Genomic DNA, 56,602 nt, shown 5'->3' with positions numbered 1-56,602 from the left:
GGTATCGACGGCAACGGCACCCAGATTAGTTAACACCCCGCGCTCATAACCGGTCAGGCTCGGGTCCAGCTCTTCCTGATACAGCAGATCGTAGCTTGGGTTGTAAACGATATCATGTACGTCACTGATACCATAAGCCTCGAGTTCTTGCGGGGTCAAACCATTGTTAACGCGCATTTCACTGCTCCTTAGCCAATATGTATTGCCTGAATAGTAAAGTCTTTTTGGGGGTGTTAACCGCGACAAGGCTCATAGATTTACGTATCTGGAGAAATTCATATTTGACAAAAAACTCCGTGATTCCTGTCACGAAACGGTTGCTATTATCGCAGAAATAGCATTTTAGGTGTGGAAAATGTTCTCAAAAGGTTAAATTTTGGTTTATATGGCGGGAATATTGTGAGTGGAATCGCATTCATGAATGAAATTGATGCAAATTCAATCGGTAAAGTATCGATTCACCACGCTAACTTTTTTTGATTATTTTCTGAAAAAAGCAAAATACTACTGCCCGGATGCGATAATTAACCCACCTTTTGATTCTGGATAACCAACATGGATAACGTTGAACTTTCACCGGCAACACGCTGGGGGATGATTGCTACCGGATTACTTCAGGGGCTGGTTTGCTACCTGCTGATCGCCTGGCTTGCCGGAAAAAATCTCAGTTGGATTGTTTATGGCGTGCCTGTGACCGTCGCGTTTTCATCCGTTTTACTCTTCTCCGTGATCTCCTTTAAACAGAAGCGCCTTTGGGGATGGCTGGCGCTGGTGTTTATTGCCACGCTGGGAATGAGCGGCTGGCTGAAGTGGCAAACTGATGGCATGACCCCCTGGAGAGCTGAAAAGGCGCTTTGGGATTTTGGCTGCTATCTGCTGCTGATGGCAATGTTGTTGCTACCGTGGATACAACAAAGCCTTCGCATCCGCAATGACAGTAGCCGCTATCGCTACTTTTACCAGTCTGTATGGCATAACGTACTTATATTACTGGTGATTTTTCTCGCCAATGGCCTGACGTGGCTGGTGCTTTTACTGTGGAGTGAGTTGTTTAAACTTGTTGGCATCACGTTTTTCAAAACGCTCTTTTTTGCAACCGACTGGTTTATTTATCTCACGTTAGGTCTGGCTACCGCGCTGGCGGTGATCCTCGCGCGAACACAGTCACGTTTAATCGACTCTATTCAAAAGTTGTTCACGTTAATCGCCACGGGGTTGCTGCCGTTAGTATCATTGCTAACCCTGATGTTTATTATCACCCTGCCGTTTACGGGCCTGAGCGCGATTTCTCGCCACATCTCCGCCGCTGGGTTGCTGTTAACGCTGGCCTTTTTGCAATTGATCTTAATGGCTATTGTCCGCGATCCGCAAAAAGCGTCACTTCCCTGGACGGGGCCGTTGCGTTGCCTGATTAAAACCGCTTTGCTGGTTGCTCCGCTGTATGTGTTCGTCGCCGCCTGGGCGTTATGGATGCCGGTCGCTCAGTACGGCTGGACTGTCGACCGCTTGCAGGGCGCGCTGGCGGTGCTGGTGTTACTGGTATGGTCGCTGGGGTATTTTGTCAGTATCGTCTGGCGTAAAGGGCAAAACCCCCTTGTTCTTCAGGGCAAAGTGAACCTTGCGGTTTCGTTATTGGTGTTGGTAATACTGGTGCTTCTTAATTCTCCGGTGCTGGACAGTATGCGCATTAGCGTGAACAGTCATATGGCGCGTTATCAGAGCGGCAAAAACACGCCAGACCAGGTAAGTCTCTATATGCTCGAACAGAGCGGTCGCTATGGACGTGCGGCGCTTGAGTCGCTGAAAAGCGATGCCGAGTATATGAAAGACCCGAAACGCGCGCGGGATCTGCTGATGGCGTTAGATGGAGAGCAACATCTTCAGGAACAGGTATCGGAAAAAGTATTAGCCGATAATGTGTTAATTGCCCCAGGTTCTGGTAAACCGGATGCGACATTCTGGTCGGCCTTAATCCAGGATCGCTATAACGTGATGACCTGTATTGAAAAAGACGCCTGCGTACTGGTCGAGCAAGATCTGAATAGTGATGGTCAGGCGGAGCGGATCCTGTTTGCTTTTAATGATGACAGAGTCATTGTCTATGGCTTTGACTCAGCCAGAAAAGAATGGGACGCGCTTGATATGAGTTTACTTCCGCGCCAAATAACGAAAGAAAAATTACTCACAGCTGCGAAGGATGGAAAACTGGGGACGAGGCCTAAAGCGTGGCGCGATCTTGTAGTGGATGGTGAAAGGCTGGATGTGAATCTGAATGAGTGACAAAGCGCATCAGGTGTATTAGTCGTAAAATCCGGCAGAGTCCTCTCTGCCGGACATACTCATTAATGAACTTGCGGATCTGCCGGAGACGCGTTGTTGCGGATCTCGGCAATATCCATCGCATTGAACAGATAGTGGTTACCGCAGTAATCACAATGCATGTCAATTTCGCCATCTTCCGCCAGGATGCTATCGACTTCTTCATCAGGCAGCGTTTTCAGCGCATCGGCGCAACGTTCACGCGAGCAGGTGCATTTGAACTCCACATCCTGCGGATCGTAAACCGTCACCTCTTCTTCGTGATACAAACGCCACAACACTTCGTTTGCCGGTAAGGTCAGCAGTTCTTCGGTTTTGATGGTTTCGGTTAGCGTTGCCAGGTGGTCAAAGTCGTCCTGCTGGGCATTTTGCGCAGGCATTACCTGCAACAACATTCCGCCTGCAGCCGGTTTGCCGTCTACGTCGCCGGTGCGAATAAACAGGCGCGTCGGCAGCTGTTCAGAACGCATAAAGTAATCTTCCAGGCAGGCCGCCAGGGTATCACCTTCCAGACCAACCACGCCCTGATAGCGTTCGCCTTCGCTCGGGGTGATGGTGATCACCACGTAACCATTGCCGACCAGCGTTTTCAGGTCGGCATTTTCTGGAATTTCGCCCTGCACGCGCGCCACACCGCGCATCTGCTGGTTGTTGTTACCGTTAATAACCGCTAGATTCATCGGACCGTCGCCTTGCAGCTGTACGGTGATATCACCATCAAACTTCAACGTAGCGGTTAACAGGCTGGTCGCAACCAGCAGTTCTGCCAGCACGTTTTTAACGGGCTGCGGATAATCGTGATTCTCAAGGATCTGTTGCAGGGTTTCCGAAACGGTTACCAGTTCGCCGCGAACGGCAAAGTTTTCAAACAGATAGCGATGTAATTGGTCATGTTGCGGCATAATCATCTCTCTTGCAGGTGACAGTTATTCACTGTCGCCGTGTTTAAATCGTAACAGGTCGCGGCGCTCTTTTTTGTCCGGGCGTCGGTCCGGATGCGGCATGGTTAAGGCATTAAGTTTACGTGCCAGCGCCATTTTTTCGCGTTTCTCTACACTTTCCGCAGTCTCTTCATACAGCAAGGCTGCCTCGCTGGCGGGGCGACGCTGTTCAGTAATCGCCTTTACAATCACCGTGCGTTCGTCATTTCCCTGGCGCAGAGTGAGCGTGGCATTCAGCTCGACGATTTTGCTTGGCTTGCTGCGCTGCCCGTTGTAATGCACCTTACCGCCTTCAATCATTTCACGGGCCAGCGCGCGGGTTTTATAAAAACGGGCAGCCCATAGCCATTTATCCAGTCGAACCTCAACAGCAGGTTTTTCTTTCATGGCATCTCCTTCACATTAGCGAGGGGATCAGGCGGCGGTAGTCATTCAGTGACGGATGGCGTTGATACTGTTTCTCGGCAATCCCGGAGTCAGGATTAGTCACGCCGAGGCAGTAACGAATACCAAATTGCGCGGCAGCATCGAGAATCGCTTCGCTGTCATCAATAAACAGCGTTCTTTCAGCTTTCAGACCCGTAGCTTCGGCCACCGCATGCCATAACCGCTGATCCTCTTTCGGATAACCAAATGTGTGGGTGGAAAGTAATAAATCAAGGTGTGCGTCCAGACCGGTATGCTCAAGTTTTACCGCCAGGTTGTGCGGATGAGCATTGGTGAGCAAAATTCGCTGCTTACCGCTGGCTTTCAGTGCCTCAAGAAACGGAATGGTATCTTCACGCAGTACGGCGCGCGGTCCCATCTCGGTGGTCATCGCACAGATATCCAGACCCAGTTGCTCACTCCAGTAATCAAGACAGTACCAGTTTAGCGTATGCTGTACGTCGTGATATTGCTGGCGCATATATTCCATCGCTTCCTGTGGCGTAACTCCGTTTTTCGCGCCCCATGTTTCAGGCACCAGCTTTTGCCAGAAATAGTTATCGAAGGCGAGGTCAAGCAACGTGCCGTCCATATCCAGCAGAACGGTATCTACGTCCTGCCAGGCAATGTTGATATGCATGAGGGAAATCTCCAGAGTGAAGCAATTTGCGCGACAGGGTAGCATAACCTGCCGCGCAAACGTGTTATTCGATAAGGCTTTCTGAAGGGGTGATCAGCTGCGGGTTCAGGCAGCTTTCATAATAGGCCTGAATCTTCATCATGCGAGTACGATGGCGCTGGTAACGACGCCAGGCCTGTACGCCATTATAAATGGCGCTACCCAGCATCGTCAGTAGCAGCAGCGTGGTGCTGAGATAGCGCCACAGGCCGGAACGATCCGGGATCGGATGAAGGCCAATATGCTGCGTACCATTGGCGTCAGTGAAGATTTTTGTGACGATACCTTCGGCGTTAAACGGCGTATGCATCAGCATTTGTGCCAGTTTCTGGAAAGCGTTCCACTGTTCTTGCGGCGGATAGTCGTAAAGTGATGCCGAAGGCCAGGGCTGATCAACAAAATCGCTGCCTTCGTCGCTGACAATCAGGAATCCGCCGGGGGCCGGACTGTTTAGTGATTGTGCCGCTCGCGCCGTTTCATGCGTGATAAACGGCGCGGTAGAGGTGGCCACCAGGTTATCCAGCGATTCCGCACTCACCGGGCGTAATAACACATTCACGCCATCGAGTTTCCCGGCGTTGGCGCGTTTTACCAGCGCGTCCCAGTCTTTACTGTTGCCGAGATTGACCAGCGCATTTTTCAGTCGCACACAGTCATCTTTGGCAGAACACAGATCTGCTGTCTTCAGAACAATGTCGCCAAAATCATCAAGCAATACCATACCGGATTTTTGAATTGCTGAACGTAATGAGGCACTGACGCGAGATTCATCTTCCGGTTTAGGGTGCAGCTGGCGATTAACTGCTTCGGTCAATGCCGTCGCTTTGTTGACCAGTTCAGATTCTGGTAATGGCAATGAGCGGGCGTCGTTCCAGATGATCTGCGAGCAGTCAAACGGTAAAAAAGGTGAGTTGGTTTTCGCGCTCCAGGTACCTGAAGTGCGAATATTACACATTCCCGTACCGCTAATACGCAATGTATCGCCAACCCGCACGCCAGCGTCAGCCAGTTGTTTCACGCTGGTGGCTTCAATGGTCTGCGCGCCTTTCATCCACGAGAGGGTGAATTTCAGCGGCATATCCAGCGGGATCCAGAATAACAGCATAAACAGCACCAATAGCGAGCCCGCAGCAATAATCGTACTGCGCAGCCAGTGCTGTAACGGAAAGTTTTTTACTTCATCATGCAGCGAAAGATATCGCCCCTGACGCACTACGTGGCGGTCGAGATAGATATCGATATCGGTTTGTTGACCAAGATCCTGAGCAATGTATGGCTGCCAGTGTGCGGGATAGACCAGGTCGATAATACCGAGTGAAATATTGTTGATCTGTTCCTGATCGTTTTCGCCAAACAATCCCCAACGACGGGGTGTACCGCGCAGACAATGAATTTCCCGCAGGGAGGATTTTGCCGGGGGCGCGAATAGCCCCCACAGACCTGCGCCCAGCAGCAGTAACGCGCCGCCTGCCAGCCACGGAACAAAGACATCCGGGGTAATCAGGCAGAAAAAGAACATCATGAAGGAGGCGACAATCAGCAACGCTTCGCGCAGCCCGCGCGGACGACTCAGCGCATACTCTTCGTGCGTTTCTTTGCGAATATTGAGCAGCTCTATTTGCTCGCTCTCTTCCCCGCGAATCGACGCCTGCGTTGACGGAACAGGTTGCAAGGCATAGCCGCGAGTTTCCTGCATGTACTCCTGCAGCGTATGACCGTTGAGTGAAATAACCAGCGGCAGCGAATCGGTATGAATCAGTTCAACGGTATTCTCATCGTTGATGTACTGTTCCCAGAAAGGGGGCAGGTGGACTTCTACCGAATCGAGGTAGTAACGCCATTTATTCGGATCGTCGGTAGAGATGCCATAACGCGTGATAGCGTGTGTCAGCATCATGACGTTGTTGCTTTCGGCATTCAGCGCCAGAGAGATCGGTGCCGCGCTGGCTCCCGTTGGGCCAGGCACCTGTAATACCTGCGTCAGGCTCTCAAGATAATTTTCAACGGCGCTACGTTCTTCAGATGTGAGTTTACGCGTTTGCGCATCCACGAAGGCGTTGGTCCAGGGCAGCTGACGCCGTCTGGATCGCACTTTTATCAGCCATCCCGCAAGTAGTGAGCAGGCCAGCAAAGCAGCTAAAAAAATCACAATGGTGCTCATGCTTTCCCCATCTTACTTAGTCTGTCAGGCGTGGTCAGTCGCACCGGACACAATACATGATTCTGCGGTTGGCTATCGGCAAGCGTGGAGTTTAACTTGAGCATCATTAAGCACATCACAGTAACCGCTGATCATAGCAAACCCTCTGAAGGCGGAATATCAGCAAATTCCTGGAGTTATTTCAACCTATTGACTTTTAATTTGATTTGAGGACGATTATTTATTAAGTTACATAAATGTAAATAACATGCAATTCACATTGCCGAAAGCGTGTCCGATATCGCACAATAACCGCTGATTTCACAGCATAGATCCCACGATGAGCAAATCATTACAAAAACCCACCATTCTGAATGTTGAAACTGTAGCCCGTTCCCGACTGTTTACCGTCGAAAGCGTGGATCTGGAGTTCAGCAATGGCGTGCGGCGTGTTTATGAACGAATGCGTCCAACCAACCGGGAAGCAGTGATGATTGTGCCGATTGTGGACGATCACCTGATCCTGATCCGCGAATACGCAGTGGGAACTGAATCCTACGAATTAGGTTTTTCGAAAGGATTAATTGATCCGGGTGAAAGCGTCTTTGAAGCCGCTAACCGCGAGCTAAAAGAAGAGGTTGGATTTGGTGCGAACGATCTGACTTTTTTGAAGAAGCTCAGCATGGCACCGTCTTACTTTTCCAGCAAAATGAATATCGTGGTAGCGCAAGATCTCTACCCGGAATCACTGGAAGGCGATGAGCCAGAGCCGTTACCACAGGTGCGCTGGCCGCTGGCGCATATGATGGATTTGCTGGAAGCCCCTGACTTCAACGAAGCGCGTAATGTCAGCGCGCTGTTCCTCGTGCGCGAATGGTTGAAAGGGCAGGGGCGAGTGTAAATGCGTGAAGTTTGCCTGATGCATAATGCTTATCAGGCTTACGAAGTTCCTGCAATTTATTGAATTTTCAATTTTTTGTTGGCCGGATAACGCGTTCACCCGCATCCGGTATAAACAAAGTGCACTTTGTCAGCAAACTTAAAAAGGCGCTGAAGCGCCTTTTTAATCAGAACAATTCCTGTGCCTCGCCATTATCGATAATGGTCGTTCCCACCTCGTGCACCGCCTGTTGTGTCGGCTGCGTACCTTCGATGAAATACTCTTCGCGGCTGTTGCCACCATTAGCTAATTGCCCGGTGCTGCGATCGATATTCACCGTCACAATACCCGGTGGCGGCGTCAGCGGCTGCTCCGGCACACCTTCAAGAACGGCTTTCATATAAGCGTCCCATGCAGGCTGGGCACTCTTGGCACCGCCTTCGTAACCTGAGATCTGATCTTTAATCGCTCCGGAAGCCGTTGTATGACCGAGATTACGACGGTGATCATCAAAGCCAATCCAGACCGAGGTCACAACGCCCGGACCGTAACCCGAGAACCACGCATCTTTCGAACTGTTAGTGGTACCCGTTTTTCCGCCTATGTCATGCCGTTGTAAATCACGACCTGCTCGCCAGCCAGTACCCTGCCAGCCTGGTTCACCAAAAATATTGGTGTTCAAGGCACTCTTAATCAGGAATGCCAGCGGTGTGTTGATGACGTGCGGTGCGTACTCCTGCGCGCCAGTCTTCGCCACTAACGCCTGATTTGCCTGCTCCAGCTGCGGCATTGGTACAGAAACATTCTGCTGCTCGCGGGAGATAGCGACATCTTCAACATCGTTATTTTCCAGCACGTTCGATTTCTGCGTATCACCGTAAATCACCGGAATATCGCATTCCGGGCAGGCTACTTTCGGTTTCGCTTCGAAAATCACGCCGCCCTGATCGTTTTCAATTTTGCTGATAAACCACGGGTCCACCAGGAAGCCGCCGTTCGCCATGACCGCGTAGCCGCGCGCCACCTGCATTGGGGTGAAGGACGCTGAACCCAGCGCCAGCGATTCGGTGTGGACAATGTTTTGTGCCGGGAAGCCGAAGCGTTGCAGATATTCTGCAGCGTAGTCGACGCCCATCGCCCGCATTGCGCGTACCATCACCACGTTTTTCGACTGACCCAGCCCCTGACGTAAGCGAATTGGACCGGCATACTGCGGTGGTGAGTTCTTCGGCTGCCAGTCAGAACCGGCACCTGCATCCCAGCGGGAAATTGGCACATCGTTCAACATACTTGCCAGCGTCAGACCTTTATCCATCGCCGCGGTGTAGAGGAACGGTTTGATGTTGGAACCCACCTGACGCAGTGCCTGGGTGGCGCGGTTAAACTTGCTCTGATTGAAATCAAAGCCACCGACCAGCGCCATAACGGCACCGTTTTGCGGATTGATCGACACCAGCGCCGAGTTCACTTCCGGCACTTGCGCCAGCCACCATGCATCGCCAACTTGACGAACCCAGATTTGCTGACCCGTTTGCAGAACATCGGTCACTTTACGTGGCGTCGGTCCCTGCTGAGTATCCGAACGGTAAGGACGCGCCCAGCGAACACCTTCCATACTCAATACGACGGTCGACCCGTCTGCCAGCATCGCTGTTGCTTCCTGAGGATTGGCGCTGGTGACTGCGGCAGGCAGCAGCGGACCATAGGTCGGCAGCGCCTTCAGCGTATCGGTAATTTTGTTGTTGTCCCACGCCGATTCGCCCACTTTCCACAGCACATTCGCCGGGCCGCGATAGCCGTGGCGCATGTCGTAGTCCAGCACGTTATTACGTACCGCCTGCTGTGCGGCCTGCTGCACTTTGCGGGTGATGGTGGTGTAAATGCGATAACCGTCTTCATAGGCACTTTCGCCATAACGGTTATACATCTCCTGGCGCACCATTTCGCTCAGGTATGGCGCAGAGAAAGCAATCTCCGGCGCGTGATAGTTAGCGTTAATCGCCTCAGTGCGTGTCTGATCGAACTGTTGTTGGGTGATATACCCTTCATCCAGCATCCGCGACAGCACGACGTTACGCCGCGCGACGGCACGATCCATTGAGTAGAGCGGGTTGAAGGTGGAAGGCGCTTTCGGCAGCCCGGCTATCACCGCCATTTCGTTCAACGTCAGTTGGTCGACAGTTTTACCGAAATAGACTTGTGCCGCAGCACCGACACCATAGGCGCGGTAACCGAGGTAAATTTTGTTCAGATAAAGCTCGAGGATCTCGTCTTTCGTCAGCAACTGTTCAATGCGAATCGCGAGGAAGACTTCCTTAATCTTGCGCATCAGCGTGCGTTCTGGACTGAGGAAGAAGTTTCTCGCCAGCTGCTGGGTAATGGTACTCGCCCCTTGTGACGCGTGACCGGAGAACAGCGCCACGCTTGCCGCACGGAAGATCCCCACCGGGTCAACGCCGTGATGCTCGTAGAAGCGGCTGTCTTCCGTCGCGATAAAGGCTTTCACCATCTCCGGCGGGATTTGATCCAACGTAACCGGAATACGACGTTTCTCACCGTATTGAGCAATCAGCTCGCCATCGGCGCTGTAAATCTGCATCGGAATTTGCAGGCGAACATCTTTTAATGTCGCCACATCCGGCAGTTGTGGCTCGATGTAGCGGTATAGGCCATAAATCGAGCCTGCTCCCAGCAGAATGCAACAGACTGCAAGGATCAAAAAATACTTTACGAACTTCACTGGAAATTTCCCATTTAGTTTCATTTGGGCAGTTTATAAACAAACGCGCGGTAGTATAAAGGCAAGCCAGACGCATTGATATACCCGTCAGAGTGACGGGTGATAAGGAGATCATCACAATGGCATTTAAGAACTGGCAAATTGGTTTGCATTTACAACAGCAAGAAGCGGTAGCGGTTGCTATCGTGCGGAGCGCAAAAGAATGCTTATTGCACCGCTGGTGGCGGTTGCCACTGGAGAACGACATTATCAAAGATGGGCGGATTGTTGATGTGCAGCGGCTGGCTAACACGTTGTTACCGTGGAGTCGTGAACTGCCGCAGCGTCATCACATTATGTTGGCGTTTCCCGCCAGTCGCACATTACAGCGGTCATTTCCACGCCCGTCGATGTCCCTCGGTGAGCGGGAGCAAATGGCCTGGCTGTCCGGGACGATGGCCCGTGAACTGGATATGGATCCGGACTCCCTGCGCTTCGATTACAGCGAAGACTCACTCAGTCCCGCCTATAACGTGACTGCCGCGCAAAGCAAAGAGCTGGCAACGCTGCTTACTCTGGCAGAAAGGTTGCGTGTTCATGTTAGCGCGATCACTCCGGATGCCAGTGCATTACAGCGATTCCTGCCTTTTTTACCTTCTCATCAGCAATGTCTGGCCTGGCGTGATAACGAACAGTGGCTGTGGGCGACGCGCTATAGCTGGGGGCGCAAACTGGCGGTGGGGATGACTAGCGCGAAGGAGCTGGCGGCAGCGTTATCTGTTGATCCCGAAAGCGTCGCGCTATGTGGCGAAGGCGGATTTGACCCCTGGGAGGCGGTTTCTGTTCGTCAGCCGCCGCTACCGCCACCAGGTGGAGACTTTGCCATCGCGCTGGGGCTGGCGCTTGGGAAGGTGTACTGATGAACCCGCCAATTAATTTTTTGCCCTGGCGACAGCAACGCCGGACTGCTTTTCTTCGTTTCTGGTTGCTGATGTTCGTTGCGCCTCTGCTGCTGGCCATCGGGATAACGCTAATACTGCGTCTGACAAGCAATGCCGAAGCACGCGTAAACGCCGTTTTGCTTCAGGCGGAACAACAACTCGCCCGCAGCTTACAGATAACGAAACCACGTTTGCTGGAACGCCAGCAGTTACGCGAACAGCGTTTGCAACGGCAGCGCCAACGACAATTTACCCGCGACTGGCAATCTGCTCTGGAAGCACTGGCGGCGCTTTTACCCGAACATGCCTGGCTGACAACGATAAGCTGGCAGCAGGGAACGCTGGAGATCAAGGGGCTGACAACAAGCATTGCCGCGTTAAACGCGCTGGAAACGTCACTCCGCCAGGATGCTTCTTTTCATCTCAATCAGCGGGGGGCCACGCAGCAGGATGCGCAGGGACGCTGGCAATTTGAGTATCAGTTAACAAGGAAGGTTAGCGATGAACATGTTCTTTGACTGGTGGTTCGCCACATCACTCCGCCTCCGCCAGTTTTGCTGGGCAGTCTGGTTGCTGGTGTTAGTTACGCTCATTTTTCTGTCATTGACACACCATGAAGAGAGCGACGCATTAATTCGACTACGGGCAAATCATCACCAGCAGTGGGCTGCACTGTATCGCCTGGTAGACACCACTCCCTTCAGCGAGGAAAAAACGCTGCCCTTTTCGCCACTGGATTTTCAGTTATCCGGCGCGCAACTGGTTTACTGGCATCCATCCGCGCAGGGAGGTGAGTTGGCGTTGAAAACGCTGTGGGAAGCAGTGCCGTCGGCATTTACACGGCTGGCAGAGCGCAACGTCAGCGTGAGCCGTTTTTTGTTAAGCGTGGAAGGTGATGACCTTTTGTTCACGCTACAACTGGAGACGCCGCATGAGGGTTAAACGCTGGTTGTTAGCAGGCATTGCATTGTGCCTTTTAACCGGTATGCGTGACCCTTTTAAACCGCCGGAAGATCTATGCCGGATTAGCGAACTTAGCCAGTGGCGCTATCAGGGGATGGTAGGGCGAGGCGAGCGCATCATCGGTGTAATAAAAGATGGGCAAAAAAAATGGCGACGGGTGCAGCAAAACGATGTGCTGGAAAACGGCTGGACGATCTTACAGCTGACGCCAGACGCACTAACGCTGGGAACCGGGACAAACTGCGAACCGCCACACTGGTTGTGGCAACGGCAAGGAGATACAAATGAAGCAATGGATAGCCGCACTACTGTTGATGCTTATACCCGGCGTACAGGCGGCAAAGCCGCAAAAAGTGACGCTGATGGTGGATGACGTTCCGGTAGCTCAGGTGTTGCAGGCGCTGGCTGAACAGGAGAAGTTGAACCTGGTGGTTTCGCCAGACGTCAGCGGTACGGTGTCGTTACATTTAACTGACGTTCCCTGGAAGCAGGCACTACAAACTGTAGTGAAAAGCGCCGGATTGATAACGCGCCAGGAGGGCAACATTCTCTCGGTGCATTCCGTTGCCTGGCAGAATGACAATATCGCCCGCCAGGAGGCGGAGCAGACGCGGGCGCAGGCAAATCTGCCGCTGGAAAATCGCAATATTACTCTGCAATACGCCGACGCCGGAGAGCTGGCGAAAGCGGGGGAGAAGCTACTGAGTGCCAAAGGGAGTATGACCGTCGATAAACGCACCAATCGCCTTTTGCTGCGAGATAACAAAACGGCGTTAAGCACGCTTGAACAGTGGGTATCGCAAATGGATCTGCCGGTCGGGCAGGTTGAGCTGTCGGCGCATATTGTCACCATTAATGAAAAAAGTTTGCGTGAGTTAGGTGTGAAATGGACGTTGGCCGATGCGCAACAAGGTGGTGGCGTTGGGCAAGTCACCACGCTTGGCAGCGACCTCTCCGTAGCGACGGCGACAACGCATATCGGTTTTAACATTGGACGCATCAACGGACGTTTACTGGATCTTGAGCTTTCCGCGCTCGAACAAAAACAGCAGCTGGATATTATCGCCAGTCCGCGTCTGCTGGCCTCACATCTTCAGCCTGCCAGCATTAAACAGGGGAGCGAAATTCCATATCAGGTTTCCAGCGGGGAAAGTGGCGCGACGTCGGTGGAATTTAAAGAGGCCGTCCTGGGGATGGAAGTCACGCCCACGGTGTTACAAAAAGGTCGCATCCGGCTGAAATTACACATCAGCCAGAACGTTCCGGGGCAGGTGCTACAGCAGGCAGATGGCGAAGTACTGGCGATTGATAAGCAGGAGATCGAAACGCAGGTCGAGGTCAAAAGCGGAGAAACGTTGGCGCTGGGCGGCATTTTTACCCGTAAAAATAAATCGGGTCAGGATAGCGTACCGTTGCTTGGCGACATTCCCTGGTTCGGGCAATTATTTCGTCATGACGGAAAAGAAGATGAACGACGCGAGTTAGTGGTGTTTATCACGCCACGACTGGTTTCCAGTGAGTAAACAGCCGTAAAAGCGGTAATGTTTTTACGCTGAACGTGTTTCATCTATTTGACGCGCGCAGGTATTTAGCATACAAGGAGTACCGATTTGAGAGTTGGTGCTCTTCGCTGCCTGCGTTCCATGATGATGATTTATCATTCAGGCGGCATTTTGCTGTCTTTTTTACGCTAATCTTACCCGGTGATTTATCGCCAGAGCGGTGGTAGCAAGGCAGCGCGCTTGCAGCGACCAGATATGCAGAGGGATGGGTGATTTATTCAGTTGCCAAACCCGCTGGAGTATTGAGATAATTTTCAGTCTGACTCTCGCAATATCTTATGAGGTTTCAGTTCATGTCCTGCGGCGCTCTCTGAGCGAAGCGGGTTTATCATTAACGAATAGTCTTAGTAGTACCGAAAAAATGGCAGAGAAACGCAATATCTTTCTGGTTGGGCCTATGGGTGCCGGAAAAAGCACTATTGGGCGCCAGTTAGCTCAACAACTCAATATGGAATTTTACGATTCCGATCAAGAGATTGAGAAACGAACCGGAGCTGATGTGGGCTGGGTTTTCGATTTAGAAGGCGAAGAAGGCTTCCGCGATCGCGAAGAAAAGGTCATCAATGAGTTGACCGAGAAACAGGGTATTGTGCTGGCTACTGGCGGCGGCTCTGTGAAATCCCGTGAAACGCGTAACCGTCTTTCCGCTCGTGGCGTTGTCGTTTATCTTGAAACGACCATCGAAAAGCAACTTGCACGCACGCAGCGTGATAAAAAACGCCCGTTGCTGCACGTTGAAACACCGCCGCGTGAAGTTCTGGAAGCGTTGGCCAATGAACGCAATCCGCTGTATGAAGAGATTGCCGACGTGACCATTCGTACTGATGATCAAAGCGCTAAAGTGGTTGCAAACCAGATTATTCACATGCTGGAAAGCAACTAATTCTGGCTTTATATACACTCGTCTGCGGGTACAGTAATTAAGGTGGATGTCGCGTTATGGAGAGGATTGTCGTTACTCTCGGGGAACGTAGTTACCCAATTACCATCGCATCTGGTTTGTTTAATGAACCAGCTTCATTCTTACCGCTGAAATCGGGCGAGCAGGTCATGTTGGTCACCAACGAAACCCTGGCTCCTCTGTATCTCGATAAGGTCCGCGGCGTACTTGAACAGGCGGGTGTTAACGTCGATAGCGTTATCCTCCCTGACGGCGAGCAGTATAAAAGCCTGGCTGTACTCAATACCGTCTTTACGGCATTGTTACAAAAGCCGCATGGTCGCGATACTACTCTGGTGGCGCTTGGCGGCGGCGTAGTGGGTGATCTGACCGGCTTCGCGGCGGCGAGTTATCAGCGCGGTGTACGTTTCATTCAAGTCCCGACGACGTTACTGTCTCAGGTCGACTCCTCCGTTGGCGGCAAAACTGCGGTCAACCATCCCCTCGGTAAAAACATGATTGGCGCGTTCTACCAGCCCGCTTCAGTGGTGGTGGATCTCGACTGTCTGAAAACGCTTCCCCCGCGTGAGTTAGCGTCGGGGCTGGCAGAAGTCATCAAATACGGCATTATTCTTGACGGTGCGTTTTTTAACTGGCTGGAAGAGAATCTGGATGCGTTGTTGCGTCTGGACGGTCCGGCAATGGCGTACTGTATTCGCCGTTGTTGTGAGCTGAAAGCAGAAGTTGTCGCCGCCGACGAGCGCGAAACCGGGTTACGTGCTTTACTGAATCTGGGACACACCTTTGGTCATGCCATTGAAGCTGAAATGGGGTATGGCAATTGGTTACATGGTGAAGCGGTCGCTGCGGGTATGGTGATGGCGGCGCGGACGTCGGAACGTCTCGGGCAGTTTAGTTCTGCCGAAACGCAGCGTATTATAACCCTGCTCACACGGGCTGGGTTACCGGTCAATGGGCCGCGCGAAATGTCCGCACAGGCGTATTTACCGCATATGCTGCGTGACAAGAAAGTCCTTGCGGGAGAGATGCGCTTAATTCTTCCGTTGGCAATTGGTAAGAGTGAAGTTCGCAGCGGCGTTTCGCACGAGCTTGTTCTTAACGCCATTGCCGATTGTCAATCAGCGTAACAACAAGAAAGGTCAGGCCGCTTATCAAGCGGTCTATTAGCTTCAGGTTAATTGCAACGTGGTAAGCATTAACCTTTTAGTGGGGTGTTAAATGGATGAATTCAAACCAGAAGACGAGCTGAAACCCGATCCCAGCGATCGTCGTACTGGTCGTTCTCGTCAATCTTCTGAACGTTCTGAGCGTACTGAACGTGGCGAACCGCAGATCAATTTTGATGATATTGAACTTGATGACACTGACGATCGCCGTCCGACTCGTGCGCAAAAAGCGCGTAATGAGGAACCGGAAATCGAAGAAGAACTTGACGAATCCGAAGATGAAACCGTGGATGAAGAGCGCGTAGAGCGTCGTCCGCGTAAGCGCAAAAAAGCAGCCAGTAAACCCGCTTCTCGTCAGTATATGATGATGGGTGTCGGCATTCTGGTTCTACTGCTGTTGATCATCGGTATCGGTTCTGCGCTAAAAGCCCCCTCGACCTCTTCCAGCGATCAAACCGCGTCTGGCGAGAAGAGTATTGATCTTGCAGGCAATGCGACCGATCAGGCCAATGGCGTGCAGCCAGCGCCGGGAACCACGTCTGCGGAAAATACTCAGCAGGATGTTTCTCTGCCGCCGATCTCTTCTACGCCGACTCAAGGGCAAATCCCGGCGGCAACGGATGGTCAACAACGTGTTGAAGTGCAGGGTGACCTGAACAATGCGCTGACCCAGCCACAAAATCAGCAACAGCTGAACAATGTGGCGGTCAATTCTACATTGCCGACCGAACCCGCAACGGTTGCGCCTGTTCGCAATGGCAATGCATCGCGTGACACGGCGAAAACGCAAACCGCTGAACGTCCGGCCACTACGCGCCCGGCTCGTCAGCAGGCGGTGATTGAACCGAAAAAACCGCAAGCAACCGTGAAAACGGAACCGAAGCCAGTCGCACAGACGCCGAAGCGAACTGAACCAGCTGCCCCTGTGGCGAGCACAAAGGCACCGGCTGCGACTTCTACGCCAGCACCAAAAGAGACGGCGACTACGGCTCCAGTACAGACGGCATCCCCGGCGCAAACCACGGCAACACCAGCCGCTGGAGGGAAGACCGCAGGTAATGTTGGTTCGTTGAAATCGGCACCGTCCAGCCATTACACTCTGCAGCTGAGCAGTTCCTCTAACTACGACAACCTGAACGGTTGGGCGAAGAAAGAGAATCTGAAAAACTACGTTGTCTATGAAACGACGCGTAATGGTCAGCCGTGGTATGTCCTGGTTTCTGGCGTGTATGCTTCGAAAGAAGAGGCGAAAAAAGCGGTATCTACATTGCCAGCAGATGTCCAGGCCAAAAACCCGTGGGCGAAACCGCTGCGTCAGGTACAGGCCGATCTGAAGTAATCAAGGTTATCTCCCGCAATGGTTTATCATTGCGGGCGTTGCCTGAAGCGCTGGATGCTGTCGGAGCTTTCTCCACAGCCGGAGAAGGTGTAATTAGTTAGTCAGCATGAAGAAAAATCGCGCTTTTTTGAAGTGGGCAGGGGGCAAGTATCCCCTGCTTGATGATATTAAACGGCATTTGCCCAAGGGCGAATGTCTGGTTGAGCCTTTTGTAGGTGCCGGGTCGGTGTTTCTCAACACCGACTTTTCTCGTTATATCCTTGCCGATATCAATAGCGACCTGATCAGTCTCTATAACATTGTGAAGATGCGTACTGATGAGTACGTACAGGCCGCACGCGAGCTGTTTGTTCCCGAAACAAATTGCGCCGAGGTTTACTATCAGTTCCGCGAAGAGTTCAACAAAAGCCAGGATCCGTTCCGTCGGGCGGTACTGTTTTTATATTTGAACCGCTACGGTTACAACGGCCTGTGTCGTTACAATCTGCGCGGTGAGTTTAACGTGCCGTTTGGCCGCTACAAAAAACCCTATTTCCCGGAAGCAGAGTTGTATCACTTCGCTGAAAAAGCGCAGAATGCCTTTTTCTATTGTGAGTCTTACGCCGATAGCATGGCGCGCGCAGATGATGCATCTGTCGTCTATTGCGATCCGCCTTATGCGCCGCTGTCTGCGACTGCCAACTTTACGGCGTATCACACAAACAGTTTTACGCTTGAACAACAAGCGCATCTGGCGGAGATCGCTGAAGGTCTGGTTGATCGCCATATTCCGGTGCTGATCTCCAATCACGATACGATGTTAACGCGTGAGTGGTATCAGCGCGCAAAATTGCATGTCGTCAAAGTTCGACGCAGTATAAGCAGCAACGGCGGCACACGTAAAAAGGTGGACGAACTGCTGGCTTTGTACAAACCAGGAGTCGTTTCACCCGCGAAAAAATAATTCTCAAGGAGAAGCGGATGAAACAGTATTTGATTGCCCCCTCAATTCTGTCGGCTGATTTTGCCCGCCTGGGTGAAGATACCGCAAAAGCCCTGGCAGCTGGCGCTGATGTCGTGCATTTTGACGTCATGGATAACCACTATGTTCCCAATCTGACGATTGGGCCAATGGTGCTGAAATCCTTGCGTAACTACGGCATTACCGCCCCTATCGACGTACATCTGATGGTGAAACCCGTCGATCGCATTGTGCCTGATTTCGCTGCCGCTGGTGCCAGCATCATTACCTTTCATCCAGAAGCCTCCGAGCATGTTGACCGCACGCTGCAACTGATTAAAGAAAATGGCTGTAAAGCGGGTTTGGTATTTAACCCGGCGACACCTCTGAGTTATCTGGATTACGTGATGGATAAGCTGGATGTGATCCTGCTGATGTCCGTCAATCCTGGTTTCGGCGGTCAGTCTTTCATTCCTCAAACACTGGATAAACTGCGCGAAGTACGTCGTCGTATCGACGAGTCTGGCTTTGACATTCGACTGGAAGTGGACGGTGGCGTGAAGGTGAACAACATTGGCGAAATCGCTGCGGCGGGCGCGGATATGTTTGTTGCTGGTTCGGCAATCTTCGACCAGCCAGACTACAAAAAAGTCATTGATGAAATGCGCAGTGAACTGGCAAAGGTAAGTCATGAATAAGTTTGAAGATATTCGCGGCGTCGCTTTTGATCTCGACGGTACGCTGGTTGACAGTGCCCCCGGTCTTGCTGCTGCGGTAGATATGGCGCTGTATGCGCTGGAGTTGCCTGTCGCAGGTGAAGAACGCGTTATTACCTGGATTGGTAACGGCGCAGATATTCTGATGGAGCGCGCATTGACCTGGGCGCGTCAGGAACGTGCGACTCTGCGTAAAACAATGGGTAAACCGCCCGTTGATGACGACATTCCGGCAGAAGAACAGGTACGTATTCTGCGTAAACTGTTCGATCGCTACTATGGCGAGGTTGCCGAAGAGGGGATGTTTTTGTTCCCGCACGTTGCCGATACGTTGGGCGCGTTGCAGGCTAAAGGCCTGCCGCTAGGCCTGGTCACCAACAAACCGACGCCGTTCGTCGCGCCGCTGCTCGAAGCCTTAGATATCGCCAAATACTTCAGCGTGGTTATCGGCGGCGATGATGTGCAAAACAAAAAACCGCATCCGGACCCGCTGTTACTGGTGGCTGAACGGATGGGCATTGCTCCACAACAGATGCTGTTTGTTGGCGACTCACGCAATGATATTCAGGCAGCAAAAGCGGCAGGTTGCCCATCAGTTGGCTTAACCTACGGATATAACTACGGCGAGGCTATCGATCTCAGCCAGCCTGATGTAATTTATCAGTCTCTAAATGACCTTCTGCCCGCATTAGGGCTTCCGCATAGCGAAAATCAGGAATCGAAAAATGACTAAGCCCATCGTTTTTAGTGGCGCACAGCCCTCAGGTGAATTGACCATTGGTAACTACATGGGTGCGCTGCGTCAGTGGGTAAACATGCAGGATGACTACCATTGCATTTACTGTATCGTTGACCAACACGCGATCACCGTGCGCCAGGATGCACAGAAGCTGCGTAAAGCGACGCTGGATACGCTGGCGTTGTATCTGGCTTGTGGTATCGATCCTGAGAAAAGCACCATTTTTGTTCAGTCCCACGTGCCGGAACATGCGCAGTTAGGCTGGGCATTGAACTGCTATACCTACTTCGGCGAACTGAGCCGCATGACACAGTTTAAAGATAAATCTGCGCGTTATGCCGAGAACATCAACGCTGGTCTGTTTGACTATCCGGTGCTGATGGCAGCGGACATCCTGCTGTATCAAACTAATCTGGTGCCGGTGGGTGAAGACCAGAAACAGCACCTGGAACTGAGCCGCGATATCGCCCAGCGTTTCAACGCGCTGTACGGCGATATCTTTAAGGTGCCAGAGCCGTTTATTCCGAAATCTGGCGCGCGCGTAATGTCGCTGCTGGAGCCGACCAAGAAGATGTCCAAGTCTGACGATAACCGCAATAACGTTATCGGCCTGCTGGAAGATCCGAAATCGGTAGTGAAGAAAATCAAACGCGCGGTCACTGACTCCGACGAGCCGCCGGTAGTTCGCTACGATGTGCAGAACAAAGCGGGCGTTTCCAACCTGCTGGATATCCTTTCTGCGGTAACGGGCCAGAGCATCCCGGAACTGGAAAAACAGTTCGAAGGCAAGATGTATGGTCATCTGAAAGGTGAAGTGGCTGATGCCGTTTCCGGTATGCTGACTGAATTGCAGGAACGTTACCACCGTTTCCGCAACGATGAAGCCTTCCTGCAACAGGTGATGAAAGACGGCGCAGAAAAAGCCAGCGCACACGCTTCCCGTACGCTAAAAGCGGTGTACGAAGCGATTGGTTTTGTGGCGAAGCCGTAATTTAACATTAATGCCAAAAACCGGGGAAACCCGGTTTTTTTATCCTCATTTGCAATAATCCGAAAAAATGTGAAGCGCCTCGCCGTTTCCACATCTCGCTGTTGCGCCTTATCTTCAAATTCCTGAAGATATAAACATTCATTTTATTGAAAATATATTATGCGTCGAACGTTTATCAAAAAAGAAGGCGTCGTTATCACGACACTGGCCCGTTATTTGTTGGGTGAAAAGTGCGGTAATCGACTGAAAACCATAGATGAGCTGGCAACTGAATGCCGTTCATCGGTTGGCCTGACGCAGGCCGCGTTGAAAACGCTGGAATCAAGCGGAGCGATACGGATTGAACGCCGTGGGCGCAATGGCAGTTATCTGGTCGAGATGGATAACAAAGCATTGCTGACTCATGTGGATATCAACAACGTGGTATGTGCGATGCCCTTGCCCTATACCCGTTTGTACGAAGGCCTGGCGAGCGGATTGAAAGCCCAGTTTGATGGCATTCCTTTTTACTATGCGCATATGCGCGGCGCGGATATTCGCGTGGAGTGTTTACTTAACGGCGTGTATGACATGGCGGTGGTTTCGCGACTGGCGGCGGAAAGTTATCTCACGCAAAAAGGATTATGCCTCGCGCTGGAGTTGGGACCGCATACCTACGTTGGCGAGCACCAGTTGATTTGCCGTAAAGGCGAGTCAGCAAACGTGAAGCGCGTGGGGCTGGATAACCGTTCGGCAGATCAGAAAATCATGACCGATGTCTTTTTTGGCGATAGTGATGTGGAACGAGTCGATCTCTCTTATCACGAGAGTTTACAACGCATTGTTAAAGGCGATGTTGACGCGGTTATCTGGAACGTAGTGGCGGAAAACGAACTGACTATGCTGGGATTAGAAGCGACGCCGCTCACAGACGATCCGCGATTTTTACAGGCCACCGAAGCCGTGATCCTGACGCGTGCCGATGATTACCCAATGCAACAACTGCTGCGTGCAGTTGTTGATAAACATGCCCTGCTTGCTCATCAACAGCGAGTAGTCAGTGGGGAACAGGAACCCAGTTATTAAACGAAAGGCATCTGATATGGAAACCAGACTCAACCTGCTTTGCGATGCAGGCGTTATTGATAAGGACATCTGCAAAGGCATGATGCAGGTCGTCAATGTACTGGAAACAGAGTGCCATCTACCGGTGCGCAGTGAGCAAGGAACGATGGCGATGACACATATGGCGAGTGCACTGATGCGCAGTCGCCGTGGTGAAGAAATAGAGCCGCTGGATGACGAATTGCTGGCGGAACTGGCGCAATCCAGCCACTGGCAAGCCGTTGTGCAATTGCATCAGGTATTGTTGAAGGAATTTGCACTGGAAGTTAACCCGTGTGAAGAAGGCTATTTGCTGGCCAACCTTTATGGATTATGGATGGCTGCTAACGAAGAGGTTTGAAGCTCCCGATAAATCCACGTCGTACAACCTAAATATTCAAAAAAATGAATATTTAATTCAAGGAACAGAAACGAGGCAACAAGATGTTTGTAGAAGCATTGAAACGCCAGAATCCGGCGCTGATTTCCGCCGCACTAAGTTTGTGGCAGCAGGGCAAGATCGCCCCGGACAGTTGGGTGATCGACGTGGATCAAGTTCTGGAAAACGGCAAGCGGCTGATTGAGACGGCGCGGCTTTACGGCATTGAACTGTATCTGATGACCAAACAATTCGGTCGTAATCCGTGGCTGGCAGAAAAACTGCTGGCTCTGGGCTACAGCGGCATTGTGGCGGTGGATTACAAAGAGGCGCGAGTCATGCGCCGCGCCGGTTTGCCGGTAGCGCATCAGGGGCATTTGGTACAAATCCCTTGTCATCAGGTGGTTGACGCCGTTGCACAGGGAACCGACGTCATCACCGTGTTTACTCTCGACAAAGCGCGGGAAGTTTCTGCGGCAGCGGTGGAGGCCGGACGTGTGCAGTCTGTGCTGCTCAAAGTTTATAGCGACGATGATTTTCTTTATCCGGGGCAGGAGAGCGGTTTTGTACAGCATTCGCTGCACGAGGTGGTTGCTGAAATCCAGAATCTGCCGGGGCTACATTTGGCGGGACTTACCCATTTCCCTTGCCTGCTTTGGGATGAGGCTGCCGGGAAAGTTTTGCCGACACCGAATCTTCACACGCTGGTACAAGCACGGGATCAACTGGCGAAATCTGGTATTGCGATTGAGCAACTGAACGCACCTTCAGCGACCAGCTGCACGTCGCTGCCATTGCTGGCGGAATACGGTGTGACTCATACCGAACCCGGTCATGCGCTGACGGGCACTATTCCGGCAAATCAACAGGGCGATCAGCCTGAACGTATCGCGATGCTCTGGTTAAGTGAAATCTCCCATCATTTCCGTGGCGACAGCTACTGCTACGGCGGCGGTTACTACCGTCGTGGTCACGCGCAACATGCGCTGGTGTTTACGCCAGAAAATCAAAGAATTACTGAAACATATCTCAACGCCGTGGATGACAGCAGTATCGACTACACCCTGCCGCTGGCAGGCGAGCATCCGGTAAGTAGTGCAGTGGTGCTCTGTTTTCGCACGCAGATTTTTATCACCCGTAGCGATGTGGTGCTGGTGTCCGGTATTCACCATGGCGAACCAGAAATAGTTGGTCGTTATGACAGCCTCGGCAACCCTCTGGAGGCGTAAATGGCGCGATTTGTGGTGTTAGTGATTGATAGCTTTGGCGTAGGGGCAATGAAAGATGTCACGCTGGTGCGTCCGCAGGATGCCGGGGCGAATACCTGTGGTCACATCCTGAGCCAGTTGCCGCATTTGCAGCTACCAGCGCTGGAGAAGCTGGGGCTAATCAACGCATTGGGTTATGCACCAGGTGATATGCAACCGTCAGATTCCGCAACCTGGGGGGTGGCAGAGCTGCAACATGAAGGTGGCGATACCTTTATGGGGCATCAGGAAATTTTAGGCACGCGCCCGTTACCGCCGCTGCGGATGCCCTTTCGCGATGTGATTGACCGTGTTGAGCAGGCATTAGTTTCCGCTGGCTGGCAGGTGGAGCGCCGTGGCGATGATCTGCAATTTCTGTGGGTCAATCAGGCGGTTGCGATTGGCGATAATCTCGAGGCGGATTTAGGCCAGGTCTATAACATCACCGCCAATCTCTCTGTGATCTCTTTTGACGACGCAATCAAAATTGGTCGTATTGTGCGTGAGCAGGTACAGGTCGGTCGGGTCATTACATTTGGCGGCCTGTTACCCGACAGTCAACGCATTCTCGATGCCGCAGAAAGCAAAGAAGGGCGCTTTATTGGTATCAATGCGCCGCGTTCAGGCGCTTATGACAACGGCTTCCAGGTCGTGCATATGGGCTACGGTGTCGATGATAAAGTGCAGGTGCCACAAAAACTGTATGAAGTGGGCGTACCAACCGTGCTGGTGGGGAAAGTGGCGGATATTGCCAGTAATCCTTATGGCGTGAGCTGGCAAAACCTGGTGGATAGCCAGCGGATTATGGATATCACCCTCGACGAATTTAACACGCATCCGACGGCGTTTATTTGCACCAATATCCAGGAAACCGACCTCGCTGGTCACGCGGAAGACGTCGCACGTTATGCCGAACGTTTGCAGGTCGTTGACCGTAACCTTGCCCGGCTTGTTGAGGCGATGCAGCCAGATGATTGCCTGGTCGTGATGGCGGATCACGGTAACGATCCGACCATTGGTCACAGCCACCATACCCGTGAAGTGGTGCCAGTGCTGGTTTATCAGCAAGGGCTGGTCCACACGCAACTCGGTGTGCGCACCACGCTTTCTGATGTGGGGGCTACCGTGTGTGAATTTTTCCGTGCGCCACCGCCACAAAATGGTCGCTCTTTTCTTTCCTCCCTCCGGTTTGCAGGAGACACCCTATGAGTTTTGATCCGACGGGCTACACCCTCGCCCATGAGCATCTGCATATTGATCTCTCCGGCTTTAAAAACAACGTGGACTGCCGCCTTGATCAGTATGCGTTCATTTGCCAGGAGATGAACGACCTGATGGCCCAGGGCGTGCGTAATGTGATTGAGATGACCAACCGTTACATGGGGCGCAATGCGCAATTTATGCTCGATGTAATGCGCGAAACCGGGATCAACGTGGTGGCCTGTACCGGTTATTACCAGGACGCGTTTTTCCCGGAACATGTGGCGACCCGCAGCGCGCAGGAACTGGCGCAAGAGATGGTCGATGAAATTGAGCAGGGTATCGATGGCACTGACCTGAAAGCCGGGATCATCGCGGAGATTGGCTCCAGCGAAGGGAAGATTACGCCGCTGGAAGAGAAGGTGTTTATTGCCGCCGCGCTGGCACATAACCAGACCGGACGCCCGATCTCCACGCATACGTCGTTCAGCACGATGGGGCTGGAGCAACTGGCTCTGTTGCAAGCCCACGGAGTTGATCTTTCGCGCGTCACCGTCGGCCACTGCGATCTGAAAGACAATCTCGACAACATTTTGAAGATGATCGATCTCGGCGCGTATGTGCAGTTCGACACCATCGGCAAGAACAGTTACTACCCGGACGAAAAGCGCATTGCGATGCTCCATGCGCTACGTGACCGTGGGTTGCTGAACCGCGTCATGCTGTCGATGGATATTACGCGGCGCTCTCATTTAAAAGCCAACGGTGGTTATGGCTATGACTTTTTATTGACCACCTTTATTCCGCAATTGCGCCAGTCAGGATTCAGTCAGGCCGATGTGGATGTGATGTTACGTGAAAATCCCTCTCAATTTTTCCAATAAGGACAGACTCATGAAAAAGATTGGCGTTGCAGGCTTACAGCGTGAGCAGATTAAAAAAACCATTGAAGCGACGGCTCCTGGCTGTTTTGAAGTTTTCATTCACAACGACATGGAAGCGGCAATGAAAGTGAAATCCGGACAACTGGATTACTACATCGGCGCGTGTAATACCGGTGCGGGCGCGGCATTGTCGATTGCCATCGCGGTGATTGGCTATAACAAAAGTTGCACCATTGCCAAGCCGGGCATTAAAGCGAAAGACGAACATATCGCCAAAATGATCGCTGAAGGAAAAGTGGCGTTTGGCCTTTCCGTTGAGCACGTCGAACACGCGATTCCGATGCTGATTAACCATCTGAAATAAAAGGCACGACTATGGATCTGTACATTCAGATTATCGTGGTGGCGTGCCTGACGGGTATGACATCGCTTCTGGCGCATCGCTCGGCAGCCGTTTTTCATGACGGTATCCGCCCGATCCTGCCGCAACTGATTGAAGGCTATATGAACCGTCGCGAGGCGGGGAGTATCGCTTTTGGTCTGAGCATTGGTTTTGTGGCCTCGGTGGGGATCTCTTTTACCCTGAAAACCGGGCTGCTCAACGCATGGTTACTCTTTCTTCCTACCGATATCCTCGGCGTACTGGCGATAAACAGCCTGATGGCGTTTGGTCTTGGTGCTATCTGGGGAATATTGATCCTCACCTGTCTGTTGCCAGTAAACCAGCTGCTGACCGCGCTACCGGTGGATGTATTAGGTAGCCTGGGGGAATTAAGCTCGCCGGTGGTTTCAGCTTTTGCACTGTTCCCGTTGGTGGCGATTTTCTACCAGTTTGGCTGGAAGCAAAGTCTGATCGCCGCCGTGGTGGTACTGATGACTCGTGTGGTGGTAGTGCGCTATTTCCCACATCTTAACCCTGAATCCATCGAAATCTTTATTGGCATGGTGATGCTGCTGGGGATCGCAATAACTCATGACCTGCGCCATCGTGATGAAAATGATATCGATGCCAGCGGTATGTCGGTGTTTGAAGAGCGTACATCACGGATTATCAAAAACTTACCGTATATCGCCATCGTGGGTGCATTGATTGCTGCCGTTGCCAGCATGAAGATTTTCGCCGGTAGTGAAGTGTCGATCTTCACACTGGAGAAAGCGTACTCCGCAGGCGTAACGCCGGAACAATCGCAAACACTAATCAACCAGGCGGCACTGGCAGAATTTATGCGCGGGCTGGGTTTTGTGCCGTTGATTGCCACCACCGCGTTAGCCACCGGTGTGTATGCAGTTGCGGGCTTTACCTTTGTTTATGCGGTGGGCTATCTCTCGCCGAATCCGATGGTTGCAGCGGTATTAGGCGCAGTGGTTATTTCGGCGGAAGTCTTGCTGCTTCGTTCGATCGGCAAATGGTTGGGGCGCTACCCGTCGGTACGTAATGCGTCGGATAACATCCGTAACGCCATGAATATGCTGATGGAAGTGGCGTTGCTGGTCGGTTCGATCTTTGCAGCAATCAAAATGGCGGGCTATACCGGATTCTCTATCGCGGTTGCCATTTACTTCCTCAACGAATCCCTGGGCCGTCCGGTACAGAAAATGGCGGCACCGGTCGTAGCAGTAATGATCACCGGCATCCTGCTGAATGTTCTTTACTGGCTTGGCCTGTTCGTTCCGGCTTAAGGAAGGCACCTATGAAGACGTTTCCTCTGCAAAGCCTGACGCTTATTGAGGCGCAGCAAAAGCAGTTTGCGCTGGTGGACACGATTTGCCGTCATTTTCCTGGCAGCGAGTTTCTTACCTGCGGTGATTTGGGCTTAACGCCGGGGCTAAATCAGCCCCGCATTACCCAGCGTGTGGAACAGGTGCTGGCTGACGCGTTTCACGCACAGGCCGCGGCGCTGGTACAGGGCGCGGGTACTGGCGCGATCCGTGCGGCACTGGCGGCTTTGCTCAAACCGGGGCAACGTCTTCTGGTGCATGACGCGCCGGTTTACCCAACGACACGGGTTATTATTGAGCAGATGGGACTAACGCTCATTACGGCTGATTTCAATGATCTGTCGGCACTGAAGCAGGTTGTTGACGAGCAACAACCTGATGCAGCGCTGGTGCAGCATACGCGCCAGCAGCCGCAGGACCGCTATGTGCTGGCAGACGTGCTGGCAACGTTGCGCGCGGCAGGTGTTCCAGCGTTAACCGATGACAACTATGCGGTGATGAAGGTAGCGCGAATCGGCTGCGAATGCGGGGCGAATGTGTCGACATTTTCCTGCTTCAAGCTATTTGGGCCAGAGGGCGTTGGTGCGGTGGTAGGCGATGCCGATGTTATTAGCCGGATTCGCGCCACGCTCTATTCCGGCGGCAGTCAGATTCAGGGGGCGCAGGCATTAGAGGTGTTGCGTGGTCTGGTGCTCGCGCCAGTGATGCACGCGGTGCAGGCGGGGGTATCTGAACGGTTGCTGGCTTTGCTTAACGGCGGCGCGGTGGCGGAAGTGAAAAGCGCCGTCATTGCCAATGCACAGTCGAAGGTATTGATTGTGGAGTTTCATCAGCCGATTGCCGCCAGAGTGCTGGAAGAGGCGCAGAAACTCGGTGCCTTGCCTTACCCGGTTGGTGCAGAGTCGAAATATGAAATCCCGCCGCTCTTTTATCGACTTTCCGGAACGTTTCGCCAGGCGAATCCGCAGTTAGAACATTGCGCGATTCGCATTAACCCAAATCGCGGCGGTGAAGAGACGATATTGCGGATCTTGCGTGAAAGTATTGCCAGCATTTAATCGTTGTAAACGATATTTTTGAAAAGAATGCAGAAACAAATACGCCCTCGGATAACTCCGAGGGCGTCAGGCAATTAAACCGGCGTTAGCCGATTTCTGTCAATAGCTTACTGTGCAGTCGGACCGCAACCGCCAATGATTTTAGAAATAGAAATTGCCGGGTGCAGCAGGTAGTCGTAAGAGCAGTTCTTATCACGGTTTTCAATATGACCAGTACATGCAGTTAACGTAGCCAGTACTGCGCCTACCAGTGCAACTTTAATAAATTTGTTCATTTACATTCCCTATGTATTATATATTAATTAATATTCATTGATTATATGAATATAAGCAGACTGCTCATTAAGAACGATACAGGAATATTCAATTAGCGTCAGTGAGCGATTGATTTAATTTTGTAAGTCGCTGTAACGGTGAGTATAACCCATTAGCAGACAATATTTATTAAGGGGGTATGTTTTTATCTGCTGAATATATAAAGAGAGTTGTAAACGAAAAAGGCCAGACTTCTCTGGCCCTGGTTAAATTAATGGTTAGAGAACCAGTTCAATTTATCGCGCAGGCCAACAACCCGACCAATAATAATTAGCGATGGACTGTTCATTTGCTGCGCCAGTTCGCCCAGCTGCGTGAGCGTACCGTCAATCACGCGCTGCGTGACTGCCGTTCCGTTTTCGACAATTGCCACCGGCATTTCACCAGGCATACCGTATTCAATCAGCTTTTGCTGAATAGTTGCAGCCTGATTCAGCCCCATATAAAACACCAGCGTCTGTTTTTCTGCCGCCAGGTTTTCCCAGTCCAGCTCGCCCCCGGTTTTTAAGTGTCCAGTAATTAAGCGTACGCTCTGGGCATAATCGCGATGCGTGAGCGGAATACCCGAATAGGCAGAGCAACCAGAAGCTGCGGTAATACCCGGAACCACCGAGAATGGAATACCCGCGTTGCACAGTGTTTCCAGCTCTTCTCCGCCACGCCCGAAAATAAACGGATCGCCGCCTTTCAGACGCACCACGCGTTTACCTTTTTGCGCTTCCCGCAGCAGGATCTGGTTAATCTCTTCCTGCGGTACGCAGTGGTATCCCGCGCGTTTGCCGACGAAAACGCGATCAGCATCGCGGCGTACCAGATTCATAATATCGTCAGAAACCAGACGGTCGTAGACCACCACATCTGCCTGCTGAATTTGTTGCAGACCTTTCAGTGTCAGCAGCCCGGCATCGCCCGGACCTGCACCAACCAGCACCACTTCACCGCGATGGTCGAGCGGTTCATTGATTAACTGTTCGGTGGTTTCAGTAATGGCTTTCTGATCGTTGTTGGCCAGCGACTGCGCCAGGCGGTCGTTAACGAACAATTTCTCCCAGAAACGGCGACGCTCACCCATCGTGGCGAACTGCTGTTTTACTCGCCCGCGTAATTGCCCGGCGTATTTCGCTACCTGGCCCAGATGTAACGGCAGCAGTGATTCGAGTTTTTCGCGCAACAGGCGCGCCAGAACCGGAGAGGTGCCGCCAGAGGATACCGCTACCATGAGCGGTGAGCGGTCAATAATCGACGGCATAATAAAGCTGGCGGCTTTCGGCGCATCGACCACGTTACAGAAGATGCGACGAGCTTCAGCGGCTTCGCTGACGCGCTGGTTAAGCGCGTCATCATCTGTCGCTGCAATCGCCAGCCAGCAGGTGTCGAGAAGGCTTTCATCAAATGGCCCTTCGACGAGGGTTAACATGCCTGCATCTGCCCATGCGGTGAACTGTGGAATAAACGCTAATGCATTCACCGTTAAGCGAGCGCCTGCGTCTAACAGCAACCTTGCTTTGCGTTCCGCGACATCACCACCGCCGACAATCAGACAGTCGCGATCGCGTAATTGGCAAAATATAGGCAAATGATCCACGTAAAAACCCCTTAGTAATTAACCGGCAGCCGTTTCAGTTTGATTAAATTTGTCCGCAACCGGACGATTCGCTTTCGGCGTAGCATACCAATAACCCAATCCCATGAATACGGCACCCGATAAAGTATTACCCAGCGTCACCCACAGCAGGTTATGACCAATGCCCGCCAACGTGTAGGCTTCGCTGTGGTTGCCGAACCAGGAGAGTGCGAACAGCGTCATGTTAGCGATGGAGTGCTCGTAGCCGGACGCGATAAATGCCAGCAAACACCACCAGATAGCGATAAATTTCGCCGCCCCTTCAGTGCGCAGCGCCATCCAGATTGCCAGGCAAACCAGCCAGTTACACAATGCACCTTTGAAGAACAGTACCATTGCCGGTGCAGTGGTTTTAGCCAGCGCAACGGAGTGAACGATGCTGGTATCTACCGGCAGCAGGCTACCGCCGCCCCAGCTATAAAGCATGGCAACGAAGACGGAACCGACCAGGTTACCCAGCCAGGTTTGCGGCAGGATTGCCCACATTTGCCCGTGGCTGATGGTGCCCGCTTTCACCCCAAAGGTGAGGAACATGGTGTGTCCGGTGAACAATTCAGAACCGGCGATAATCACCAGCGTTAAGGCGATACCAAAGGTCGCGCCCATCACCAGAGGACGTACGGACGGGTCGAGCAAATTACCGAGCGTGAAAATCAGGATGATCCCAAGACCCACATACGCGCCCGCCATCGCGGAGCTGACCCAAAAGCCGAGCGGGTTATTTGCCGACAGGCGTGCAATGCGCGCAGCGTTAGCCGCACACTTAGTAATAGTGTCTGTAAACATTTGATTATCCTTTAAAAAATAAAAACAAAAAATAAAACAAAAAGTTTAAAAAATGTCCTGCAATATACCGAAGGTTATTACAGGACCATGCAAAAAGGGAAGGCATTGCGCCTCCCGTTAAAATATTAACCGCGCAGCTGTACCACGCCGTCTTTCACTCGCGCGTCGTAATGCTTGACGGAAAACTGTTCGTCTTCCATGCACAAGCCGTCGCTTAAGCGAAAACGCTGCTTTTTCAGCGGACTGGCGACCCACAGCTCGCCCTGGTGTTCCGCAATCAACCCGCGTGACAGCACGCTGGACTCGAAGAACGGGTCGATGTTGCTGATCGCAAACACCTGATCGCTGTGATACGGGCGGAAAATTGCTACTTGTTCGTCACCTAACAGCGCGCAGACGCCGGTTTCAGGCAGGATGTCATCGATTTTGCAGATGTCTTTCCACTGGCTCATGCGTTGTCCTCCACCAGAGTTACCGGGATACGTTCATACGGCGTTGCCGGACGGTGCTGTTCGCGCTCTGGCACCATCTGCACGTTCGGGTCACGCTTATCGCTGTTGATGAAGTGTTTGAAGCGAGTCTGCGCAGACGGGGTATTGACCGTTTCAGTCCACTCACACACTACCGCTTCACGCAGGCGCGCCATCTCTTCTTCCAGATGTGCGTTCAGCCCCAGTTTGTCGTCAATGATCACCGCTTTCAGGTAATCGATGCCACCTTCGAGGTTTTCTAACCACGGCGCGGTACGCGTCAGTTTGTCGGCAGTACGGATGTAGAACATCATGAAGCGGTCAAGATATTTGATCAGCGTTTCGCGATCGATATCCGCTGCCAGCAGATCCGCATGACGCGGTTTCATGCCGCCGTTACCGCAAACGTACAGGTTCCAGCCTTTTTCGGTGGCGATAATACCCACGTCTTTACCCTGAGCTTCTGAACATTCACGGGTACAGCCGGAGACACCGAACTTCATTTTGTGCGGCGTACGGATGCCTTTGTAACGGTTTTCCAGTTCCACGCCGAGGCCGACGCTGTCGCCAACACCGTAGCGGCACCAGGTGCTTCCCACGCAGGTTTTCGCCATACGCAGTGCTTTCGCATAGGCATGACCGGTTTCGAAGCCGGCTTCAATCAGTTGACGCCAGATCTCTGGCAGATCGTCTTTCTGTGCGCCAAACATCGCCAGGCGCTGAGAGCCGGTGATTTTGGTGTAGAGATTAAATTCACGCGCGATACGACCCACTGCCATCAGCCCTTCCGGGGTGATTTCACCGCCCGGAGAACGCGGGATCACCGAGTAGGTGCCGTCTTTCTGGATGTTCGCGAGGAAGTTGTCGTTAGAATCCTGCAGCGGAGTATGTTCCGGCTTCAGAATGTATTCGTTCCAGCAGGAGGCCAGCAGCGAACCGACGGTCGGTTTACAAACTTCACAACCGTAACCTTTGCCGTGTTTCGCCAGCAGTTCTTCGAAGGTTTTAATGCCTTCAACGCGGATCAAATGGAACAGTTCCTGACGCGAATAAGCAAAGTGTTCGCACAGGTTGTTGTTAACTTCGATGCCCTGTTTCGCCAGTTCCGCGTTCAGTACCTGAGTGACCAGCGGGATACAGCCACCGCAGCCAGTACCCGCTTTGGTTTCGGCTTTCAGCGCCGCAACGGTGTGGCAGCCTTTGTTGATAGCAGCAATCAGGTCGCCTTTGGTGACGTCGAAGCAGGAGCAGATTTGCGCGCTGTCCGGCAGTTTATCAACACCGATAGACGGCTTGCCGCTACCCGAGTGCGCCGGCAGGATCAGGGAATCCGGGTTTTCCGGCAGCTCGATAGCGTTCAGCACCAGTTGCAGCAGGTTGCCGTAGTCGCTGGTATCGCCCACCAGTACCGCACCGAGCAGGGTTTTGTTGTCTTCGCTGACAATCAGGCGTTTGTAGATCTCTTTGCTTTCGTCGAGGTAAACGTAGCTACGTGCGCCAGGCGTGCGACCGTGCGCATCACCAATACCGCCTACGTCTACGCCCAGCAGTTTCAGCTTGGCGCTAAGGTCTGCACCTTCAAAGGCGTTTTCGCTACCAAGAATATGGTCAACGGCGACCTGCGCCATTTTGTAGCCTGGTGCTACCAGACCAAATACACGGTTGTTCCAGCTTGCGCATTCACCGATGGCGTAGATATCCGGATCGGAAGTCTGGCAGGAATCATTGATGACGATACCCCCACGCGGAGCAACGTCCAGACCACACTGGGTTGCCAGCTTATCGCGCGGACGGATACCGGTAGAGAAGACGATAAAGTCGACTTCCAGTTCGCTGCCGTCGGCAAAACGCATGGTTTTACGCGCTTCAACACCTTCCTGCACAATCTCAAGAGTGTTTTTGCTGGTGTGAACGCGCACGCCCATACTTTCGATTTTGCGACGCAGCTGCTCGCCGCCCATCTGATCAAGCTGTTCCGCCATCAGCATAGGGGCAAATTCGATAACGTGGGTTTCAATGCCTAAGTTTTTCAGCGCGCCAGCAGCTTCCAGACCTAACAGGCCGCCACCAACAACGGCACCGCGCTTGCTGCGACGAGCGCAGGATTCAATGGCGTTGAGGTCTTCAATGGTGCGATAGACAAAGCAGTCCTGAGTATCAGAACCTTTAATTGGCGGGATCCACGGGTAGGAACCGGTCGCCATGATCAGCTTGTCATAAAAAACGGTACGTCCGGCGCTGGAGTGAATCACCTTCTCCTGACGGTTGATGGTGATAGCGCGTTCGCCGACCAGAACTTTGATGCCGTGTTTCTCGTAGAAGCCTTCGCGCACCAGCGACAGCTCTTCGGCGGTGTGGTGAGAGAAGTAAGACGAGAGGTGTACGCGGTCATAAGCGATGCGCGGTTCTTCACAGAAAACGGTAATATCAAAGTTGGCCGCATCAGATTTATCAAGAAGATCTTCGATAAAGCGATGGCCGACCATACCGTTACCGATAATTGCGAGTCTGACTTTGCTCATTTTTGCCTCGATTTCTTTTCTATTACCGCCTACCTTAACGATTCAGCAACCCCGCTTATTGATGTAAATCAAATTCACCTTTATATACTCCTTAAGGGGTATATTGCTGATTTGTATAAATTTTCTTAAGTCACGGAATTGTCTGACATTTCATGTTTGTGCAAAAAACAGACAAATTGAACGGATTTATAGAAATAGATGTACGTAGCAGAGTAAGAGAGGAAAAGGCCGGACGACGATAGTGCCGCCCGGCATGAACAATTAATGAGAGGTCAGGGTGTTATGCTGACGGTGACGGCTGACGAAACCTAACAGGAAGCACATCACAAAGACGACAGCGTACAGACCGTTTGCCGTCAGCAGCGCCGCCTGCGGACCACTATGTTCAACAATCGGGCCGGTAACCACAAAGGTCAACATAGTACCGATGGTCCCGCAGGTCAGGACAAAGTTAACCAGTTTTGGCGACGGTACTTTGGTCTGCTGTGAACCCAGGGTGATGATGGTGGTATAGATCGCGCTGGAGAAGAAGCCCAGGGCGAGAATTGACCACGCCATATGTGCCGGTGTTCCGGTGTTAAAGACGTACATCAGAATCGCAGCCAGACCAGCCAGTACGGTCAGAATGCGTTGCAAATCAAAGAAGCGAAGAATAAAGCTGAACGCCCACATGCCGACCATGTATGACATCCAGAAGTTACTCACCAGCGTGCCCGCGTCGTTCAGGCTCATGCCCAGGCCTTTGGCATACTCAGGCACCCAGGAGATAAAACCTAACTGACCGAGGATGTAGCACAGCGCCGCAACAGAGAGAAACAGTACGCCGATCCCCCACTTTTCTTTCTCTACCGGAGCATCTGTTTTTGGCGCATGTTTGCCCAGTGCCGGGAACTCACAGCCGAAGGTCAGAATAAAAATAGCAACATACACCAGCCCGATGCAGGCATAAACCCAGTACCACTCAATGCTACGTGCCAGCAGAAACGCGGCGATCATTGGGAAAATCATCCCGGCCATACTGAAGAAGGAGTCGGTAAATAACAGGCGTGAACCGCGCTGACGTCCTTCATACATTTGTGTTACCAGGAATGTACCAATCGACATGGTGATGCCGCTGACCACCCCGAGAATGAACATCGCCGCCGAGAACAGCGCCAGGCTGTGGCTGAACATCAAACCGGCAACCGCCAGCACCATCAGGAGAAAGCCAAAACGTAACTGCGTTTTCAACGGGACGATTTCCATCAGCCAGGCGTTGAGGAAGATAGAGATTAAAATGCCGGCATTGAGGAAGGTGAAGGTGTTACTCATGCTGGAAACAGGCAGATTGAAATAATCGGCGATATTTCCCATCACCATCCCGGTGACAATAACCAACGCACCGGTCAGTGCGTAGGAAAGAAAGCTAATCCATGTGAGCTTGATGCGATTGCTGTTAGTCATGATTGGCCTGCGTTCAAAAATAAAATGGCATAGCGGGCTATGCCGCGAGCGGGCGATTTTAGGCGATTTTGTGATCTGATTAAATGTTTTATTGCAATCGGTTGCTAAATTGCATTTTAAGAGGTGATTTTGATCACGGAATAAAAAGTTATCCTCAGGTTACATATATTTCAGATACGTAAAATTAGGTAAAGGGATGGCCTTGTTCTTGAAGGCTATTTAGAATCTCTTCACTTGCTTTTTTTCTGCTCTGTTTGTTAAGGAAATCTCATGTTCAAATCGACCCTGGCGGCGATGGCTGCTGTTTTCGCTCTTTCTGCTCTTTCTCCCGCAGCAATGGCAGCGAAAGGGGACCCGCACGTATTGTTGACAACCTCAGCTGGTAACATCGAACTGGAGCTGGATAAACAAAAAGCGCCAGTGTCTGTGCAAAACTTTGTCGATTATGTGAACAGTGGTTTTTATAACAACACGACCTTTCACCGCGTCATTCCTGGCTTTATGATTCAGGGCGGCGGTTTCACCGAGCAGATGCAGCAGAAAAAACCAAACCCGCCAATCAAAAATGAAGCAGATAACGGCCTGCGCAACACGCGTGGCACCATCGCGATGGCGCGTACCGCTGACAAAGACAGCGCCACCAGCCAGTTCTTTATCAACGTTGCCGATAACGCCTTCCTTGACCACGGTCAGCGTGATTTCGGTTACGCGGTATTTGGTAAAGTGGTGAAAGGCATGGACGTTGCCGATAAGATTTCCCAGGTGCCGACTCATGACGTTGGTCCGTACCAGAATGTGCCGTCAAAACCGGTAGTTATCCTTTCCGCTAAAGTCCTGCCGTAATGATTTCTCGCGCGGGCAATCTTGCCCGCGCTTCTGCTCTCCCGGCGTAACCCGGATTTGCCGCTTATACTTGTGGCAAATGGACACGTTCAGGGAGGCATCAAGTGAAGAAACTCACCGATAAGCAAAAGTCCCGTCTCTGGGAGCTTCAGCGTAATCGTAATTTCCAGGCCAGTCGCCGTCTTGAAGGCGTCGAGATGCCTTTAGTCACTCTTACTGCCGCAGAGGCTTTAGCGCGCCTTGAAGCGCTGAGGAGGCACTATGAGCGATAAATTCGGCGAAGGGCGCGATCCGTATCTTTATCCAGGCCTTGATATCATGCGTAACCGGCTGAACATCCGCCAGCAGCAGCGGCTGGAACAGGCCGCTTACGAAATGACGGCGCTGCGTGCTGCGACCATTGAACTTGGCCCGTTGGTTCGGGGTTTACCGCATTTGCGTACTCTTCATCGCCAGTTGTATCAGGATATTTTCGACTGGGCGGGGCAACTGCGCGAAGTCGATATTTATCAGGGCGATACGCCGTTCTGCCACTTTGCTTATATCGAAAAAGAGGGCAATGCCCTGATGCAGGATCTGGAGGAAGAAGGTTATCTGGTTGGCCTGGAGAAAGCGAAGTTCGTCGAGCGGCTGGCGCATTACTATTGTGAAATCAACGTGCTGCATCCCTTCCGGGTGGGAAGTGGTTTGGCACAGCGGATCTTCTTCGAGCAACTGGCGATTCATGCCGGATATCAACTGAGCTGGCAGGGTATTGAAAAAGAGGCCTGGAATCAGGCAAATCAGAATGGGGCAATGGGGGATCTCACCGCGCTGCAGATGATATTTAGCAAAGTGGTAAGCGAAGCCGGGGAATCTGAGTAAAATAGCGCGGTTCTTTCGTACCGGAGCCGCCATGATCCTGCTTATTGATAACTACGATTCTTTTACCTGGAACCTCTACCAGTACTTTTGTGAACTGGGGGCGGATGTGTTGGTTAAGCGCAACGATGCGTTGACGTTGGCGGATATCGACGCCCTTAAACCACAAAAAATTGTCATCTCACCCGGCCCCTGTACGCCAGATGAAGCCGGGATCTCCCTTGACGTTATTCGTCACTATGCCGGACGCTTGCCGATTCTTGGCGTCTGCCTCGGTCATCAGGCAATGGCGCAGGCATTTGGCGGCAAAGTTGTGCGCGCCGCAAAGGTCATGCACGGCAAAACCTCGCCGATTACACATAATGGTGTGGGCGTATTTAAGGGGCTGGCAAATCCACTCACCGTGACACGCTACCATTCGCTGGTAGTGGAACCTGACTCATTACCGGAGTGCTTTGAAGTGACGGCCTGGAGCGAAACCCGCGAGATTATGGGGATTCGCCATCGCCAGTGGGATCTGGAAGGTGTGCAATTCCATCCAGAAAGTATTCTTAGCGAACAAGGACATCAACTGCTGGCTAATTTTCTGCATCGCTGATTTCTGATTGCCATTCAGTGATTTTTTATGCATATTTTGTGATTATAATTTCATATTTATTTATGCGTAACAGGGTGATCATGAGATGGCAATTGAACAAACAGCAATTACACGCGCGACTTTCGATGAAGTGATTCTGCCGATTTATGCTCCGGCAGAGTTTATTCCGGTAAAAGGTCAGGGCAGCCGAATCTGGGATCAACAGGGCAAGGAGTATGTCGATTTCGCGGGTGGCATTGCAGTTACGGCGTTGGGCCATTGCCATCCTGCGCTGGTGAACGCGTTAAAAACCCAGGGCGAAACTCTGTGGCATATTAGTAACGTTTTCACCAATGAGCCGGCGCTGCGTCTTGGCCGTAAACTGATTGAGGCAACGTTTGCCGAACGCGTGGTGTTTATGAACTCCGGCACGGAAGCTAACGAAACCGCCTTTAAACTGGCACGCCATTACGCCTGTGTGCGTCATAGCCCGTTCAAAACCAAAATTATTGCCTTCCATAACGCTTTTCATGGTCGCTCGCTGTTTACCGTTTCGGTGGGTGGGCAGCCAAAATATTCCGACGGCTTTGGTCCAAAACCGGCAGACATCATCCACGTTCCCTTTAACGATCTCCACGCAGTGAAAGCGGTGATGGATGATCACACCTGTGCGGTGGTGGTTGAGCCGATTCAGGGCGAGGGCGGCGTGACGGCAGCGACGCCAGAGTTTTTGCAGGGCTTGCGCGAGCTGTGCGATCAACATCAGGCATTATTGGTGTTTGATGAAGTGCAGTGCGGGATGGGGCGGACCGGCGATCTGTTTGCCTATATGCACTACGGCGTGACGCCGGATATTCTGACCTCTGCGAAAGCGTTAGGTGGCGGTTTCCCGGTTAGCGCCATGCTGACCACGGCGGAGATTGCTTCCGCGTTTCATCCTGGTTCTCACGGTTCCACCTACGGCGGTAATCCTCTGGCCTGTGCAGTAGCGGGCGCAGCGTTTGATATCATCAATACCCCTGAAGTGCTGGAAGGTATTCAGGCGAAACGCCAGCGTTTTGTTGACCATTTGCAGAAGATCGATCAGCAGTACGATGTGTTTAGCGATATTCGCGGTATGGGGCTGTTGATTGGCGCAGAGCTGAAACCACAGTACAAAGGTCGGGCGCGTGATTTCCTGTATGCGGGTGCAGAGGAAGGCGTAATGGTGCTGAATGCCGGGCCTGATGTGATGCGTTTTGCGCCGTCGCTGGTGGTGGAAGATGCGGATATTGATGAAGGGATGCATCGTTTCGCCCACGCGGTGGCGAAGGTGATTGGGGCGTAAATAAGACGCGTCAGCGTCGCATCAGGCAAAAGATGTCGGATGCGGCGTGAACACCTCATCCGATGGTTTAGCCTGTATTACGCCTTCGAATCCCGCAACTTGCGACTCAGCCAAATCCCGTGATGCGGTCGCTGCCGCCATGCCATCGACGAAATGGTGTGCATGGTGTTCAGATGACCAATAACCCGTTGTAAATGCTGCTCCAGCGTACCTGCCGCGCCTTCGTGCGGCTGCATCTCCGGCGCATCCATGATATTGGCATCGCCAGAACTACCCGGTTCGTCATACTCCAGTCGCTGCTGACAACGCTGAATGGCGATTTCACAAGACTGTAAATACTCTTGTGCCAGTTCCGGTGGCAATGCCCGGTGTTCCCGCGCCAGCGTGGTCATGGCATTAATATGCTCAACAATAAACTGGCTGTGCGTTACCCACAGTTTCATATCTGCCAGATAATGGCTGTTAAACGCCGGTTCCTGCATCGCCTGATTCAATGAGTTATACAGAGTGTTATGCGCCTGATTCACCCGCATTCGCTGCCAGGCCAGTGGCGTAGGTTGCGGGTCCTCGCTCAGAATCAAGCGAATCGCGTCCTGATAGGCTTCTAAAGCGTCATGGGCGTTCTTACGCAATAATCCGCTCTGCCACTGCGGCCACAGCCAGACAGTACCGCCGAAAGCAATTAAACAACCAATAATGGTATCGATAAGACGCGGAAGGATGTACTGCTCACCGTTCAGCCACAACAGTTGCAGGGTATACACTGCGGTAATAGTAAAACCGACCGTCGCCCAGCCGTAGTTTTTGCGCAATATCAGGTAGCTGGCGAGGGTGGTAATCAGCATCAAGGTCAGGGTGTAACCTTCGGGAATTTTAAAGTGTAGCGTCACGCCTGCAATGATTAACCCGACCACGGTTCCCACGGAGCGATTTACAATCCTCAGACGGGTTGCGCCATAGCCATTTTGCGTCACCAGCAATACTGTCATCAGGATCCAGTACGACTTCGGCAGATGCAGCGCGGTGCCCATCAGGCTGGCAACGCTTAACATCACACTGAGTCGTCCGGCATTGCGTAGCGCTGGAGACTTTAGTGACAGATAACTTTTCAGCGCCGGAAGTAATGGCATTCGCCGCTGTTTATCGGCCAGTAAGTCACGGGCATAGAGCGGTTTTTGGGTGCGCAGCACACGAGCGATGCGGCTGAAATGCCAGTAGCAGAATTGCCCAACCGGATTATCCGGGTGTTGGCGGGCGATTTTTTCCAGTGCGCCAATTTGCTTTTCCATCGTAAAACGCGTTGGCAGGCGATGGTAAAGAATGTCATCAGCCAGCACGCGCAGGCGAGCGGCGACGGTTTGCGCATTCCAGCGGATAACTTCTTCCGCATGGCTACGCTCGACCAGCTTTTGCACCTCTTCCGGCTGATGCAAACTGACCGAAATATGTTCCTGCAAATCCAGCGCCTCCTGGAAAATACGCAGCATCCGCTTGTAATCGGTATTATTTTGCGCGGAAAGCATATGCATTTGCTGATAGCACTGGGTAATTAAATCGACCGCTTTTTGCTGGCGCACCAGCAGCGGCGGCAGCGCTTTTTCAGGGTCGGTGTGCTGGGTAAGCAGACTGTATTTGGCTTCACAGTAATCTGCCAGTTCACGGTACAGCAGACTTAGTGACTCGCGTAGCGGTTGTTCGCGCCAGATCCAGAACCAAAACCAGTTAAACAATCCGTACCACAAAGTGCCCAGCGCATAGATGAGCAACGGTTCCCAGACCGGCATGTATCCCGCCAGACTGAGGGTAAAAATGGCGGCGAGCAGCGATGCGGGAAGCAATTTTGCGTGCAATGGCCCCAGCTCAGCAGTGACGCCAAGTACCAGCGTTAATCCGGTCAGCAAAAAGGGCAGGGGAACATCTTTTGCCAGTAGCACCTGTGTCAGCAAGCTACAGGTGGCAAACAGCGACGCACCAATGATTAAGCGTTTGAAAAAACGTTTATGAGGCGTATCAAGGCCCGCAATATTGCAACAGGCAGGAACGAGGGAGAAGAGCAGGCCGAATCGTAATTCGCCAAGCATTAACCCAACGGCCACGGGCAAACATAGCACCAGCGTTTGTCGAAGTGCATAGTTGATATCGGGGTGATAAATCAGTCTGCGCCACATCGGGGGAAACAAAATGGCGCGCTACCAGGTAACGCGCCACTCTGACGGGATTAACGAGTGCCGTAAACGACGATGGTTTTACCGTGTGCGGAGATCAGGTTCTGATCTTCCAGCATCTTCAGAATGCGTCCCACGGTTTCACGAGAACAGCCGACAATCTGGCCGATTTCCTGACGGGTAATTTTGATTTGCATACCGTCCGGGTGAGTCATAGCATCCGGTTGTTTTGCCAGATTCAGCAGAGTCTGTGCAATGCGGCCCGTCACGTCGAGGAACGCCAGGTTGCCCACTTTCTCTGAAGTGACTTGCAGACGACGCGCCATCTGTGCAGACAGACGCATCAGAATGTCCGGGTTTACCTGAATCAATTGGCGAAATTTTTTGTACGAAATTTCAGCCACTTCACAGGCGGTTTTCGCACGTACCCATGCGCTACGTTCCTGGCCCTCTTCAAACAGGCCCAGTTCGCCAATAAAATCACCCTGATTCAGATAGGAGAGGATCATTTCTTTACCCTCTTCGTCTTTGATCAGCACTGCCACAGAGCCTTTAACGATGTAGTACAGCGTTTCCGCTTTTTCACCCTGGTGAATAAGCGTGCTCTTGGATGGGTACTTATGAATGTGGCAATGAGACAAGAACCATTCGAGAGTCGGGTCTGTTTGCGGTTTGCCAAGCACCATGCGCGGTTATCCTCTGTTATAAGCTTTCTCCAGAGCCAGATAACGCCGCTGTCTCTGGATTGCCGAAATATGCTTCCCGCTACCTGGGAAGGGGCTATCAACTGTACTGCACGGTAATGTGGCGTCCTTTGCATACATGCAGTACATCAATATATTACTGTAGCATCCTGACTGTTTTAGCATAGCTTTCGCTTTGTGTCTCCTGGTGTCTCGCTTCAGCATGACCCAGGTCGCCTTCCGTTGCGCGATTTGGTTAGTACGCGTACTCTGTCAGGAAAATTGACGCAGTGGAGTAGCAAAAATGCAAGCGCGAGTGAAGTGGGTCGAAGGGTTAACTTTTCTGGGCGAATCCGCCTCTGGTCACCAGATTTTAATGGACGGCAACTCAGGCGATAAAGCACCAAGCCCGATGGAAATGGTGTTGATGGCGGCGGGTGGTTGCAGTGCCATCGATGTGGTTTCTATCCTGCAAAAAGGGCGTCAGGATGTGGTCGATTGTGAAGTAAAATTGACCTCTGAGCGCCGCGAAGAGGCACCACGCCTGTTTACGCACATTAATCTGCATTTTATCGTCACCGGTCGCGACCTGAAAGACGCAGCGGTTGCGCGTGCGGTTGATCTCTCTGCCGAGAAATATTGTTCAGTGGCGCTGATGCTGGAAAAAGCGGTGAATATTACTCACTCGTATGAAGTGGTTGCCGCGTGATTTAACTATCCCGTTGTGAAGCCGGATAGTATTTTATCCGGCGTAATAGCAGCGTTACTCGATTTTCTTTCCTTCCATCAATCGTTGCACCAGCGGCAGCATAATTAATTCCATTGCCAGACCCATTTTGCCGCCAGGCACCACTAACGTATTGATGTGGGAAATGAATGAGCCTTGCAACATCGCCAGCAGCCAGGGGAAATCGATCCCTTCCAGATTACGAAAATGGATCACCACAAAGCTTTCATCCAGCGACGGGATACCTTTTGCCGCGAACGGGTTTGAGGTGTCGACGGTGGGAACGCGCTGGAAGTTAAGATGGGTGCGGGAAAACTGCGGTGTGATGTAGTTGATATAGTCTTCCATTGAACGCACTACCGAGTCCATCACTGCTTCTCGTGAGTGCCCGCGCTCGCTGGTGTCACGGATCAGTTTTTGAATCCACTCAAGGTTAACGATAGGCACCACGCCGACCAGTAAGTCCACATGCTGCGCAACGTTATGCTGTGGCGTGACTACGCCGCCGTGTAAACCTTCATAAAACAGTACATCAGTGGGTTCCGGTAAAGATTGCCAGGGGGTGAATGTCCCCGGTACCTGATTCCACGGTACGGCTTCATCGTAGGTATGCAGATATTTGCGAGATTTCCCTTTGCCGCTCTGACCGTATTCAATGAAGGTTTGTTCCAGAAGGCCGAAGTCGTTCGCTTCGGGGCCGAAGTAGCTGATATGCCGCCCGGCGTCGCGCGCTTTGCGGATCGCCATGTCCATTTCCGGGCGGGTATAACGGTGAAAACTGTCGCCTTCCACCTCGGCTGCATGCAGATTTAACTGCGCGAATATTTTACGAAACGCGAGGCTGGTGGTGGTGGTCCCCGCGCCGCTGGATCCTGTTACCGCAATGACCGGATGTTTGGCAGACATAGTAACTCCATGACTTAGCTATCATTATTATCTCGTCCGCCGACGGTTGCAGGTTATTCGCGAAACTGACTGCGCGGCATGATATTGACCGTTTCGTGCAGCTCCGACCATACCAGCACCGCTTCTCCGCACTGTAGCTGGCGTTTGACGTCGGCGACTTTCTGTTCAAGTGTACGCTCATGTTCACCATAATCGGTGCCTTCACGTAACACAAAGCTTTCAATTAAATTTTCCAGCGTTTCGGGGGAGAGGTCTTGCCACGGAATCAACATGATTTCGCCTCCAGATACGTTGTTAACCAGTCAGGAATGCGTGACTCCAGCCACATTTGCGGATGAAGTAATGTACCGCCAATAAAGCCAACATGACCGCCATGTTCAGTCAGCTGATACTCCACCTGCGGGGGGAGACTTTCCGGTTTCGGGATCACCTGATGATCCATAAACGGATCGTCTTTGGCGTGAATAATCAGTGTCGGTTTGGCTATCCGATTGAGCATCGGCATGGCGCTACACTGACGATAATAGTCGATAGCGTCAGCGTAGCCGTGAATTCTGGCGGTGATGAGATCGTCAAATTCACGGATGCGACGTACCGATTTTAACTGCGCGAGATTAATCGGCAGTGTGCCGGGGTAGGCTGCCAGCTTGCGCGCGGCATTGGCTTTTAACAGGTTCAGCAAGTAACGCTGATAAACGCGGGAAAAGCCCTTTTCCATATGGTAACTACAGGCCTCCAGCATAAACGGCGCAGAGACAATCACTGCCGCATCAATCGGGAGATCATTGCCTTCTTTTGCCAGCAAACAGGCCAGCATATTACCGCCGAGCGAATAGCCGACGGCAGCCGTTGGCGCATGACCAAACTCGCGTTGCAGCCAGCGTAAAAACCAACTGGCGTCTTCGGTTTCGCCCGAATGGTAAATGCGGTGCATACGGTTTGGTTCACCGCTGCATCCGCGAAAATGCATCACCACGCCCAGCCAGCCGCGCTTTTGCGCCGCCTCAACCAGACCGTGAGCGTAAGGGCTATTGAGACTGCCTTCCAGCCCGTGAAATACCACTAAACGCGGTTTATGCCGCGCCTGTGCAGGATCTTCACTCCACGCGAGATCGACAAAATCGCCGTCGGGCAACTCCAGCCGCTGCCAGTACGGGGTGAATTTCACCTTGCGACGGAACAGACGCGGCAGCATGGTTTGTAGATGACAATTGCTAAAGCCGCGCATGGGGGTGAATTCAGCACTGCTGCTAAATTCATTGGCATCGGTCGTTGTTATCTGCGCCATCAGTTGCTTTGGCCTTCCAGCAGCATCTGCTCAAGCTGCTCCTGGGCTTCCAGCCATGCCATTTCGCACTCTTCCAGGCCGGATTTGGCGCTGGCTTGCTGTTGCAGGCAGGCGGTCAACTCCGCTTTACGGCTTTGATCGTACAGTTCGCTGTCGCCGAGTTTCTCTTCCGCCTGCGCCAGTTGCGCGTTCAGCTTCTCCATCTCTTTTTCCAGACGGGCAATCTCTTTACGCAGTGGCTGGGTTTGCGCACGCAGCTCCGCTTCCCGACGCTTCTGATCTTTACGTGCCTGGGCGCTGTTCGCGTTCTCTTTTGGCGCTTCGTCGGTCTGGTTTTCCTGCTTTTGTACGTCGCTCAACCACTGTTGATAATCTTCCAGATCGCCGTCGAACGGTTCGACTTTACGATCGTGAACCAGGTAGAGATCGTCAGTGGTGGAACGCAGCAAATGACGGTCGTGCGAGACGACAACCAGCGCGCCTTCGAACTCGATTAATGCTTCGGTGAGTGCCTGACGCATGTCGAGGTCAAGGTGGTTGGTCGGTTCGTCGAGCAGCAGCAGATTCGGACGCTGCCAGACAATTAATGCCAGCACCAGGCGGGCTTTTTCCCCACCGGAGAAGCGGCGCGTTTCTTCGGTTACTTTATCGCCCTGGAAACCAAAGCCGCCGAGGTAGTCACGCAGTTTTTGCTCCAGCTCCTGCGGCGCTAAACGTGCCAGATGTTGAATAGGCGATTCGTCGGCGCGCAGGTATTCCAGTTGATGCTGGGCGAAGTAGCCGAGCTTGATCCCTTTCGCCAGACCAATTTCACCGCTGACTGGCGCAAGTTCCCCGGCTAACAGTTTGATTAATGTCGATTTACCCGCGCCGTTGCGGCCTAGCAGACCAATGCGCGAGCCGGGGACCAGATTCAGTTTAATCGAGTCGAGAATAATGCGATCGCCATAGCCTGCGCTGACTTTTTCCATCTTCAGTAACGGATTTGGCAGGCTTTCCGGCGCGCGGAAGCTAAAGCGGAACGGGTTGTCGACGTGCGCGGGGGCAATCAGCTCCATACGCTCAAGCATCTTAATGCGGCTCTGGGCCTGCTTCGCTTTGGTGGCTTTGGCACGGAAACGGTCGATATAACTTTGCAGATGCGCTACGCGTTCCTGCTGGCTTTCATACATCGCTTGTTGCTGCGCCAGACGGGTGGCGCGCTGTACTTCAAACGAACTGTAGTTGCCGGTGTACTCGAACATGCTTTGTTGTTCGATATGAATAATTTTATCAACGATCGGATCGAGGAAATCGCGATCGTGAGAGATCAGGATCAGCGTGCCCTGATAGCTCTTCAGCCATTTTTCCAGCCAGATAACGGCATCGAGATCGAGGTGGTTAGTCGGTTCGTCGAGCAGCAGCAAGTCTGAACGGCAAATCAGCGCCTGGGCAAGGTTAAGACGCATACGCCAGCCACCGGAGAAATCACTTACCGGGCGCTCCAGTTGTTCATTGCTGAAACCGAGGCCGTGCAGCAGGCTGGCGGCACGGGAGCGAATACTCCATGCGTCAATAGCATCCAGCTTGCCATGAATGGTCGCAATGGCGTGCCCGTCGTTACGTTCGTTGGCGTCGTGTAGCTGCGCTTCCAGTTGACGATATTCACGGTCGCCGTCAATGACATATTCCAGCGCCGCTTGCGGTAACGCCGGTGTTTCCTGATTCACCCACGCCAGTTGCCAGCTTCCCGGAAAGGTGTAGCTGCCGCCGTCGGCGCTGATTTCATTTTTCAGCAATGCCAGCAGGGTAGATTTACCACAGCCGTTTTTACCCACCAGGCCGACTTTCTGCCCAGGGTTGATGGTGGCGGTGGCATTATCCAGCAGGACGCGCACGCCGCGACGAATTTGTAACGAGGAAAAAACAATCATAAGGCGCCGTATGTTCAGACTATGTTAACTTATCATTATGATAATGTAATGTATGGGCGAGCTGCCGCACCGGGCGCAATGGTAGCCCAAAACAGCGACTATACACAAAAACCATACCGGGAGGGGGATGATGTCTCAGCCAGCGAAAGTTTTGCTGCTGTATGCCCATCCGGAATCTCAGGACTCGGTGGCAAACCGGGTTCTGCTTAAACCGGCCACGCAGCTCAGCAATGTTACCGTGCACGACCTTTACGCGCACTATCCCGACTTTTTTATTGATATCCCTCGTGAGCAGGCATTACTGCGCGAGCACGAGGTGATTGTCTTTCAGCATCCTCTTTATACCTATAGCTGCCCGGCGCTACTGAAAGAGTGGCTGGACCGGGTATTAAGCCGTGGTTTTGCCAGCGGACCGGGGGGAAACCAACTGGCGGGAAAGTACTGGCGTAGCGTGATTACCACCGGGGAGCCGGAAAGTGCTTACCGTTATGACGCGTTGAATCGCTACCCGATGAGCGATGTTCTGCGCCCCTTTGAACTGGCGGCGGGCATGTGCCGGATGCATTGGTTAAGCCCCATCATTATTTACTGGGCGAGACGGCAAAGCGCACAGGAGCTGGCGAGCCACGCCAGAGCCTACGGTGACTGGCTGGCAAATCCGCTGTCTCCAGGAGGCTGCTGATGGAAGGTTCTGATTTTTTACTCGCAGGAGTGCTGTTTCTCTTCGCGGCGGTGGCTGCGGTGCCGCTGGCATCGCGGCTGGGTATTGGTGCAGTGTTGGGATATTTGCTGGCGGGGATTGCGATTGGCCCGTGGGGGCTGGGGTTTATTAGCGACGTCGATGAGATCCTCCACTTTTCGGAACTCGGCGTGGTATTCCTGATGTTTATCATCGGCCTTGAGTTGAATCCCTCCAAGCTTTGGCAACTGCGGCGTTCGATTTTTGGCGTAGGCGCGGCACAGGTGCTGTTAAGCGCGGCGTTGCTGGCAGGATTATTGATGCTGACCCATTTCTCATGGCAGGCGGCGGTGGTCGGTGGCATTGGCCTTGCGATGTCTTCAACTGCAATGGCGTTGCAATTGATGCGTGAGAAAGGGATGAATCGCAGCGAATCCGGCCAGTTAGGTTTCTCGGTACTGCTGTTTCAGGATCTGGCGGTGATCCCGGCACTGGCGTTAGTGCCGTTGTTGGCGGGTTCGGCAGACGAACATTTCGACTGGATGAAGATCGGCATGAAGGTGCTGGCGTTTGTCGGCATGCTGATTGGCGGGCGCTATTTACTGCGTCCGGTATTCCGTTTTATTGCAGCTTCTGGTGTGCGGGAAGTGTTCACCGCCGCGACGCTGCTGCTGGTGTTGGGTTCCGCATTGTTTATGGATGCGCTGGGGTTGTCGATGGCGCTCGGTACGTTTATTGCGGGTGTGCTACTGGCGGAAAGTGAATATCGCCATGAACTGGAAACGGCTATCGATCCCTTCAAAGGCTTGCTGCTTGGTTTGTTCTTTATCTCTGTCGGCATGTCGCTCAACCTCGGGGTGCTTTATACCCATCTGTTGTGGGTAGTGATAAGTGTGGTTGTGCTGGTGGCGGTGAAAATTCTCGTGCTGTATCTGCTGGCGCGATTGTATGGCGTGCGCAGTTCTGAGCGGATGCAGTTTGCTGGCGTGTTGAGTCAGGGCGGTGAGTTTGCCTTTGTCCTCTTTTCTACCGCTTCTTCACAACGCTTATTCCAGGGCGACCAGATGGCGCTGTTGCTGGTGACGGTGACGCTTTCCATGATGACCACGCCGCTGCTGATGAAGCTGGTCGATAAATGGCTATCCCGCCAGTTTAACGGACCGGAAGAAGAAGACGAAAAACCATGGGTCAACGATGATAAACCGCAGGTCATTGTCGTGGGCTTTGGGCGTTTTGGTCAGGTGATTGGTCGTTTGCTGATGGCAAATAAAATGCGCATTACTGTACTGGAGCGGGATATCAGTGCCGTTAACCTGATGCGCAAATATGGCTACAAAGTTTATTACGGCGACGCCACGCAGGTAGATCTTTTACGTTCTGCGGGTGCAGAGGCCGCTGAGTCTATCGTCATTACCTGTAACGAGCCGGAAGACACTATGAAGCTGGTGGAAATATGCCAGCAGCACTTTCCGCATTTGCATATTCTTGCGCGAGCGCGCGGACGTGTGGAAGCGCATGAGTTATTACAGGCAGGGGTGACGCAGTTTTCCCGTGAAACATTCTCCAGTGCGTTAGAGCTGGGGCGCAAGACGCTGGTCACGCTTGGCATGCATCCGCATCAGGCGCAGCGCGCGCAACTGCATTTTCGCCGCCTGGATATGCGAATGCTGCGGGAGTTAATCCCGATGCATGCTGATACCGTACAAATTTCTCGCGCCAGGGAAGCCCGACGTGAACTGGAAGAGATTTTCCAGCGTGAAATGCAACAAGAACGACGCCAGCTGGACGGCTGGGATGAATTTGAGTAGAGGGTAAAGATGGCAATCCGAAAACGTTTTATTGCGGGCGCAAAATGCCCGGCCTGTCAGGCACAGGATTCAATGGCGATGTGGCGCGAAAATAATATTGATATCGTAGAATGTGTTAAGTGTGGACATCAGATGCGAGAAGCAGACAAAGAAGCCCGCGATCACGTCCGCAAAGATGAGCAAGTGATCGGGATTTTTCATCCGGACTAGCGATATGCGCCGAGTTTTTTTAAGCTAGTGAGTACACGGCTGCAGAATTCCGCTACAATCTGCGCCACTATTCTTCCCATGCTCAGGAGATATCATGAAAGTAGCAAAAGACCTGGTGGTCAGCCTGGCCTATCAGGTACGTACAGAAGACGGTGTGTTGGTTGATGAGTCTCCGGTGAGTGCGCCGCTGGACTACCTGCATGGTCACGGTTCCCTGATCTCTGGCCTGGAAACAGCGCTGGAAGGTCATGAAGTTGGCGACAAATTTGATGTCGCTGTTGGCGCGAACGACGCTTACGGTCAGTACGACGAAAACCTGGTGCAACGCGTTCCTAAAGACGTATTTATGGGCGTTGATGAACTGCAGGTAGGTATGCGTTTCCTGGCTGAAACCGACCAGGGTCCGGTACCGGTTGAAATCACTGCGGTTGAAGACGATCACGTAGTGGTTGATGGTAACCACATGCTGGCTGGTCAGAACCTGAAATTCAACGTTGAAGTTGTGGCGATTCGCGAAGCGACCGAAGAAGAACTGGCTCATGGTCACGTTCACGGCGCGCACGATCACCACCACGATCACGACCACGACGGTTGCTGCGGTGGTCATGGCCACGATCACGGTCATGAACACGGTGGCGAAGGCTGCTGTGGCGGTAAAGGCAACGGCGGTTGCGGTTGCCACTAATACCGAAAAGGTGACAAAAAAGCGGGGAATCCCCGCTTTTTTTACGCCTCAATAATGTGGCGGTGGCGTTTCTTCAGCCTGCGACGCGATGTTCGACGGCTGGCTGGCTTTTAGCTTCTCGGTCAGCAGACGCAGATGATCGCGCAGTTTCGCCATCTCCATTTCATGAGCGGTCACCGTGACGTTCAGTTCTTCAATGGTGATTTCCTGAAAAGCCAATCGGCTCTCCAGCTCTGCCAGGCGTGCTTCCAATGATAAATCCTGCATGATTCACCTCTTTTGTCGAATGGTCGCCGCGGATTCTACTTAACTTTGCTGCCCGAGACAGCACTCATTTCGCGGTCATCGAAACTAATTTAAACAAAAAGAGTCTGAAAATAGATGATAATAGGGCGTGTCTGTATGTAGATTTGTTCGACAACGCTTTATAGTACCCTTCTGATAATAGTTAACCCTGGGGTGAGATGCCCCGATCCTGGAGATATGGATGAAATCACTGTTTAAAGTAACGCTGCTGGCGACCACAATGGCCGTTGCCCTGCATGCACCAATCACTTTTGCTGCTGAAGCTGCAAAACCTGCTACAACTGCTGACAGCAAAGCAGCGTTCAAAAATGACGATCAGAAATCAGCTTATGCACTGGGTGCTTCGCTGGGTCGTTACATGGAAAACTCTCTTAAAGAACAAGAAAAACTGGGCATCAAACTGGATAAAGATCAGCTGATCGCTGGTGTTCAGGATGCATTTGCTGATAAGAGCAAACTTTCCGACCAAGAGATCGAACAGACTCTGCAAGCATTCGAAGCTCGTGTGAAGTCTTCTGCTCAGGCGAAGATGGAAAAAGACGCGGCTGATAACGAAGCAAAAGGTAAAGAGTACCGCGAGAAATTTGCCAAAGAGAAAGGTGTGAAAACCTCTTCCACTGGTCTGGTTTATCAGGTAGTAGAAGCCGGTAAAGGCGAAGCACCGAAAGACAGCGATACTGTTGTAGTGAACTACAAAGGTACGCTGATCGACGGTAAAGAGTTCGACAACTCTTACACCCGTGGTGAACCGCTCTCTTTCCGTCTGGACGGTGTTATCCCGGGTTGGACAGAAGGTCTGAAGAACATCAAGAAAGGCGGTAAGATCAAACTGGTTATTCCACCAGAACTGGCTTACGGCAAAGCGGGTGTTCCGGGGATCCCACCGAATTCTACCCTGGTGTTTGACGTAGAGCTGCTGGATGTGAAACCAGCGCCGAAGGCTGATGCAAAGCAGGAAGCTGATGCGAAAGCCGCAGACTCTGCTAAAAAATAAGCATTAAGAACCGCCGCCTGACCAGGCGGCGGTTTTTTTATTACAGGCCGGATATAATTAGTGCTGGAAAGCGGAACCTCCGCTGTATTAATTTAGTTACCCGCATCATTAATGAGCCTGCCCTGAAAAGTTAACGACAGGCTCCTGAAAAGGAGTGTTTTTTTTCATGTCCAGGTCGCTTTTAACCAACGAAACCAGTGAGTTGGATTTACTGGATCAACGTCCTTTTGACCAGACCGATTTTGATATTCTGAAATCCTACGAAGCGGTGGTGGACGGGTTAGCGATGCTTATTGGCTCCCACTGTGAAATCGTTTTGCACTCTTTGCAGGATCTAAAATGTTCAGCCATTCGCATTGCTAACGGTGAACATACAGGCCGGAAGATTGGTTCGCCAATTACTGACCTGGCGCTACGTATGCTGCACGATATGACGGGAGCGGATAGCAGCGTTTCTAAATGCTACTTTACTCGCGCCAAAAGCGGCGTATTAATGAAGTCCCTGACTATCGCGATTCGTAACCGCGAACAGCGTGTAATTGGTCTGCTGTGCATCAATATGAATCTTGATGTTCCCTTCTCGCAGATTATGAGCACTTTTGTGCCGCCGGAAACTCCGGATGTCGGTTCAAGCGTCAACTTTGCCTCTTCTGTTGAAGATCTGGTTACCCAAACGCTGGAGTTCACCATCGAAGAAGTGAATGCCGATCGCAATGTTTCTAATAACGCCAAAAATCGTCAGATCGTGCTAAATCTCTACGAGAAAGGGATCTTCGATATTAAAGACGCGATCAACCAGGTTGCTGACCGCCTGAACATCTCCAAACACACTGTCTATCTCTACATCCGCCAGTTCAAGAGCGGTGATTTCCAGGGGCAAGATAAGTAATGCGTTTTGCCATCGTGGTGACCGGGCCAGCATACGGTACGCAACAGGCGAGTAGTGCTTTTCAGTTTGCGCAGGCGCTGATAGCAGAAGGCCATGAGTTAAGCAGCGTTTTTTTCTATCGGGAAGGGGTCTATAACGCTAACCAATTGACCTCACCGGCAAGCGACGAATTTGACCTTGTGCGCGGCTGGCAACAGTTGAATGCGCAACATGGTGTGGCGCTGAATATCTGCGTAGCGGCAGCATTACGCCGTGGCGTTGTTGATGAAACGGAGGCCGGAAGACTGGGGCTCGCTTCGTCAAACCTTCAGCCGGGATTTACCTTAAGCGGACTTGGCGCGCTGGCGGAAGCCTCGCTGACCTGTGACAGGGTGGTACAGTTCTGATGAAACGAATTGCGTTTGTTTTTTCTACTGCGCCTCATGGTACAACTGCAGGCCGGGAAGGTTTAGATGCTTTACTGGCAACTTCCGCATTAACTGACGATCTGGCCGTCTTCTTTATTGCTGATGGCGTTTTTCAGCTGCTGCCAGGACAAAAGCCCGATGCAGTGCTGGCGCGTGATTACATTGCCACTTTTAAATTGTTGGGTCTGTACGATATTGAACAGTGCTGGATTTGCGCGGCTTCACTGCGCGAACGTGGGTTAGATCCGCAGACACCCTTTGTGGTCGAAGCCACGCCGCTCGAAGCAGATGCCTTACGCCGCGAACTCGCCAACTACGATGTTATTTTGAGGTTTTGAGGCGTTATGCTGCACACATTACATCGTTCACCCTGGCTGACGGACTTTGCTGCGCTGCTGCGTCTGCTCAGTGAAGGTGACGAACTGCTATTATTGCAAGATGGCGTAACTGCCGCAGTTGACGGCAACCGCTACCTTGAAAGTCTGCGTAATGCCCCCATTAAGGTCTATGCTCTGAACGAAGACCTTATTGCCCGCGGTTTGACTGGTCGAATTTCGAACGACATCATTTCCATTGACTATACTGATTTCGTCAGACTTACGGTTAAGCACTCCAGCCAGATGGCCTGGTGATGGCGGGATCGTTGTATATTTCTTGACACCTTTTCGGCATCGCCCTAAAATTCGGCGTCCTCATATTGTGTGAGGACGTTTTATTACGTGTTTACGAAGCAAAAGCTAAAACCAGGAGCTATTTAATGGCAACAGTTAACCAGCTGGTACGCAAACCACGTGCTCGCAAAGTTGCGAAAAGCAACGTGCCTGCGCTGGAAGCATGCCCGCAAAAACGTGGCGTATGTACTCGTGTATATACTACCACTCCTAAAAAACCGAACTCCGCGCTGCGTAAAGTATGCCGTGTTCGTCTGACTAACGGTTTCGAAGTGACTTCCTACATCGGTGGTGAAGGTCACAACCTGCAGGAGCACTCCGTGATCCTGATCCGTGGTGGTCGTGTTAAAGACCTCCCGGGTGTTCGTTACCACACCGTACGTGGTGCGCTTGACTGCTCCGGCGTTAAAGACCGTAAGCAGGCTCGTTCCAAGTATGGCGTGAAGCGTCCTAAGGCTTAATGGTTCTCCGTTAAGTAAGGCCAAACGTTTTAACTTAAATGTCAAACTAAACTCGTAGAGTTTTGGACAATCCTGAATTAACAACGGAGTATTTCCATGCCACGTCGTCGCGTCATTGGTCAGCGTAAAATTCTGCCGGATCCGAAGTTCGGATCAGAACTGCTGGCTAAATTTGTAAATATCCTGATGGTAGATGGTAAAAAATCTACTGCTGAATCTATCGTATACAGCGCGCTGGAGACCCTGGCTCAGCGCTCTGGTAAATCTGAACTGGAAGCATTCGAAGTAGCTCTCGAAAACGTGCGCCCGACTGTAGAAGTTAAGTCTCGCCGCGTTGGTGGTTCTACTTATCAGGTACCAGTTGAAGTCCGTCCGGTTCGTCGTAATGCTCTGGCAATGCGTTGGATCGTTGAAGCTGCTCGTAAACGCGGTGATAAATCCATGGCTCTGCGCCTGGCGAACGAACTTTCTGATGCTGCAGAAAACAAAGGTACTGCAGTTAAGAAACGTGAAGACGTTCACCGTATGGCCGAAGCCAACAAGGCGTTCGCACACTACCGTTGGTAATCCCTTCGGAGTTTTAGTCACCAGGCGGGCGCTTCCAGTAAGCAGCCCGCTTTGGGCTACTTAAATTGAACGCCTAAAAGATAAACGAGGAAACAAATGGCTCGTACAACACCCATCGCACGCTACCGTAACATCGGTATCAGTGCGCACATCGACGCCGGTAAAACCACTACTACCGAACGTATTCTGTTCTACACCGGTGTAAACCATAAAATCGGTGAAGTTCATGACGGCGCTGCAACCATGGACTGGATGGAGCAGGAGCAGGAACGTGGTATTACCATCACTTCCGCTGCGACTACTGCATTCTGGTCTGGTATGGCTAAGCAGTATGAGCCGCATCGCATCAACATCATCGACACCCCGGGGCACGTTGACTTCACAATCGAAGTAGAACGTTCCATGCGTGTTCTCGATGGTGCGGTAATGGTTTACTGCGCAGTTGGTGGTGTTCAGCCGCAGTCTGAAACCGTATGGCGTCAGGCAAACAAATATAAAGTTCCGCGTATTGCGTTCGTTAACAAAATGGACCGCATGGGTGCGAACTTCCTGAAAGTTGTTAACCAGATCAAAACCCGTCTGGGCGCGAACCCGGTTCCGCTGCAGCTGGCGATTGGTGCTGAAGAACATTTCACCGGTGTTGTTGACCTGGTGAAAATGAAAGCTATCAACTGGAACGACGCTGACCAGGGCGTAACCTTCGAATACGAAGATATCCCGGCAGACATAGTTGAACTGGCTAACGAATGGCACCAGAACCTGATCGAATCCGCAGCTGAAGCTTCTGAAGAGCTGATGGAAAAATACCTGGGTGGTGAAGAACTGACTGAAGCAGAAATCAAAGGTGCTCTGCGTCAGCGCGTTCTGAACAACGAAATCATCCTGGTAACCTGTGGTTCTGCGTTCAAGAACAAAGGTGTTCAGGCGATGCTGGATGCGGTAATTGATTACCTGCCATCCCCGGTTGACGTACCTGCGATCAACGGTATCCTGGACGACGGTAAAGACACTCCGGCTGAGCGTCACGCAAGTGATGACGAGCCGTTCTCTGCACTGGCGTTCAAAATCGCTACCGACCCGTTTGTTGGTAACCTGACCTTCTTCCGTGTGTACTCCGGTGTGGTTAACTCTGGTGATACCGTACTGAACTCCGTGAAAGCTGCACGTGAGCGTTTCGGTCGTATCGTTCAGATGCACGCTAACAAACGTGAAGAGATCAAAGAAGTTCGCGCGGGCGACATCGCAGCTGCAATCGGTCTGAAAGACGTAACCACTGGTGACACCCTGTGTGACCCGGATGCGCCGATCATTCTGGAACGTATGGAATTCCCTGAGCCGGTAATCTCCATCGCAGTTGAACCGAAAACCAAAGCTGACCAGGAAAAAATGGGTCTGGCTCTGGGCCGTCTGGCTAAAGAAGACCCGTCTTTCCGTGTATGGACTGACGAAGAATCTAACCAGACCATCATCGCGGGTATGGGCGAACTGCACCTCGACATCATCGTTGACCGTATGAAGCGTGAATTCAACGTTGAAGCGAACGTAGGTAAACCGCAGGTTGCTTACCGTGAAACTATCCGCCAGAAAGTTACCGATGTTGAAGGTAAACACGCGAAACAGTCTGGTGGTCGTGGTCAGTATGGTCATGTTGTTATCGACATGTACCCGCTGGAGCCGGGTTCAAACCCGAAAGGCTACGAGTTCATCAACGACATTAAAGGTGGTGTAATCCCTGGCGAATACATCCCGGCCGTTGATAAAGGTATCCAGGAACAGCTGAAAGCAGGTCCGCTGGCAGGCTACCCGGTAGTAGACATGGGTATTCGTCTGCACTTCGGTTCTTACCATGACGTTGACTCCTCTGAACTGGCGTTTAAACTGGCTGCTTCTATCGCCTTTAAAGAAGGCTTTAAGAAAGCGAAACCAGTTCTGCTTGAGCCGATCATGAAGGTTGAAGTAGAAACTCCTGAAGAGAACACCGGTGACGTTATCGGTGACTTGAGCCGTCGTCGTGGTATGCTCAAAGGTCAGGAATCTGAAGTTACTGGCGTTAAGATCCACGCTGAAGTACCGCTGTCTGAAATGTTCGGATATGCAACTCAGCTGCGTTCTCTGACCAAAGGTCGCGCATCATACACTATGGAATTCCTGAAGTATGATGAAGCGCCGAGTAACGTTGCTCAGGCCGTAATTGAAGCCCGTGGTAAATAAGCCTAAGGGTTAATACCAAAGTCCCGTGCTCTCTCCTGAAGGGGAGAGCACTATAGTAAGGAATATAGCCGTGTCTAAAGAAAAATTTGAACGTACAAAACCGCACGTTAACGTTGGTACTATCGGCCACGTTGACCACGGTAAAACTACTCTGACCGCTGCAATCACCACCGTACTGGCTAAAACCTACGGCGGTGCTGCTCGTGCATTCGACCAGATCGATAACGCGCCGGAAGAAAAAGCTCGTGGTATCACCATCAACACTTCTCACGTTGAATACGACACCCCGACCCGTCACTACGCGCACGTAGACTGCCCGGGGCACGCCGACT

60 protein-coding genes (1 of these 60 cut by a window edge) are annotated in these 56,602 nt (G+C 52.1%); 41 read left to right on the top strand and 19 right to left on the bottom strand.

From position 1 onward, the window contains the following. Positions 1–177 carry the beginning of a phosphoenolpyruvate carboxykinase (ATP) gene (gene pckA / locus C4F37_RS12680; RefSeq protein ID WP_001309803.1) on the bottom strand. Its footprint begins 1,446 nt before the window's first position, so the window shows 177 of its 1,623 coding nt (coding positions 1–177); the start codon lies at positions 175–177; its stop codon lies beyond the left edge, outside the window. Between the two features lie 378 nt (positions 178–555). Here pckA and C4F37_RS12670 point away from each other — a divergent pair, with 378 nt between their 5' ends. Beyond that, entirely contained in the window at positions 556–2,280 is a 1,725-nt protein-coding gene (locus tag C4F37_RS12670; protein WP_001539937.1) for a DUF4153 domain-containing protein, read from the top strand. A gap of 62 nt (positions 2,281–2,342) precedes the next feature. On the opposite strand, the gene hslO is transcribed toward C4F37_RS12670, so the two are convergent. The 4 genes from hslO to igaA all read right to left on the bottom strand — a co-directional run bounded on the left by hslO (position 2,343) and on the right by igaA (position 6,526). Further along, the gene (gene hslO, locus C4F37_RS12665) at positions 2,343–3,221 is read right to left on the bottom strand and encodes an Hsp33 family molecular chaperone HslO (protein WP_001135574.1); all 879 of its coding nucleotides are present in this window, start codon (positions 3,219–3,221) and stop codon (positions 2,343–2,345) included. Between the two features lie 24 nt (positions 3,222–3,245). Continuing rightward, complete coding sequence (gene hslR / locus C4F37_RS12660; RefSeq protein ID WP_000660483.1) at positions 3,246–3,647, bottom strand: ribosome-associated heat shock protein Hsp15; 402 nt, start codon at positions 3,645–3,647, stop codon at positions 3,246–3,248. Positions 3,648–3,657: 10 nt separating this feature from the next. Next, entirely contained in the window at positions 3,658–4,326 is a 669-nt protein-coding gene (gene yrfG, locus C4F37_RS12655; protein ID WP_001295168.1) for a GMP/IMP nucleotidase, read from the bottom strand. 64 nt (positions 4,327–4,390) lie between these two features. Further along, entirely contained in the window at positions 4,391–6,526 is a 2,136-nt protein-coding gene (gene igaA, locus C4F37_RS12650) for an intracellular growth attenuator protein IgaA (RefSeq protein WP_021517704.1), read from the bottom strand. Between the two features lie 319 nt (positions 6,527–6,845). Between igaA and nudE the strand changes: the two genes are divergently transcribed. Then, complete coding sequence (gene nudE / locus C4F37_RS12645) at positions 6,846–7,406, top strand: ADP compounds hydrolase NudE (RefSeq protein ID WP_000045736.1); 561 nt, start codon at positions 6,846–6,848, stop codon at positions 7,404–7,406. A 166-nt stretch (positions 7,407–7,572) separates the two neighbouring features. Here nudE and mrcA read toward each other — a convergent pair whose 3' ends face one another. Then, positions 7,573–10,125, bottom strand: coding sequence for a peptidoglycan glycosyltransferase/peptidoglycan DD-transpeptidase MrcA (mrcA, locus tag C4F37_RS12640; RefSeq protein ID WP_001298208.1), 2,553 nt, complete (start codon positions 10,123–10,125; stop codon positions 7,573–7,575). A 119-nt stretch (positions 10,126–10,244) separates the two neighbouring features. On the opposite strand from mrcA, the gene hofM reads away from it, so the two are divergent. The 20 genes from hofM to C4F37_RS12540 all read left to right on the top strand — a co-directional run bounded on the left by hofM (position 10,245) and on the right by C4F37_RS12540 (position 27,932). Beyond that, entirely contained in the window at positions 10,245–11,024 is a 780-nt protein-coding gene (gene hofM / locus C4F37_RS12635; protein ID WP_001296474.1) for a DNA utilization protein HofM, read from the top strand. Next, entirely contained in the window at positions 11,024–11,563 is a 540-nt protein-coding gene (gene hofN / locus C4F37_RS12630) for a DNA utilization protein HofN (RefSeq protein WP_001069307.1), read from the top strand. Before hofM ends, hofN begins: the two co-directional genes overlap by 1 nt. Further along, the gene (hofO, locus tag C4F37_RS12625; protein WP_001055744.1) at positions 11,547–11,987 is read left to right on the top strand and encodes a DNA utilization protein HofO; all 441 of its coding nucleotides are present in this window, start codon (positions 11,547–11,549) and stop codon (positions 11,985–11,987) included. Before hofN ends, hofO begins: the two co-directional genes overlap by 17 nt. Further along, a complete protein-coding gene (hofP, locus tag C4F37_RS12620; RefSeq protein WP_001264138.1) occupies positions 11,977–12,381 on the top strand; it encodes a DNA utilization protein HofP in 405 nt (134 codons plus the stop codon). The genes hofO and hofP overlap by 11 nt, the downstream gene beginning before the upstream one ends. After that, positions 12,293–13,531 (top strand): DNA uptake porin HofQ, encoded by a 1,239-nt coding sequence (hofQ, locus tag C4F37_RS12615; protein WP_000816006.1) that lies wholly within the window; start codon positions 12,293–12,295, stop codon positions 13,529–13,531. Before hofP ends, hofQ begins: the two co-directional genes overlap by 89 nt. A gap of 400 nt (positions 13,532–13,931) precedes the next feature. Continuing rightward, positions 13,932–14,453, top strand: coding sequence for a shikimate kinase AroK (aroK, locus tag C4F37_RS12610; protein ID WP_000818618.1), 522 nt, complete (start codon positions 13,932–13,934; stop codon positions 14,451–14,453). A 56-nt stretch (positions 14,454–14,509) separates the two neighbouring features. Continuing rightward, entirely contained in the window at positions 14,510–15,598 is a 1,089-nt protein-coding gene (aroB, locus tag C4F37_RS12605) for a 3-dehydroquinate synthase (RefSeq protein WP_001356903.1), read from the top strand. A 91-nt stretch (positions 15,599–15,689) separates the two neighbouring features. After that, positions 15,690–16,976 (top strand): cell division protein DamX, encoded by a 1,287-nt coding sequence (damX, locus tag C4F37_RS12600; RefSeq protein ID WP_000343176.1) that lies wholly within the window; start codon positions 15,690–15,692, stop codon positions 16,974–16,976. A 106-nt stretch (positions 16,977–17,082) separates the two neighbouring features. After that, positions 17,083–17,919: an adenine-specific DNA-methyltransferase gene (gene dam / locus C4F37_RS12595; protein WP_000742141.1), complete on the top strand. Its 837-nt coding sequence runs from the start codon at positions 17,083–17,085 to the stop codon at positions 17,917–17,919. A 17-nt stretch (positions 17,920–17,936) separates the two neighbouring features. Then, on the top strand, positions 17,937–18,614 hold the full coding sequence (rpe, locus tag C4F37_RS12590; RefSeq protein ID WP_000816280.1) for a ribulose-phosphate 3-epimerase: 678 nt from the start codon (positions 17,937–17,939) through the stop codon (positions 18,612–18,614). Further along, a complete protein-coding gene (gene gph, locus C4F37_RS12585) occupies positions 18,607–19,365 on the top strand; it encodes a phosphoglycolate phosphatase (RefSeq protein WP_001774064.1) in 759 nt (252 codons plus the stop codon). The genes rpe and gph overlap by 8 nt, the downstream gene beginning before the upstream one ends. Continuing rightward, positions 19,358–20,362, top strand: a complete 1,005-nt coding sequence (gene trpS / locus C4F37_RS12580; RefSeq protein ID WP_000165543.1) for a tryptophan--tRNA ligase — start codon at positions 19,358–19,360, stop codon at positions 20,360–20,362. The genes gph and trpS overlap by 8 nt, the downstream gene beginning before the upstream one ends. Positions 20,363–20,521: 159 nt before the next feature. After that, positions 20,522–21,427, top strand: a complete 906-nt coding sequence (gene yhfZ / locus C4F37_RS12575) for a GntR family transcriptional regulator YhfZ (protein ID WP_001254826.1) — start codon at positions 20,522–20,524, stop codon at positions 21,425–21,427. Positions 21,428–21,443: 16 nt separating this feature from the next. Continuing rightward, a complete protein-coding gene (locus C4F37_RS12570) occupies positions 21,444–21,806 on the top strand; it encodes a hypothetical protein (RefSeq protein WP_001296472.1) in 363 nt (120 codons plus the stop codon). A gap of 83 nt (positions 21,807–21,889) precedes the next feature. Further along, positions 21,890–23,053: a YhfX family PLP-dependent enzyme gene (locus tag C4F37_RS12565; RefSeq protein WP_001539926.1), complete on the top strand. Its 1,164-nt coding sequence runs from the start codon at positions 21,890–21,892 to the stop codon at positions 23,051–23,053. Further along, on the top strand, positions 23,054–24,280 hold the full coding sequence (locus C4F37_RS12560; protein WP_001539925.1) for a phosphopentomutase: 1,227 nt from the start codon (positions 23,054–23,056) through the stop codon (positions 24,278–24,280). Then, a complete protein-coding gene (locus tag C4F37_RS12555; protein ID WP_001539922.1) occupies positions 24,277–25,155 on the top strand; it encodes a phosphotriesterase-related protein in 879 nt (292 codons plus the stop codon). The genes C4F37_RS12560 and C4F37_RS12555 overlap by 4 nt, the downstream gene beginning before the upstream one ends. 10 nt (positions 25,156–25,165) lie before the next feature. Next, positions 25,166–25,519 carry a DUF2620 domain-containing protein gene (locus C4F37_RS12550; RefSeq protein WP_000719728.1) on the top strand — a complete coding sequence of 118 codons (354 nt, stop codon included), beginning with the start codon at positions 25,166–25,168 and terminating at the stop codon, positions 25,517–25,519. Between the two features lie 11 nt (positions 25,520–25,530). Continuing rightward, entirely contained in the window at positions 25,531–26,835 is a 1,305-nt protein-coding gene (locus C4F37_RS12545) for a YhfT family protein (RefSeq protein WP_000366847.1), read from the top strand. A gap of 11 nt (positions 26,836–26,846) precedes the next feature. Next, on the top strand, positions 26,847–27,932 hold the full coding sequence (locus tag C4F37_RS12540; protein WP_000847192.1) for an aminotransferase class I/II-fold pyridoxal phosphate-dependent enzyme: 1,086 nt from the start codon (positions 26,847–26,849) through the stop codon (positions 27,930–27,932). Between the two features lie 107 nt (positions 27,933–28,039). Here C4F37_RS12540 and C4F37_RS12535 read toward each other — a convergent pair whose 3' ends face one another. From C4F37_RS12535 to tsgA, 6 genes are all read right to left on the bottom strand, one after another. Next, positions 28,040–28,207 (bottom strand): YhfL family protein, encoded by a 168-nt coding sequence (locus C4F37_RS12535; protein WP_001031834.1) that lies wholly within the window; start codon positions 28,205–28,207, stop codon positions 28,040–28,042. 251 nt (positions 28,208–28,458) lie between these two features. Then, a complete protein-coding gene (gene cysG / locus C4F37_RS12530; protein ID WP_000349860.1) occupies positions 28,459–29,832 on the bottom strand; it encodes a siroheme synthase CysG in 1,374 nt (457 codons plus the stop codon). Positions 29,833–29,850: 18 nt separating this feature from the next. Further along, positions 29,851–30,657 (bottom strand): nitrite transporter NirC, encoded by an 807-nt coding sequence (gene nirC, locus C4F37_RS12525; RefSeq protein WP_000493588.1) that lies wholly within the window; start codon positions 30,655–30,657, stop codon positions 29,851–29,853. A gap of 125 nt (positions 30,658–30,782) precedes the next feature. Further along, positions 30,783–31,109, bottom strand: coding sequence for a nitrite reductase small subunit NirD (gene nirD, locus C4F37_RS12520; protein WP_000084762.1), 327 nt, complete (start codon positions 31,107–31,109; stop codon positions 30,783–30,785). After that, positions 31,106–33,649 carry an NADPH-nitrite reductase large subunit gene (gene nirB / locus C4F37_RS12515; RefSeq protein ID WP_000049213.1) on the bottom strand — a complete coding sequence of 848 codons (2,544 nt, stop codon included), beginning with the start codon at positions 33,647–33,649 and terminating at the stop codon, positions 31,106–31,108. The genes nirD and nirB overlap by 4 nt, the downstream gene beginning before the upstream one ends. Before the next feature lie 261 nt (positions 33,650–33,910). After that, entirely contained in the window at positions 33,911–35,092 is a 1,182-nt protein-coding gene (tsgA, locus tag C4F37_RS12510) for an MFS transporter TsgA (RefSeq protein WP_000185247.1), read from the bottom strand. A 270-nt stretch (positions 35,093–35,362) separates the two neighbouring features. Here tsgA and ppiA point away from each other — a divergent pair, with 270 nt between their 5' ends. From ppiA to argD, 5 genes are all read left to right on the top strand, one after another. Then, positions 35,363–35,935: a peptidylprolyl isomerase A gene (ppiA, locus tag C4F37_RS12505; protein ID WP_000477225.1), complete on the top strand. Its 573-nt coding sequence runs from the start codon at positions 35,363–35,365 to the stop codon at positions 35,933–35,935. Between the two features lie 104 nt (positions 35,936–36,039). Continuing rightward, positions 36,040–36,207 carry a YhfG family protein gene (locus tag C4F37_RS12500; RefSeq protein ID WP_000736858.1) on the top strand — a complete coding sequence of 56 codons (168 nt, stop codon included), beginning with the start codon at positions 36,040–36,042 and terminating at the stop codon, positions 36,205–36,207. After that, the gene (locus C4F37_RS12495; RefSeq protein WP_001280654.1) at positions 36,197–36,799 is read left to right on the top strand and encodes a putative adenosine monophosphate-protein transferase Fic; all 603 of its coding nucleotides are present in this window, start codon (positions 36,197–36,199) and stop codon (positions 36,797–36,799) included. The genes C4F37_RS12500 and C4F37_RS12495 overlap by 11 nt, the downstream gene beginning before the upstream one ends. Positions 36,800–36,830: 31 nt before the next feature. Further along, entirely contained in the window at positions 36,831–37,394 is a 564-nt protein-coding gene (gene pabA, locus C4F37_RS12490) for an aminodeoxychorismate synthase component 2 (RefSeq protein WP_000601853.1), read from the top strand. An 85-nt stretch (positions 37,395–37,479) separates the two neighbouring features. Then, complete coding sequence (argD, locus tag C4F37_RS12485) at positions 37,480–38,700, top strand: bifunctional acetylornithine/succinyldiaminopimelate transaminase (protein ID WP_000963803.1); 1,221 nt, start codon at positions 37,480–37,482, stop codon at positions 38,698–38,700. 77 nt (positions 38,701–38,777) lie between these two features. Here the strand turns inward: argD and C4F37_RS12480 are convergent, their stop codons facing one another. Together C4F37_RS12480 and crp are read right to left on the bottom strand one after the other, a co-directional pair. Continuing rightward, on the bottom strand, positions 38,778–40,868 hold the full coding sequence (locus C4F37_RS12480; RefSeq protein ID WP_001298205.1) for a YccS/YhfK family putative transporter: 2,091 nt from the start codon (positions 40,866–40,868) through the stop codon (positions 38,778–38,780). 50 nt (positions 40,869–40,918) lie between these two features. Next, positions 40,919–41,551 (bottom strand): cAMP-activated global transcriptional regulator CRP, encoded by a 633-nt coding sequence (crp, locus tag C4F37_RS12475; RefSeq protein WP_000242755.1) that lies wholly within the window; start codon positions 41,549–41,551, stop codon positions 40,919–40,921. Between the two features lie 301 nt (positions 41,552–41,852). Between crp and C4F37_RS12465 the strand changes: the two genes are divergently transcribed. Continuing rightward, complete coding sequence (locus tag C4F37_RS12465) at positions 41,853–42,257, top strand: OsmC family protein (RefSeq protein WP_001148908.1); 405 nt, start codon at positions 41,853–41,855, stop codon at positions 42,255–42,257. Positions 42,258–42,311: 54 nt separating this feature from the next. Here C4F37_RS12465 and C4F37_RS12460 read toward each other — a convergent pair whose 3' ends face one another. Genes C4F37_RS12460 through C4F37_RS12445 form a run of 4 tightly spaced genes read right to left on the bottom strand, consistent with a single transcriptional unit; the run spans position 42,312 to position 46,382 of the window. Further along, positions 42,312–43,181: a phosphoribulokinase gene (locus C4F37_RS12460; protein WP_001274684.1), complete on the bottom strand. Its 870-nt coding sequence runs from the start codon at positions 43,179–43,181 to the stop codon at positions 42,312–42,314. Positions 43,182–43,234: 53 nt separating this feature from the next. Further along, the gene (locus C4F37_RS12455) at positions 43,235–43,453 is read right to left on the bottom strand and encodes a YheU family protein (RefSeq protein WP_000907085.1); all 219 of its coding nucleotides are present in this window, start codon (positions 43,451–43,453) and stop codon (positions 43,235–43,237) included. Then, the gene (locus C4F37_RS12450; protein ID WP_000057389.1) at positions 43,447–44,469 is read right to left on the bottom strand and encodes a hydrolase; all 1,023 of its coding nucleotides are present in this window, start codon (positions 44,467–44,469) and stop codon (positions 43,447–43,449) included. The genes C4F37_RS12455 and C4F37_RS12450 overlap by 7 nt, the downstream gene beginning before the upstream one ends. Next, positions 44,469–46,382: an ABC transporter ATP-binding protein gene (locus tag C4F37_RS12445; RefSeq protein WP_000634798.1), complete on the bottom strand. Its 1,914-nt coding sequence runs from the start codon at positions 46,380–46,382 to the stop codon at positions 44,469–44,471. Before C4F37_RS12445 ends, C4F37_RS12450 begins: the two co-directional genes overlap by 1 nt. 130 nt (positions 46,383–46,512) lie before the next feature. On the opposite strand from C4F37_RS12445, the gene kefG reads away from it, so the two are divergent. From kefG to slyD, 4 genes are all read left to right on the top strand, one after another. Next, a complete protein-coding gene (kefG, locus tag C4F37_RS12435; RefSeq protein ID WP_000081823.1) occupies positions 46,513–47,064 on the top strand; it encodes a glutathione-regulated potassium-efflux system ancillary protein KefG in 552 nt (183 codons plus the stop codon). Next, positions 47,064–48,869: a glutathione-regulated potassium-efflux system protein KefB gene (gene kefB, locus C4F37_RS12430; RefSeq protein WP_000399162.1), complete on the top strand. Its 1,806-nt coding sequence runs from the start codon at positions 47,064–47,066 to the stop codon at positions 48,867–48,869. Before kefG ends, kefB begins: the two co-directional genes overlap by 1 nt. 9 nt (positions 48,870–48,878) lie before the next feature. Next, entirely contained in the window at positions 48,879–49,079 is a 201-nt protein-coding gene (locus tag C4F37_RS12425) for a YheV family putative zinc ribbon protein (RefSeq protein ID WP_001007730.1), read from the top strand. A gap of 94 nt (positions 49,080–49,173) precedes the next feature. After that, the gene (gene slyD / locus C4F37_RS12420) at positions 49,174–49,764 is read left to right on the top strand and encodes a peptidylprolyl isomerase (RefSeq protein ID WP_000861334.1); all 591 of its coding nucleotides are present in this window, start codon (positions 49,174–49,176) and stop codon (positions 49,762–49,764) included. Between the two features lie 48 nt (positions 49,765–49,812). Here the strand turns inward: slyD and C4F37_RS12415 are convergent, their stop codons facing one another. Next, the gene (locus C4F37_RS12415; RefSeq protein ID WP_001153615.1) at positions 49,813–50,031 is read right to left on the bottom strand and encodes a protein SlyX; all 219 of its coding nucleotides are present in this window, start codon (positions 50,029–50,031) and stop codon (positions 49,813–49,815) included. Between the two features lie 220 nt (positions 50,032–50,251). Here C4F37_RS12415 and fkpA point away from each other — a divergent pair, with 220 nt between their 5' ends. The 9 genes from fkpA to C4F37_RS12370 all read left to right on the top strand — a co-directional run. Beyond that, positions 50,252–51,064 (top strand): FKBP-type peptidyl-prolyl cis-trans isomerase, encoded by an 813-nt coding sequence (gene fkpA / locus C4F37_RS12410; protein WP_001356892.1) that lies wholly within the window; start codon positions 50,252–50,254, stop codon positions 51,062–51,064. Between the two features lie 166 nt (positions 51,065–51,230). Then, a complete protein-coding gene (locus tag C4F37_RS12405; protein ID WP_000091466.1) occupies positions 51,231–51,953 on the top strand; it encodes a helix-turn-helix transcriptional regulator in 723 nt (240 codons plus the stop codon). Continuing rightward, the gene (gene tusD / locus C4F37_RS12400) at positions 51,953–52,339 is read left to right on the top strand and encodes a sulfurtransferase complex subunit TusD (protein WP_001209693.1); all 387 of its coding nucleotides are present in this window, start codon (positions 51,953–51,955) and stop codon (positions 52,337–52,339) included. Before C4F37_RS12405 ends, tusD begins: the two co-directional genes overlap by 1 nt. Next, the gene (gene tusC / locus C4F37_RS12395) at positions 52,339–52,698 is read left to right on the top strand and encodes a sulfurtransferase complex subunit TusC (protein ID WP_000820731.1); all 360 of its coding nucleotides are present in this window, start codon (positions 52,339–52,341) and stop codon (positions 52,696–52,698) included. Before tusD ends, tusC begins: the two co-directional genes overlap by 1 nt. Positions 52,699–52,704: 6 nt before the next feature. Continuing rightward, positions 52,705–52,992 carry a sulfurtransferase complex subunit TusB gene (tusB, locus tag C4F37_RS12390; protein ID WP_000903382.1) on the top strand — a complete coding sequence of 96 codons (288 nt, stop codon included), beginning with the start codon at positions 52,705–52,707 and terminating at the stop codon, positions 52,990–52,992. 125 nt (positions 52,993–53,117) lie between these two features. Continuing rightward, positions 53,118–53,492: a 30S ribosomal protein S12 gene (rpsL, locus tag C4F37_RS12385; RefSeq protein WP_000246815.1), complete on the top strand. Its 375-nt coding sequence runs from the start codon at positions 53,118–53,120 to the stop codon at positions 53,490–53,492. A gap of 96 nt (positions 53,493–53,588) precedes the next feature. Further along, the gene (rpsG, locus tag C4F37_RS12380; protein ID WP_001138043.1) at positions 53,589–54,059 is read left to right on the top strand and encodes a 30S ribosomal protein S7; all 471 of its coding nucleotides are present in this window, start codon (positions 53,589–53,591) and stop codon (positions 54,057–54,059) included. A gap of 96 nt (positions 54,060–54,155) precedes the next feature. Further along, positions 54,156–56,270, top strand: a complete 2,115-nt coding sequence (gene fusA, locus C4F37_RS12375; protein ID WP_096037745.1) for an elongation factor G — start codon at positions 54,156–54,158, stop codon at positions 56,268–56,270. Between the two features lie 70 nt (positions 56,271–56,340). Continuing rightward, on the top strand, positions 56,341–56,602 hold a 262-nt coding region (locus tag C4F37_RS12370), incomplete at its 3' end, for a GTP-binding protein (RefSeq protein WP_000031674.1).

Origin of the sequence: Escherichia sp. R1 (genome assembly GCF_003000935.1) — a bacterium.
GTDB lineage: Bacteria > Pseudomonadota > Gammaproteobacteria > Enterobacterales > Enterobacteriaceae > Escherichia > Escherichia coli.
This window is presented reverse-complemented; position numbering and strand designations above follow the sequence as displayed.

Excerpts from the sequence above, each read along its gene's own strand:
- C4F37_RS12670 (WP_001539937.1), top strand. The coding sequence starts at position 556 with ATGGATAACGTTGAACTTTCACCGGCAACACGCTGGGGGATGATTGCT.
- hslO (WP_001135574.1), bottom strand. The coding sequence starts at position 3,221 with ATGCCGCAACATGACCAATTACATCGCTATCTGTTTGAAAACTTTGCC.
- hslR (WP_000660483.1), bottom strand. The coding sequence starts at position 3,647 with ATGAAAGAAAAACCTGCTGTTGAGGTTCGACTGGATAAATGGCTATGG.
- yrfG (WP_001295168.1), bottom strand. The coding sequence starts at position 4,326 with ATGCATATCAACATTGCCTGGCAGGACGTAGATACCGTTCTGCTGGAT.
- igaA (WP_021517704.1), bottom strand. The coding sequence starts at position 6,526 with ATGAGCACCATTGTGATTTTTTTAGCTGCTTTGCTGGCCTGCTCACTA.
- nudE (WP_000045736.1), top strand. The coding sequence starts at position 6,846 with ATGAGCAAATCATTACAAAAACCCACCATTCTGAATGTTGAAACTGTA.
- hofM (WP_001296474.1), top strand. The coding sequence starts at position 10,245 with ATGGCATTTAAGAACTGGCAAATTGGTTTGCATTTACAACAGCAAGAA.
- hofN (WP_001069307.1), top strand. The coding sequence starts at position 11,024 with ATGAACCCGCCAATTAATTTTTTGCCCTGGCGACAGCAACGCCGGACT.
- hofO (WP_001055744.1), top strand. The coding sequence starts at position 11,547 with ATGAACATGTTCTTTGACTGGTGGTTCGCCACATCACTCCGCCTCCGC.
- hofP (WP_001264138.1), top strand. The coding sequence starts at position 11,977 with ATGAGGGTTAAACGCTGGTTGTTAGCAGGCATTGCATTGTGCCTTTTA.
- hofQ (WP_000816006.1), top strand. The coding sequence starts at position 12,293 with ATGAAGCAATGGATAGCCGCACTACTGTTGATGCTTATACCCGGCGTA.
- aroK (WP_000818618.1), top strand. The coding sequence starts at position 13,932 with ATGGCAGAGAAACGCAATATCTTTCTGGTTGGGCCTATGGGTGCCGGA.
- aroB (WP_001356903.1), top strand. The coding sequence starts at position 14,510 with ATGGAGAGGATTGTCGTTACTCTCGGGGAACGTAGTTACCCAATTACC.
- damX (WP_000343176.1), top strand. The coding sequence starts at position 15,690 with ATGGATGAATTCAAACCAGAAGACGAGCTGAAACCCGATCCCAGCGAT.
- dam (WP_000742141.1), top strand. The coding sequence starts at position 17,083 with ATGAAGAAAAATCGCGCTTTTTTGAAGTGGGCAGGGGGCAAGTATCCC.
- rpe (WP_000816280.1), top strand. The coding sequence starts at position 17,937 with ATGAAACAGTATTTGATTGCCCCCTCAATTCTGTCGGCTGATTTTGCC.
- gph (WP_001774064.1), top strand. The coding sequence starts at position 18,607 with ATGAATAAGTTTGAAGATATTCGCGGCGTCGCTTTTGATCTCGACGGT.
- trpS (WP_000165543.1), top strand. The coding sequence starts at position 19,358 with ATGACTAAGCCCATCGTTTTTAGTGGCGCACAGCCCTCAGGTGAATTG.
- yhfZ (WP_001254826.1), top strand. The coding sequence starts at position 20,522 with ATGCGTCGAACGTTTATCAAAAAAGAAGGCGTCGTTATCACGACACTG.
- C4F37_RS12570 (WP_001296472.1), top strand. The coding sequence starts at position 21,444 with ATGGAAACCAGACTCAACCTGCTTTGCGATGCAGGCGTTATTGATAAG.
- C4F37_RS12565 (WP_001539926.1), top strand. The coding sequence starts at position 21,890 with ATGTTTGTAGAAGCATTGAAACGCCAGAATCCGGCGCTGATTTCCGCC.
- C4F37_RS12560 (WP_001539925.1), top strand. The coding sequence starts at position 23,054 with ATGGCGCGATTTGTGGTGTTAGTGATTGATAGCTTTGGCGTAGGGGCA.
- C4F37_RS12555 (WP_001539922.1), top strand. The coding sequence starts at position 24,277 with ATGAGTTTTGATCCGACGGGCTACACCCTCGCCCATGAGCATCTGCAT.
- C4F37_RS12550 (WP_000719728.1), top strand. The coding sequence starts at position 25,166 with ATGAAAAAGATTGGCGTTGCAGGCTTACAGCGTGAGCAGATTAAAAAA.
- C4F37_RS12545 (WP_000366847.1), top strand. The coding sequence starts at position 25,531 with ATGGATCTGTACATTCAGATTATCGTGGTGGCGTGCCTGACGGGTATG.
- C4F37_RS12540 (WP_000847192.1), top strand. The coding sequence starts at position 26,847 with ATGAAGACGTTTCCTCTGCAAAGCCTGACGCTTATTGAGGCGCAGCAA.
- C4F37_RS12535 (WP_001031834.1), bottom strand. The coding sequence starts at position 28,207 with ATGAACAAATTTATTAAAGTTGCACTGGTAGGCGCAGTACTGGCTACG.
- nirC (WP_000493588.1), bottom strand. The coding sequence starts at position 30,657 with ATGTTTACAGACACTATTACTAAGTGTGCGGCTAACGCTGCGCGCATT.
- nirD (WP_000084762.1), bottom strand. The coding sequence starts at position 31,109 with ATGAGCCAGTGGAAAGACATCTGCAAAATCGATGACATCCTGCCTGAA.
- nirB (WP_000049213.1), bottom strand. The coding sequence starts at position 33,649 with ATGAGCAAAGTCAGACTCGCAATTATCGGTAACGGTATGGTCGGCCAT.
- tsgA (WP_000185247.1), bottom strand. The coding sequence starts at position 35,092 with ATGACTAACAGCAATCGCATCAAGCTCACATGGATTAGCTTTCTTTCC.
- ppiA (WP_000477225.1), top strand. The coding sequence starts at position 35,363 with ATGTTCAAATCGACCCTGGCGGCGATGGCTGCTGTTTTCGCTCTTTCT.
- C4F37_RS12495 (WP_001280654.1), top strand. The coding sequence starts at position 36,197 with ATGAGCGATAAATTCGGCGAAGGGCGCGATCCGTATCTTTATCCAGGC.
- pabA (WP_000601853.1), top strand. The coding sequence starts at position 36,831 with ATGATCCTGCTTATTGATAACTACGATTCTTTTACCTGGAACCTCTAC.
- argD (WP_000963803.1), top strand. The coding sequence starts at position 37,480 with ATGGCAATTGAACAAACAGCAATTACACGCGCGACTTTCGATGAAGTG.
- C4F37_RS12480 (WP_001298205.1), bottom strand. The coding sequence starts at position 40,868 with ATGTGGCGCAGACTGATTTATCACCCCGATATCAACTATGCACTTCGA.
- crp (WP_000242755.1), bottom strand. The coding sequence starts at position 41,551 with ATGGTGCTTGGCAAACCGCAAACAGACCCGACTCTCGAATGGTTCTTG.
- C4F37_RS12465 (WP_001148908.1), top strand. The coding sequence starts at position 41,853 with ATGCAAGCGCGAGTGAAGTGGGTCGAAGGGTTAACTTTTCTGGGCGAA.
- C4F37_RS12460 (WP_001274684.1), bottom strand. The coding sequence starts at position 43,181 with ATGTCTGCCAAACATCCGGTCATTGCGGTAACAGGATCCAGCGGCGCG.
- C4F37_RS12455 (WP_000907085.1), bottom strand. The coding sequence starts at position 43,453 with ATGTTGATTCCGTGGCAAGACCTCTCCCCCGAAACGCTGGAAAATTTA.
- C4F37_RS12450 (WP_000057389.1), bottom strand. The coding sequence starts at position 44,469 with ATGGCGCAGATAACAACGACCGATGCCAATGAATTTAGCAGCAGTGCT.
- C4F37_RS12445 (WP_000634798.1), bottom strand. The coding sequence starts at position 46,382 with ATGATTGTTTTTTCCTCGTTACAAATTCGTCGCGGCGTGCGCGTCCTG.
- kefG (WP_000081823.1), top strand. The coding sequence starts at position 46,513 with ATGTCTCAGCCAGCGAAAGTTTTGCTGCTGTATGCCCATCCGGAATCT.
- kefB (WP_000399162.1), top strand. The coding sequence starts at position 47,064 with ATGGAAGGTTCTGATTTTTTACTCGCAGGAGTGCTGTTTCTCTTCGCG.
- C4F37_RS12425 (WP_001007730.1), top strand. The coding sequence starts at position 48,879 with ATGGCAATCCGAAAACGTTTTATTGCGGGCGCAAAATGCCCGGCCTGT.
- slyD (WP_000861334.1), top strand. The coding sequence starts at position 49,174 with ATGAAAGTAGCAAAAGACCTGGTGGTCAGCCTGGCCTATCAGGTACGT.
- C4F37_RS12415 (WP_001153615.1), bottom strand. The coding sequence starts at position 50,031 with ATGCAGGATTTATCATTGGAAGCACGCCTGGCAGAGCTGGAGAGCCGA.
- fkpA (WP_001356892.1), top strand. The coding sequence starts at position 50,252 with ATGAAATCACTGTTTAAAGTAACGCTGCTGGCGACCACAATGGCCGTT.
- C4F37_RS12405 (WP_000091466.1), top strand. The coding sequence starts at position 51,231 with ATGTCCAGGTCGCTTTTAACCAACGAAACCAGTGAGTTGGATTTACTG.
- tusD (WP_001209693.1), top strand. The coding sequence starts at position 51,953 with ATGCGTTTTGCCATCGTGGTGACCGGGCCAGCATACGGTACGCAACAG.
- tusC (WP_000820731.1), top strand. The coding sequence starts at position 52,339 with ATGAAACGAATTGCGTTTGTTTTTTCTACTGCGCCTCATGGTACAACT.
- tusB (WP_000903382.1), top strand. The coding sequence starts at position 52,705 with ATGCTGCACACATTACATCGTTCACCCTGGCTGACGGACTTTGCTGCG.
- rpsL (WP_000246815.1), top strand. The coding sequence starts at position 53,118 with ATGGCAACAGTTAACCAGCTGGTACGCAAACCACGTGCTCGCAAAGTT.
- rpsG (WP_001138043.1), top strand. The coding sequence starts at position 53,589 with ATGCCACGTCGTCGCGTCATTGGTCAGCGTAAAATTCTGCCGGATCCG.
- fusA (WP_096037745.1), top strand. The coding sequence starts at position 54,156 with ATGGCTCGTACAACACCCATCGCACGCTACCGTAACATCGGTATCAGT.